The sequence below is a fragment of the Mycobacterium sp. ML4 genome (assembly GCF_054515735.1).
Window position 1 is genome coordinate 57,672 of record NZ_JBTNSY010000009.1, and the last position, 56,453, is coordinate 114,124.

The 56,453-nt window shown below is 66.7% G+C and carries 57 protein-coding genes and 2 pseudogenes (2 of these 59 cut by a window edge); 47 read left to right on the plus strand and 12 right to left on the minus strand.

Going from position 1 to position 56,453, the window contains the following annotated elements:
* Positions 1-83: the end of a replication-associated recombination protein A gene (locus ACX9NE_RS12015; protein WP_459363859.1), read on the plus strand. Its footprint begins 1,273 nt before the window's first position; only the last 83 of its 1,356 coding nucleotides appear in the window; its start codon lies beyond the left edge, outside the window; it ends in the stop codon at positions 81-83.
* Positions 80-370 (plus strand): hypothetical protein, encoded by a 291-nt coding sequence (locus tag ACX9NE_RS12020; RefSeq protein WP_459363858.1) that lies wholly within the window; start codon positions 80-82, stop codon positions 368-370. Before ACX9NE_RS12015 ends, ACX9NE_RS12020 begins: the two co-directional genes overlap by 4 nt.
* Before the next feature lie 180 nt (positions 371-550).
* Here the strand turns inward: ACX9NE_RS12020 and ACX9NE_RS12025 are convergent, their stop codons facing one another.
* Positions 551-1,171, minus strand: a complete 621-nt coding sequence (locus ACX9NE_RS12025; RefSeq protein ID WP_459363857.1) for a hypothetical protein — start codon at positions 1,169-1,171, stop codon at positions 551-553.
* A 118-nt stretch (positions 1,172-1,289) separates the two neighbouring features.
* On the opposite strand from ACX9NE_RS12025, the gene ACX9NE_RS12030 reads away from it, so the two are divergent.
* The 10 genes from ACX9NE_RS12030 to aroQ all read left to right on the plus strand — a co-directional run bounded on the left by ACX9NE_RS12030 (position 1,290) and on the right by aroQ (position 10,888).
* On the plus strand, positions 1,290-1,679 hold the full coding sequence (locus tag ACX9NE_RS12030; RefSeq protein ID WP_459363899.1) for a secondary thiamine-phosphate synthase enzyme YjbQ: 390 nt from the start codon (positions 1,290-1,292) through the stop codon (positions 1,677-1,679).
* A 116-nt stretch (positions 1,680-1,795) separates the two neighbouring features.
* Positions 1,796-4,501, plus strand: a complete 2,706-nt coding sequence (alaS, locus tag ACX9NE_RS12035; RefSeq protein ID WP_459363856.1) for an alanine--tRNA ligase — start codon at positions 1,796-1,798, stop codon at positions 4,499-4,501.
* A 57-nt stretch (positions 4,502-4,558) separates the two neighbouring features.
* Positions 4,559-5,080 carry a Holliday junction resolvase RuvX gene (gene ruvX / locus ACX9NE_RS12040; RefSeq protein WP_459363855.1) on the plus strand — a complete coding sequence of 174 codons (522 nt, stop codon included), beginning with the start codon at positions 4,559-4,561 and terminating at the stop codon, positions 5,078-5,080.
* Positions 5,073-6,308 (plus strand): endolytic transglycosylase MltG, encoded by a 1,236-nt coding sequence (gene mltG, locus ACX9NE_RS12045; protein ID WP_459363854.1) that lies wholly within the window; start codon positions 5,073-5,075, stop codon positions 6,306-6,308. Before ruvX ends, mltG begins: the two co-directional genes overlap by 8 nt.
* Complete coding sequence (locus ACX9NE_RS12050; protein ID WP_459363853.1) at positions 6,305-7,108, plus strand: shikimate dehydrogenase; 804 nt, start codon at positions 6,305-6,307, stop codon at positions 7,106-7,108. The genes mltG and ACX9NE_RS12050 overlap by 4 nt, the downstream gene beginning before the upstream one ends.
* 9 nt (positions 7,109-7,117) lie before the next feature.
* Complete coding sequence (locus ACX9NE_RS12055) at positions 7,118-7,525, plus strand: prepilin peptidase (RefSeq protein ID WP_459363852.1); 408 nt, start codon at positions 7,118-7,120, stop codon at positions 7,523-7,525.
* Between the two features lie 118 nt (positions 7,526-7,643).
* Positions 7,644-8,852 carry a chorismate synthase gene (gene aroC / locus ACX9NE_RS12060; RefSeq protein WP_459363851.1) on the plus strand — a complete coding sequence of 403 codons (1,209 nt, stop codon included), beginning with the start codon at positions 7,644-7,646 and terminating at the stop codon, positions 8,850-8,852.
* Positions 8,853-8,856: 4 nt separating this feature from the next.
* Complete coding sequence (locus ACX9NE_RS12065) at positions 8,857-9,387, plus strand: shikimate kinase (protein ID WP_459363850.1); 531 nt, start codon at positions 8,857-8,859, stop codon at positions 9,385-9,387.
* Positions 9,384-10,469 (plus strand): 3-dehydroquinate synthase, encoded by a 1,086-nt coding sequence (gene aroB, locus ACX9NE_RS12070; protein WP_459363849.1) that lies wholly within the window; start codon positions 9,384-9,386, stop codon positions 10,467-10,469. The genes ACX9NE_RS12065 and aroB overlap by 4 nt, the downstream gene beginning before the upstream one ends.
* Positions 10,466-10,888, plus strand: a complete 423-nt coding sequence (aroQ, locus tag ACX9NE_RS12075) for a type II 3-dehydroquinate dehydratase (protein ID WP_459363848.1) — start codon at positions 10,466-10,468, stop codon at positions 10,886-10,888. The genes aroB and aroQ overlap by 4 nt, the downstream gene beginning before the upstream one ends.
* Positions 10,889-10,993: 105 nt before the next feature.
* Here aroQ and ACX9NE_RS12080 read toward each other — a convergent pair whose 3' ends face one another.
* The gene (locus ACX9NE_RS12080; RefSeq protein WP_459377727.1) at positions 10,994-11,644 is read right to left on the minus strand and encodes a TetR/AcrR family transcriptional regulator; all 651 of its coding nucleotides are present in this window, start codon (positions 11,642-11,644) and stop codon (positions 10,994-10,996) included.
* Positions 11,645-11,724: 80 nt separating this feature from the next.
* On the opposite strand from ACX9NE_RS12080, the gene ACX9NE_RS12085 reads away from it, so the two are divergent.
* The gene (locus tag ACX9NE_RS12085; protein ID WP_459363847.1) at positions 11,725-12,816 is read left to right on the plus strand and encodes a methyltransferase; all 1,092 of its coding nucleotides are present in this window, start codon (positions 11,725-11,727) and stop codon (positions 12,814-12,816) included.
* A gap of 12 nt (positions 12,817-12,828) precedes the next feature.
* Here ACX9NE_RS12085 and ACX9NE_RS12090 read toward each other — a convergent pair whose 3' ends face one another.
* Positions 12,829-13,599: a B-4DMT family transporter gene (locus ACX9NE_RS12090; protein ID WP_459363846.1), complete on the minus strand. Its 771-nt coding sequence runs from the start codon at positions 13,597-13,599 to the stop codon at positions 12,829-12,831.
* Positions 13,600-13,632: 33 nt separating this feature from the next.
* Between ACX9NE_RS12090 and ACX9NE_RS12095 the strand changes: the two genes are divergently transcribed.
* From ACX9NE_RS12095 to ACX9NE_RS12125, 7 genes and pseudogenes are all read left to right on the plus strand, one after another.
* Positions 13,633-14,748, plus strand: coding sequence for a M24 family metallopeptidase (locus ACX9NE_RS12095; protein WP_459363845.1), 1,116 nt, complete (start codon positions 13,633-13,635; stop codon positions 14,746-14,748).
* 36 nt (positions 14,749-14,784) lie between these two features.
* A pseudogene (locus ACX9NE_RS12100) lies at positions 14,785-14,997 on the plus strand (M24 family metallopeptidase); the annotation flags it as partial.
* 14 nt (positions 14,998-15,011) lie between these two features.
* Complete coding sequence (efp, locus tag ACX9NE_RS12105; RefSeq protein WP_459363844.1) at positions 15,012-15,575, plus strand: elongation factor P; 564 nt, start codon at positions 15,012-15,014, stop codon at positions 15,573-15,575.
* 2 nt (positions 15,576-15,577) lie between these two features.
* Entirely contained in the window at positions 15,578-16,075 is a 498-nt protein-coding gene (nusB, locus tag ACX9NE_RS12110) for a transcription antitermination factor NusB (RefSeq protein ID WP_459363843.1), read from the plus strand.
* Positions 16,072-16,476 carry an antitermination protein NusB gene (locus tag ACX9NE_RS12115; protein WP_459363842.1) on the plus strand — a complete coding sequence of 135 codons (405 nt, stop codon included), beginning with the start codon at positions 16,072-16,074 and terminating at the stop codon, positions 16,474-16,476. The genes nusB and ACX9NE_RS12115 overlap by 4 nt, the downstream gene beginning before the upstream one ends.
* 122 nt (positions 16,477-16,598) lie before the next feature.
* Entirely contained in the window at positions 16,599-17,018 is a 420-nt protein-coding gene (locus tag ACX9NE_RS12120; protein ID WP_459363841.1) for a DUF6636 domain-containing protein, read from the plus strand.
* A gap of 21 nt (positions 17,019-17,039) precedes the next feature.
* On the plus strand, positions 17,040-19,880 hold the full coding sequence (locus ACX9NE_RS12125) for an aminotransferase class I/II-fold pyridoxal phosphate-dependent enzyme (protein ID WP_459363840.1): 2,841 nt from the start codon (positions 17,040-17,042) through the stop codon (positions 19,878-19,880).
* 86 nt (positions 19,881-19,966) lie between these two features.
* Here the strand turns inward: ACX9NE_RS12125 and ACX9NE_RS12130 are convergent, their stop codons facing one another.
* The gene (locus tag ACX9NE_RS12130) at positions 19,967-20,518 is read right to left on the minus strand and encodes a GNAT family N-acetyltransferase (protein ID WP_459363839.1); all 552 of its coding nucleotides are present in this window, start codon (positions 20,516-20,518) and stop codon (positions 19,967-19,969) included.
* Positions 20,515-21,723, minus strand: coding sequence for a serine hydrolase domain-containing protein (locus ACX9NE_RS12135; protein WP_459363838.1), 1,209 nt, complete (start codon positions 21,721-21,723; stop codon positions 20,515-20,517). Before ACX9NE_RS12135 ends, ACX9NE_RS12130 begins: the two co-directional genes overlap by 4 nt.
* 394 nt (positions 21,724-22,117) lie before the next feature.
* On the opposite strand from ACX9NE_RS12135, the gene ACX9NE_RS12140 reads away from it, so the two are divergent.
* The 4 genes from ACX9NE_RS12140 (at position 22,118) to ACX9NE_RS12155 (ending at position 26,948) form a co-directional block, all read left to right on the plus strand.
* Entirely contained in the window at positions 22,118-22,972 is an 855-nt protein-coding gene (locus tag ACX9NE_RS12140; RefSeq protein WP_459363897.1) for an LppX_LprAFG lipoprotein, read from the plus strand.
* 315 nt (positions 22,973-23,287) lie between these two features.
* Positions 23,288-24,760, plus strand: a complete 1,473-nt coding sequence (locus ACX9NE_RS12145) for a fatty acid desaturase (protein ID WP_459363837.1) — start codon at positions 23,288-23,290, stop codon at positions 24,758-24,760.
* Positions 24,757-25,944: a type III polyketide synthase gene (locus ACX9NE_RS12150; protein WP_459363836.1), complete on the plus strand. Its 1,188-nt coding sequence runs from the start codon at positions 24,757-24,759 to the stop codon at positions 25,942-25,944. Before ACX9NE_RS12145 ends, ACX9NE_RS12150 begins: the two co-directional genes overlap by 4 nt.
* Complete coding sequence (locus ACX9NE_RS12155) at positions 25,944-26,948, plus strand: sulfotransferase domain-containing protein (protein WP_459363835.1); 1,005 nt, start codon at positions 25,944-25,946, stop codon at positions 26,946-26,948. Before ACX9NE_RS12150 ends, ACX9NE_RS12155 begins: the two co-directional genes overlap by 1 nt.
* Here ACX9NE_RS12155 and ACX9NE_RS12160 read toward each other — a convergent pair.
* Complete coding sequence (locus ACX9NE_RS12160; RefSeq protein WP_459363834.1) at positions 26,945-27,598, minus strand: class I SAM-dependent methyltransferase; 654 nt, start codon at positions 27,596-27,598, stop codon at positions 26,945-26,947. The genes ACX9NE_RS12155 and ACX9NE_RS12160 overlap by 4 nt on opposite strands.
* Positions 27,599-27,898: 300 nt before the next feature.
* Here ACX9NE_RS12160 and ACX9NE_RS12165 point away from each other — a divergent pair, with 300 nt between their 5' ends.
* The 19 genes and pseudogenes from ACX9NE_RS12165 (at position 27,899) to metK (ending at position 45,809) form a co-directional block, all read left to right on the plus strand.
* Complete coding sequence (locus ACX9NE_RS12165; RefSeq protein WP_459363833.1) at positions 27,899-29,296, plus strand: PPE family protein, SVP subgroup; 1,398 nt, start codon at positions 27,899-27,901, stop codon at positions 29,294-29,296.
* Between the two features lie 50 nt (positions 29,297-29,346).
* Positions 29,347-30,675 carry a PPE family protein gene (locus ACX9NE_RS12170; RefSeq protein WP_459363832.1) on the plus strand — a complete coding sequence of 443 codons (1,329 nt, stop codon included), beginning with the start codon at positions 29,347-29,349 and terminating at the stop codon, positions 30,673-30,675.
* Between the two features lie 23 nt (positions 30,676-30,698).
* A pseudogene (locus ACX9NE_RS12175) lies at positions 30,699-31,159 on the plus strand (AMP-binding enzyme); the annotation flags it as partial.
* A 67-nt stretch (positions 31,160-31,226) separates the two neighbouring features.
* Complete coding sequence (gene pyrR, locus ACX9NE_RS12180) at positions 31,227-31,778, plus strand: bifunctional pyr operon transcriptional regulator/uracil phosphoribosyltransferase PyrR (RefSeq protein ID WP_459363831.1); 552 nt, start codon at positions 31,227-31,229, stop codon at positions 31,776-31,778.
* On the plus strand, positions 31,775-32,734 hold the full coding sequence (locus ACX9NE_RS12185) for an aspartate carbamoyltransferase catalytic subunit (RefSeq protein WP_459363830.1): 960 nt from the start codon (positions 31,775-31,777) through the stop codon (positions 32,732-32,734). The genes pyrR and ACX9NE_RS12185 overlap by 4 nt, the downstream gene beginning before the upstream one ends.
* Entirely contained in the window at positions 32,731-34,035 is a 1,305-nt protein-coding gene (locus ACX9NE_RS12190; RefSeq protein WP_459363829.1) for a dihydroorotase, read from the plus strand. Before ACX9NE_RS12185 ends, ACX9NE_RS12190 begins: the two co-directional genes overlap by 4 nt.
* Positions 34,032-34,535: a PH-like domain-containing protein gene (locus ACX9NE_RS12195; protein WP_459363828.1), complete on the plus strand. Its 504-nt coding sequence runs from the start codon at positions 34,032-34,034 to the stop codon at positions 34,533-34,535. The genes ACX9NE_RS12190 and ACX9NE_RS12195 overlap by 4 nt, the downstream gene beginning before the upstream one ends.
* 102 nt (positions 34,536-34,637) lie before the next feature.
* Positions 34,638-35,756, plus strand: a complete 1,119-nt coding sequence (gene carA, locus ACX9NE_RS12200) for a glutamine-hydrolyzing carbamoyl-phosphate synthase small subunit (RefSeq protein WP_459370721.1) — start codon at positions 34,638-34,640, stop codon at positions 35,754-35,756.
* Complete coding sequence (carB, locus tag ACX9NE_RS12205; RefSeq protein ID WP_459363440.1) at positions 35,756-39,097, plus strand: carbamoyl-phosphate synthase large subunit; 3,342 nt, start codon at positions 35,756-35,758, stop codon at positions 39,095-39,097. The genes carA and carB overlap by 1 nt, the downstream gene beginning before the upstream one ends.
* Positions 39,094-39,909 carry an orotidine-5'-phosphate decarboxylase gene (pyrF, locus tag ACX9NE_RS12210; RefSeq protein ID WP_459363441.1) on the plus strand — a complete coding sequence of 272 codons (816 nt, stop codon included), beginning with the start codon at positions 39,094-39,096 and terminating at the stop codon, positions 39,907-39,909. The genes carB and pyrF overlap by 4 nt, the downstream gene beginning before the upstream one ends.
* 82 nt (positions 39,910-39,991) lie before the next feature.
* Positions 39,992-40,288 (plus strand): hypothetical protein, encoded by a 297-nt coding sequence (locus ACX9NE_RS12215; RefSeq protein ID WP_459363442.1) that lies wholly within the window; start codon positions 39,992-39,994, stop codon positions 40,286-40,288.
* Positions 40,289-40,453: a hypothetical protein gene (locus tag ACX9NE_RS12220; RefSeq protein ID WP_459363443.1), complete on the plus strand. Its 165-nt coding sequence runs from the start codon at positions 40,289-40,291 to the stop codon at positions 40,451-40,453.
* Positions 40,454-40,511: 58 nt separating this feature from the next.
* Positions 40,512-40,667: a hypothetical protein gene (locus tag ACX9NE_RS12225; RefSeq protein WP_459363444.1), complete on the plus strand. Its 156-nt coding sequence runs from the start codon at positions 40,512-40,514 to the stop codon at positions 40,665-40,667.
* 1 nt (position 40,668) lies between these two features.
* Positions 40,669-41,193 (plus strand): hypothetical protein, encoded by a 525-nt coding sequence (locus tag ACX9NE_RS12230; RefSeq protein ID WP_459363445.1) that lies wholly within the window; start codon positions 40,669-40,671, stop codon positions 41,191-41,193.
* Between the two features lie 648 nt (positions 41,194-41,841).
* On the plus strand, positions 41,842-42,156 hold the full coding sequence (gene mihF, locus ACX9NE_RS12235; protein WP_036355303.1) for an integration host factor, actinobacterial type: 315 nt from the start codon (positions 41,842-41,844) through the stop codon (positions 42,154-42,156).
* Between the two features lie 26 nt (positions 42,157-42,182).
* Positions 42,183-42,776 carry a guanylate kinase gene (gene gmk, locus ACX9NE_RS12240; RefSeq protein WP_459363446.1) on the plus strand — a complete coding sequence of 198 codons (594 nt, stop codon included), beginning with the start codon at positions 42,183-42,185 and terminating at the stop codon, positions 42,774-42,776.
* A gap of 89 nt (positions 42,777-42,865) precedes the next feature.
* A complete protein-coding gene (gene rpoZ, locus ACX9NE_RS12245) occupies positions 42,866-43,198 on the plus strand; it encodes a DNA-directed RNA polymerase subunit omega (protein WP_459363447.1) in 333 nt (110 codons plus the stop codon).
* A 14-nt stretch (positions 43,199-43,212) separates the two neighbouring features.
* Positions 43,213-44,463 (plus strand): bifunctional phosphopantothenoylcysteine decarboxylase/phosphopantothenate--cysteine ligase CoaBC, encoded by a 1,251-nt coding sequence (coaBC, locus tag ACX9NE_RS12250; protein WP_459363448.1) that lies wholly within the window; start codon positions 43,213-43,215, stop codon positions 44,461-44,463.
* A gap of 134 nt (positions 44,464-44,597) precedes the next feature.
* Positions 44,598-45,809: a methionine adenosyltransferase gene (gene metK / locus ACX9NE_RS12255; RefSeq protein ID WP_459363449.1), complete on the plus strand. Its 1,212-nt coding sequence runs from the start codon at positions 44,598-44,600 to the stop codon at positions 45,807-45,809.
* 76 nt (positions 45,810-45,885) lie between these two features.
* Here metK and ACX9NE_RS12260 read toward each other — a convergent pair whose 3' ends face one another.
* The 4 genes from ACX9NE_RS12260 to ACX9NE_RS12275 form a co-directional block, all read right to left on the minus strand.
* Positions 45,886-46,455 (minus strand): pyridoxamine 5'-phosphate oxidase family protein, encoded by a 570-nt coding sequence (locus ACX9NE_RS12260; RefSeq protein ID WP_459363450.1) that lies wholly within the window; start codon positions 46,453-46,455, stop codon positions 45,886-45,888.
* Positions 46,456-46,588: 133 nt separating this feature from the next.
* On the minus strand, positions 46,589-48,073 hold the full coding sequence (locus tag ACX9NE_RS12265) for a flavin-containing monooxygenase (protein ID WP_459363451.1): 1,485 nt from the start codon (positions 48,071-48,073) through the stop codon (positions 46,589-46,591).
* Between the two features lie 378 nt (positions 48,074-48,451).
* Positions 48,452-49,414 (minus strand): alpha/beta hydrolase, encoded by a 963-nt coding sequence (locus tag ACX9NE_RS12270; protein ID WP_459363452.1) that lies wholly within the window; start codon positions 49,412-49,414, stop codon positions 48,452-48,454.
* Positions 49,415-49,439: 25 nt separating this feature from the next.
* Positions 49,440-50,405 (minus strand): alpha/beta hydrolase, encoded by a 966-nt coding sequence (locus ACX9NE_RS12275; RefSeq protein WP_459363453.1) that lies wholly within the window; start codon positions 50,403-50,405, stop codon positions 49,440-49,442.
* On the opposite strand from ACX9NE_RS12275, the gene ACX9NE_RS12280 reads away from it, so the two are divergent.
* On the plus strand, positions 50,404-51,129 hold the full coding sequence (locus ACX9NE_RS12280) for a lysoplasmalogenase (protein WP_459363454.1): 726 nt from the start codon (positions 50,404-50,406) through the stop codon (positions 51,127-51,129). The genes ACX9NE_RS12275 and ACX9NE_RS12280 overlap by 2 nt on opposite strands.
* A gap of 132 nt (positions 51,130-51,261) precedes the next feature.
* On the plus strand, positions 51,262-53,205 hold the full coding sequence (locus ACX9NE_RS12285; protein WP_459363514.1) for a primosomal protein N': 1,944 nt from the start codon (positions 51,262-51,264) through the stop codon (positions 53,203-53,205).
* Between the two features lie 5 nt (positions 53,206-53,210).
* Here ACX9NE_RS12285 and ACX9NE_RS12290 read toward each other — a convergent pair whose 3' ends face one another.
* Positions 53,211-54,023 (minus strand): class I SAM-dependent methyltransferase, encoded by an 813-nt coding sequence (locus ACX9NE_RS12290; protein ID WP_459363455.1) that lies wholly within the window; start codon positions 54,021-54,023, stop codon positions 53,211-53,213.
* Between the two features lie 145 nt (positions 54,024-54,168).
* On the opposite strand from ACX9NE_RS12290, the gene ACX9NE_RS12295 reads away from it, so the two are divergent.
* Positions 54,169-54,648, plus strand: coding sequence for a MarR family transcriptional regulator (locus tag ACX9NE_RS12295; protein ID WP_459363456.1), 480 nt, complete (start codon positions 54,169-54,171; stop codon positions 54,646-54,648).
* Positions 54,649-54,671: 23 nt separating this feature from the next.
* On the opposite strand, the gene ACX9NE_RS12300 is transcribed toward ACX9NE_RS12295, so the two are convergent.
* Positions 54,672-55,496 carry a class I SAM-dependent methyltransferase gene (locus ACX9NE_RS12300; protein ID WP_459363457.1) on the minus strand — a complete coding sequence of 275 codons (825 nt, stop codon included), beginning with the start codon at positions 55,494-55,496 and terminating at the stop codon, positions 54,672-54,674.
* 140 nt (positions 55,497-55,636) lie between these two features.
* Between ACX9NE_RS12300 and fmt the strand changes: the two genes are divergently transcribed.
* On the plus strand, positions 55,637-56,453 hold the 5' portion of the coding sequence (fmt, locus tag ACX9NE_RS12305; protein ID WP_459363458.1) for a methionyl-tRNA formyltransferase. 116 nt of this gene lie beyond the right edge of the window; 817 of the gene's 933 nt are visible here — the first part of the coding sequence; it begins with the start codon at positions 55,637-55,639; its stop codon lies off the right edge, out of view.

Sequence of the window (56,453 nt, forward strand, 5' to 3'; positions counted from 1 at the left end):
CCGGGCGGGGTGCCGAGAGAGAGATCGCCGGCCGCCTGGACCGGTTGCGCGCGATCATCCGAGGAAGGCGTGGGCGGTCATGAAAACGTTCACCGATGACGAGATGAACCAACTGCTGCCGACCGCCAGGGCCTACAGCGTCGTCATCCTGGAGCGCGGCCCGAACTACCGGGACGATGCCGCGCCGGCGGTGATCTGGGAGCACGGCCGCCGCAACTTCGGCCTGCGGCATCACGGCGTGCTGGCGGTGGTGTTGCCGGTCACCGACGACTCCGACATGTGTGGCGTGGGCGTGTTCGCGGCGACGGTCAACGAGGCCACGGCCCTCCTGGAAGACGATCCCGGGGTGGCCGCCGGGGTGTTCAACTAGCAGGTACATCCATGTCTGGGCTTTCCGGGAGACGCGCTGCCCTGAGCGATTCGCCGAGCCTGCGGGGCTAGGGCGCCGAGCCTGCGTTTTTGCAGGGGTCTACTCGCACTTTGACTGCGGTTTTACAGTCTCGATGAACAAGCGCCGAGAAGCGTCCAGACGGCCGCCCCCAGCAGGCCCTTACACCAGCTCCGGCACCCGCAGATGAGCCAGCGCCAGCTCGAATTCGCCGACGTCGTCCTGGTCGAGACCGAGATCACGCATCATCGCCGTCCGCAGTGAACGGGCCGAGTCGGTGCAGCGTTCCATCGCGTCGTGGCTGTCGTATGTCACCGAGACCACCGCGCGCGCCGAGGTGGGGTCGACCATCAGGCTCGCGCTGCAGAAGCCGTCGAACTCCTCGACGGCCGGCAGCACAGCCCAGCGGTAGAAGTCGACGCCGCGCTCGAACAGCTCGGGCCGGGTCCGCAGCCAGGTGGTCCGCACCCAGGCGCCCGGCATGGATCGGTGGTCGCGGTGCAGCACCGCGATCCGCCATTGGTCGACCACGGCGCTGCCCCCGAAGACCTCGACCGCCCGGTAGCGCACCGGCCACACCCGCTCAGCGCTGCGCTGCATCGCTGATTCGGTTTCCCAGGCGCTGGTGGCGACGCATCTGCCCGACTCGCGGTCGACCAACAACGAAAGGCCCAGGTAGCCCTCCAGCTCTGCGAGGGCCGGCATGACCACGTCGCGAACGTGTTCGATACCCATGCCGATCGACGAGCGTTGCGCCTGGATGGTGGTTGAGCGTGCAAACACGATCGACCCCTCCTGTGTATCGGGGCAGCGCCCCGGCGGCGCCACCGGTCCTGAGACCACCTTCCTCCGGGATCGGCGACCGGGCAAGACCCGTAGGCTGGTCCAAATGGATACCGATGTGCTGGATGTGGATACCGCGCGTCGCCGCATCGTTGACCTCACCGACGCGGTGCGCTCGTTCTGCGGCAACCACGCCGACGGACTGTGCAACGTGTTCGTTCCGCACGCCACCGCCGGCCTGGCCATCATCGAGACCGGCGCCGGCTCCGACGACGACCTGGTGGACACGATGGAACGGTTGCTGCCGCGCGACGACCGCTACCGGCACTCGCACGGCTCACCGGGCCACGGCGCCGATCACGTCCTGCCGGCGATCATCTCGCCGTCGGTGACGGTGCCGGTCAGCGGTGGCGAGCCGCTGTTGGGCACCTGGCAGAGCGTGGTCCTGGTCGACCTCAATCGCGACAATCCGAGGCGATCAGTCCGGCTGAGCTTCCTCGAAGGCTAGATGCGAGGCTCAGCGGGCCGAATTGCGTGTTCGGCGCGCAGTTCCGGCGAATAGGCTGGTACCCGACTCCCACCCGCGCGGGCGCGCGAGCAACAGGAAACTAAGGAAGAAGCACAGTGCAGACACACGAGATCAGGAAGCGGTTCCTTGATCATTTCGTGAAGGCGGGCCACACCGAGGTGCCCAGCGCCTCGGTGATCCTCGACGACCCCAACCTGCTGTTCGTCAACGCCGGCATGGTCCAGTTCGTGCCGTACTTCCTGGGCCAGCGCACGCCGCCGTATGCCACCGCCACCAGCATCCAGAAATGCATCCGCACCCCGGACATCGACGAGGTGGGCATCACCACCCGGCACAACACCTTCTTCCAGATGGCCGGCAACTTCTCTTTCGGCGACTACTTCAAACGTGGCGCCATCGAGCTGGCCTGGGGGCTGTTGACCAACCCGGTGGCCGACGGAGGATACGGACTCGATCCCGAAAAGCTTTGGGCGACAGTCCATCTCGACGATGACGAGGCCGCGCAGCTGTGGCAGGAGATCGCCGGCCTGCCGGCCGAGCGCATCCAGCGCCGCGGCATGGCCGACAACTACTGGTCGATGGGGATTCCCGGCCCGTGCGGGCCGTCCTCGGAGATCTACTACGACCGCGGTCCCGAGTTCGGCGTCGAAGGCGGTCCAATCGCCAACGAGGACCGTTATCTCGAGGTGTGGAACCTCGTCTTCATGCAGAACGAGCGCGGCGAGGGCACGACCAAAGAGGACTACGAGATCCTCGGGCCGCTACCGCGCAAGAACATCGACACCGGCATGGGCGTCGAGCGCATCGCGCTGGTGCTGCAGAGCGTGCACAACGTCTACGAGACCGACCTGCTGCGTCCGGTGATCGACCTGGTCGCCGCGCGCGCGCCCCGCGGGTACGACGTGGGAAACCACGCTGATGACGTCCGCTACCGCATCATCGCCGATCACAGCCGCACCGCCGCCATCCTGATCGGCGACGGCGTCAGCCCCGGCAACGACGGCCGTGGCTACGTGCTGCGCCGGCTGCTGCGACGGGTCATCCGCTCCGTCAAGCTACTTGGCGTGGATGACTCGGATTCGCCGATCGTCGGCGACCTGATGGCCACCGTGCGTGACGCGATAGGTCCGTCATACCCGGAGCTCGTCGACGACTTCGACCGGATCAACCGCATCGCCGTCGCCGAGGAGACGGCGTTCAACCGGACCCTGGCGTCGGGCTCGAAGCTTTTCGACGACGTAGCCGGCGCGACCAGGGCGATCGGTGCCACCGTCGTATCCGGCTCCGATGCCTTTACCCTGCATGACACCTACGGCTTCCCGATCGAACTAACCCTGGAGATGGCCGCGGAGTCCGGCCTGACCGTCGACGAGGCGGGCTTTCGCGAACTCATGGCCGAGCAGCGGCGGCGGGCAAAGGCGGACGCCGCCGCCCGCAAGCATGCCCACGCCGACCTGACCGCGTACCGCGAACTGGTCGACGCCGGCCCCACAGAGTTCACCGGCTTCGACGAATTGACCTCTGAGGCAAGAATTCTGGGCATCTTCGTGGACGGCAAACGGGTCCCGGTGGTGTCGCACGCGGACGCGGTCGGTGCGGACCGGGTGGAATTCATTCTCGATCGCACGCCGCTCTACGCCGAGTCCGGTGGGCAAATCGCCGACGCCGGCAGCATCAGCGGCACCGGCTCGGGCGGAAGCGCCCGCGCCGCGGTCACCGATGTGCAGAAGATCGCCAAGACCCTGCATGCCCACCGGGTCAATGTCGAGTCCGGAGAGTTCGTCGAGGGCGACACGGTGATCGCGGCGGTGGACCCGGGCTGGCGCAAGGGCGCCACTCAAGGTCACTCCGGCACCCACATGGTGCACGCCGCACTGCGCCAGGTGCTGGGTCCCAACGCCGTGCAGGCCGGATCGTTGAACCGCCCGGGTTATCTGCGTTTCGACTTCAACTGGCAGGGACCGCTCACCGACGCCCAGAGCTCACAAATCCAAGAGGTGACCAACGAGGCCGTGCAGGCCGACTTCGAGGTGCACACCTTCCTCGAGGACCTGGAGAAGGCCAAGGCGATGGGCGCGATGGCGCTCTTCGGCGAGGCCTATCCGGATCGGGTTCGCGTGGTCGAGATGGGTGGTCCGTTCTCGCTCGAGCTGTGCGGCGGCACCCACGTGCACAACACCGCGCAGATCGGCCCGGTGACCATCCTGGGCGAATCCTCGATCGGCTCCGGGGTGCGCCGGGTGGAGGCGTACGTCGGACTGGAGTCTTTCCGGCACCTGGCCAAGGAACGCGCCCTGATGGCGGGGCTGGCATCGTCGCTGAAGGTACCGTCCGAAGAGGTGCCGGCCCGGGTGGCGGGCCTGGTGGAGCGGCTCAAAGCGGCCGAGAAGGAGCTCGATCGGGTCCGGCTGGCCAGCGCTCGCGCGGCCGCCACGAATGCCGCCGCGGGCGCCGAGCGCATCGGTAACGTGCGGGTGGTGGCGCAACGGATGTCGACCGGCATGACGGCGGCCGATCTGCGCTCCCTGGTCGGCGACATCCGCGGCAAGCTGGGTAGCGACCCGGCGGTGGTGGCCCTGATCGCCGAAGGCGACGGCTCGAGCGTTCCCTATGCCGTGGCGGCCAATCAGGCCGCCCAGGATCTCGGTTTGAACGCCAACGACCTGGTCAAACAGCTCGCAGGTGCGGTCGAGGGCCGTGGCGGCGGCAAGGCCGACCTGGCCCAGGGCTCCGGCAAGAATCCGAACGGCATCGACGCGGCTCTGGACGCGCTACGGGCAGAGATAGCGCGGGTCGGCTGAGTGGTCCAAACACCGCAGGCACAAAGCGGCGACCCGCAGCGCCCGGCTCCTCCGCCCTTGCGATCGCCGCAGCGCCAGCCGGACCGGCCGGGCGTATCTGACCCCGGCAGAGGCCGGCGGCTCGGCGTTGACGTGGGCACCGTACGGATCGGTGTAGCGGTCAGCGATCCGGACGGCATCCTGGCCACCCCGGTGGAAACCGTCCGACGCGACCGGTCCGTAAAACACTTGCGCCGGCTGGCCGCCCTGGCGGCCGAGTTCGACGCGGTCGAGGTAGTGGTCGGATTGCCGCGCACGTTGGCCGACCGCGTCGGCCAGTCTGCGCAGGACGCCATCGAGGTGGCGCACGCGTTGGCGCAACGGATCGCACCCACCCCGGTCCGGCTAGCCGATGAGCGGCTGACCACGGTCACCGCGCAACGGTCACTGCGGGACGCCGGGATCCGGGCCAAGCAGCAGCGTTCGGTGATCGACCAGGCTGCTGCGGTGGCCATCTTGCAGGGATGGCTGGATCAACGTCGCTCCCTGATCGCCTCGCCCGGCCAGGCCAACTACGCCGCGGAAGTCTCCGATGTCTGAGCGCGAGAAGGCCAAGCCGGTGGCGGTCGGGCCGAGCCGGCATCGCCGGACGCGCGCCGAGCGCAAGAAGGCCCAACGCACCCGTCGCCGGCGCCGCGTCGCCGGCGGTTTCGCGGCCGGCCTGCTCGTTGTCGTCGTAGTAGCCGCGGTTCTGCTTGGTTCGAAGATGTGGCACCTGATTTCGGGTAACGAGGACGACTACACCGGCAACGGCAAGCAGGATGTCGTGATCCAGGTCCAGGCCGGCGACTCGACCACGGCGGTGGGCGAGACGCTGCTCAAGCGCGGTGTGGTGCGCACCGTGCGGGCGTTCGTCGATGCCGCGCACGGCAACGCCGCGATCTCGGCGATTCAGCCCGGTTACTACCGGATGCGCACCGAGATCCCGGCGGCCAATGCGGTGGCGCGGCTGGCGGACCCGAACAGCAGGGTGGGCAGGCTGGTTATCCCGGAAGGGCGTCAGCTCGACGACACCACCGACATGAAGACCAACAAGACCACCCCCGGGATTCTCACCCTGATCTCGCGAGCCACCTGCGTGGACCTGAACGGCAACCAGCGCTGCGTATCGGTGGCCGATCTGCGCGCGTCCGCGAGCAAGAGCCCGCCGACGGCGCTGCAGGTACCGAAATGGGCGATCGAGCCGGTTACCGAGCTGCGCGACGACCACCGCCGCCTCGAAGGCCTGATAGCGCCCGGAACCTTCAACATCGACCCGGCGGCGTCGGCCGAGACGATTTTGGCGAACCTGATCAGCGCCGGCACCGTCGCGTACCTGACGTCCGGGCTGGAAGACACCGCCAAAGCGATCGGCCTGTCGCCCTACGACATCCTGGTGGTGGCCTCGCTGGTGCAACAGGAAGCCAATGCGCCGGACTTCGCCAAAGTGGCCCAGGTGATCTACAACCGCCTGCACGAACACCGCAAGCTGGAATTCGACTCGACGGTGAATTACCCGCTGGATCGGCGCGAAGTCGCCACCGGCGATGCCGATCGTGCCCAGCGGACCCCGTGGAACACCTACATGGCCGAGGGGCTGCCGGCCACCGCGATCTGCTCGCCCGGAGTGGACGCGCTGCGCGCGGCCGAGCATCCGGCTCCGGGGGATTGGCTGTACTTCGTCACCATCGACGCTCAGGGGACGACGTTGTTCACCCGCGACTATCAGCAGCATCTGGCGAACATCGAGCTGGCCAAGCGCAACGGTGTGCTCGATTCCGCGCGATGAGTGTTAGGAAAGCGGCGGTACTCGGTTCGCCGATCGCGCATTCCAAATCCCCGCAGCTGCACCTGGCGGCGTATCGCGCACTGGGCCTGACCGATTGGACCTACGACCGCATCGAGTGCACTGCCGAGCAATTACCAGCCCTGGTGGGCGGCTTCGGTCCCGAATGGGTCGGCGTGTCGGTGACGATGCCGGGAAAGTTCGCCGCTTTGCGGTTCGCCGACGAACGCACCGCGCGTGCCGAACAGGTCGGGTCGGCCAACACGCTGGTCCGGACACCGAGTGGTTGGCGCGCCGACAACACCGATATCGACGGCGTGGCGGGCGCGCTCGGCCAGGCCTCGGGACATGCCCTGGTGGCCGGTTCGGGCGGCACCGCTCCGGCGGCTGTGGTGGGGCTGGCCACGCTGGGTGTCACCGGCATCACGGTAGTGGCCCGCAACGCCGACAAGGTGGCTCGGCTGGTGGACTTGGGCACCCGCCTGGGCTTAGCGATGCGGCACTGCGGCCTGGACGACGACGCGCTGGCCGACGCGGTGGCCGCCGCGCGGGTGCTCGTCAGCACTCTGCCCGCCGACGTCGCCGCCCGCTACGCCGACACCTTCGCCACGGTCCCGGTGCTGTTGGACGCCATCTACGACCCGTGGCCCACGCCGCTGGCCGCCGCGGTGCAGGCCGCCGGTGGCCGCGTGTTAAGTGGCCTGCAGATGCTGCTGCACCAGGCGTTCGCGCAGGTCGAGCAGTTCACTGGGCTGCCCGCGCCGCGCGAGGCCATGACTTGCGCGCTGTCAGAACTGGATTAGCCTGCGCGCATGCGGATCGGGCTGGTCATGGCCTGGCTGGTCGCCTTGAGCTGTTATGACATTCGGCAGCGACGGCTGCCCAACTTCCTGACGCTGCCCGGCGGCGTGGTGATCCTGATCGGGGCGGCGCTAGCCGGTCGTGCGGGGCCGGCCCTGGCGGGCGCAGCGGCGCTGGCCGCGATCTACCTCGCGGTGCATCTGGCGGCGCCGACGGCGATGGGGGCCGGCGACGTCAAGCTCGCAATCGGCCTCGGCGGGATCAGCGGCTGTTTCGGTGTCGAGGTGTGGTTCCTGGCCGCGCTGGGGGCGCCGCTGCTGACTGCGGCGATCGGTCTGGTGTGGCGGCTGCACGCCGTGCCGCATGGGCCGTCGATGTGTGTGGCGACGGGCCTGGCAACGGCGCTGGCCATCGCGTAGCGCCGCGCGGCCCCGCACTGGCTCTGCCCGTGTGGCGCTCGCTAGTCGAACTTCTCCGCCCTGGCGGCAGACTCAAGGGCGTGCAAGCTCATGCCCGCGGACGTGGGAAGATGTTCCGGTGTTGCGCTGGATCACTGCTGGGGAATCTCATGGCCGCGCGCTGGTGGCCATGGTCGAGGGCATGGTCGCCGGCGTAGAGGTCACGTCCACCGAGATCGCCGACGAGTTGGCCCGCCGCCGCCTGGGTTACGGCCGCGGGGCCCGAATGAAATTCGAGCGCGACGTGGTGACCATGCTGTCGGGGGTGCGGCACGGTGTGACCCTGGGAGGGCCCATCGCGATCGAGATCGGCAACACCGAGTGGCCCAAGTGGGAAACGGTGATGGCCCCCGATCCCGTCGACCCGGCGCTGCTGGCGGACAGCGCCCGCAATGAGCCCCTGACCCGGCCCCGACCCGGGCACGCAGATTACGCGGGCATGCTCAAATACGGCTTCGACGACGCTCGCCCGGTTCTGGAGCGCGCCAGCGCCCGCGAGACCGCCGCCCGGGTCGCCGCCGGCACTGTCGCGCGGGCCTTCCTGCGCCAGGCGCTGGGCGTCGAGGTGCTCTCGCACGTCATCTCGATCGGCGCGTCAGAACCTTACGACGGACCGCCGCCCCGCGCCGAGGATCTGCCGGCCATCGATGCCAGCCCGGTCCGCGCGTATGACGAAGCGGCCGAAAAGTCGATGATCAGCGAGATCGAAGCCGCCAAGAAGGACGGCGATACACTCGGCGGTGTCGTCGAAGCGGTGGCGCTGGGCCTGCCGGTCGGCTTGGGCTCTTTCACCAGTGGCGACAACCGGCTCGACAGCCAGCTGGCGGCCGCGGTGATGGGCATCCAGGCGATCAAGGGCGTGGAGATCGGCGACGGCTTCCAGACGGCCCGCCGTCGCGGCAGCCGCGCCCACGACGAGATGTACCCGGGTCCCGACGGCGTCGTCCGCTCCACCAACCGCGCCGGTGGGCTCGAAGGGGGGATGACCAACGGGCAGCCGCTGCGGGTGCGCGCGGCGATGAAGCCGATCTCCACCGTGCCGCGCGCACTGGCCACCGTCGACATGGCCACCGGCGACGAGGCCGTTGCGATCCACCAGCGCTCGGACGTGTGTGCGGTGCCGGCCGCCGGAGTCGTCGTCGAGACGATGGTGGCGCTGGTGCTGGCCCGCGCCGCGCTGGAGAAGTTCGGCGGAGATTCGCTGGCCGAAACCCGCCGCAACATCGACTCCTACCTGCGCACGGTCGCCGACCGCGAGGCGCCTGCGGCCCGGGCTGCCGGGAGCTGACCGGATGGCTCCCAGGGCGGTACTCGTGGGCTTGCCCGGCTCGGGGAAGTCGACCATCGGGCGTCGGTTAGCCAAGGCGCTCGGGGTCGGCCTGCTCGATACCGACGCGGCCATCGAGGCGCAGACCGGTCGCAGCATCGCCGACATTTTCGCCACCGACGGCGAGCAGGAGTTCCGGCGCATCGAGGAGGACGTGATCCGCACGGCACTCGAGGAGCATGACGGTGTGCTGTCGCTCGGTGGTGGCGCGGTCACCAGCCCCGGCGTGTGCGCGGCTCTGGCCGGCCACACCGTGGTCTACCTGGAGATCAGTGCGGCCGAAGGCGTGCGGCGTACCGGCGGCAACACGGTGCGGCCCCTGTTGGCCGGACCCGACCGCGCCGCGAAGTTCCGCGAGCTGATGTCCAAACGCATTCCGCTGTACCGCCGGGTGGCAACCATCCGGGTGGACACCAACCGCCGCAACCCCGGCGCCGTGGTCCGCTACATCGTGTCGCGCCTGCAGACCCCGACTTCGGTAGAGGCCGCCAAATGACAGAGCACGCACCGGTCACCGTCGAGGTGGCCGTGGACCCGCCCTATCCGGTGCTGATCGGCACCGGATTGCTCGACGAGCTGGACAAGCTGCTGTCCGGGCGGCACAAGGTCGCCATCCTGCATCAGCCCGTACTCGCGGACACTGCGGAGGAGATCCGAACCCGATTGGCCGACAGCGGGATCGATGCGCACCGCGTCGAAATCCCGGACGCCGAAGCGGGTAAAGAGCTGCCTGTCGTCGGGTTCATCTGGGAAGTGTTGGGCCGTATCGGACTCGGGCGCAAGGATGCACTGGTGAGCTTGGGCGGTGGGGCCGCCACGGACGTCGCGGGTTTCGCGGCGGCCACCTGGCTGCGCGGTGTGTCGATCGTGCACGTGCCCACCACGCTGCTCGGCATGGTCGACGCGGCCGTCGGCGGCAAGACCGGCATCAACACCGACGCAGGCAAGAACCTGGTCGGCGCGTTTCATCAGCCGCTGGCCGTGCTGGCCGACATGGCGATGCTGAAAACGTTGCCGCACAATGAAATCGTCGCGGGCATGGCTGAAGTGGTCAAAGCCGGATTCATCGCCGACCCCGTCATCCTCGACCTCATCGAAGCCGACCCCCAGGCGGCGTTGGATCCCGAAGGCGACGTGCTGCCCGAACTGATCCGCCGGGCGATCGTCGTCAAAGCCGAAGTGGTCGCGGCCGACGAGAAGGAATCCGAGCTGCGCGAAATACTTAACTACGGCCACACTTTGGCCCATGCCATCGAACGCCGGGAACGCTATCAGTGGCGGCACGGCGCCGCCGTCTCGGTGGGGCTGGTGTTCGCAGCCGAGCTCGCCCGGCTTACCGGCCGCCTCGACGACGAGACCGCTCGACGTCACCGCGACATCCTCACGTCGCTGGGTTTGCCCGTCAGCTATGACCACGACGCACTGCCTCAGCTGCTGGAACTGATGGTAGGAGACAAGAAGACGCGTGCCGGGGTGCTGCGCTTTGTGGTTCTGGACGGACTGGCCAAGCCGGGCCGTCTGGTGGGACCCGACCCGGGTCTGTTGGTGACGGCCTACGCCGGGGTGTGCGCCCCATGACCATCAATGTCATCAACGGCCCAAACCTGGGCCGGCTCGGTAAGCGGGAACCCGCCGTCTACGGCAGCACCACCCACGACGACCTGGTCGTCCTGATCGAGGCCGAAGCCGCCGAACTCGGGCTGAATGTCCTTGTGCGGCAGAGCGACAGCGAAGCCGAACTGCTGGACTGGATACACCGGGCCGCCGACGCTTCCGAACCGGTGATACTCAACGCCGGCGGCCTGACCCATACCTCGGTAGCGTTGCGCGACGCCTGCGCGGAACTGAGCGCACCGTTGATCGAGGTGCACATCTCCAATGTTCATGCGCGCGAAGAGTTCCGGCACCACTCGTATCTCAGCCCGGTCGCGACCGGTGTGATCGTCGGACTGGGGGTACAGGGATACCTGCTGGCCCTGCGCTACCTGGCCGCCTAGCAAGTCAACAGGTTGCCCCTGCTCCACCGAGTGTCTCGTTAGCGAACTTGCGACGCCCGAGAAGCAGCTAGCCGTAACGTGTTACGAACACATCATGCGGAAAATCTACTCTGGCAGCAGCTCCGGCCTCAGCAGCAGGCGGGGCAGCGCGTCGGCCAGCCATTTCTCGTATTGGTCTGGTGACCATCCCACATCGTTGGTGAACGTCCAAAACACGTACGGCGACTGGATGGTGGCCAAAATGTCGGCAGCTTGATCTGCGGTCAGGCTCGGGCGCAGTGCCGGCCCCAGCTGTGCCACCCACAGCGTACAGTCAGCGCGTATCTCGCGAGTCAACCTCAGGCGCAGTTCGTCCAGGCCCGCCTGCAACAGCACCTGCATCAACGGCGCCACCCGCTCGTGCACCTCTCGGACGAAGTGCGCGGCGGTCGCGAAGAACATGCGTTGCGGCTCGCTCGATATATCGGCGAGCAGCGGCAGTCGATCGGCCAACGGTTCTGGGCCGTAGTCGCCCACGAGTGCGACCTCGATCGCCCGGGAAAGCACGCCAGCCTTCGACCCGTATGCCGCATAGACCGTTTGTGGTGAGACGTCTGCCGCTGCCGCGATCTGGTCGATCGATGTCGCGGCGAAGCCCTGCTCGACGAAGAGAGTCGTCGCCGCCGTGACGATCCGGTGTTGACGAGCTTCGGCGTCGGCCTTCCGACGGCTGTTGTCATACGTTCGACGCGGCCGCTTGCGTGAAGCCGTTGACACCAGCATTCCACCTTCCATATAGTCAACTATATTCAATTTAGTTAACTCTCGCTAAATATTACTACGGGAGGATGAGCGCCATGCAACCCACGCGCGTACCGCCGGTACGGTTGGTGAAACTGGTTGACCGCCTGCGGGATAGCCTCTATCGCATACATCAGCGACTCGCTCCGCCGCCGGTTGCGATGATCGAACTCATCCTGGCGGGATGGACGTCACAAGCGATCGAAGCGGCTGCCGAACTAGGTATCGCCGACGCGCTGGCCGCAGGGCCGCTGCAGCCCGATGAACTTGCCGCAAAGGTTGGTGCCGACCCCGATGCGGTGAGCCGACTTTTGCGGGCGCTGGGCAGTCGTGGCATTTTTCGCCGGCACGCGAATGGCGCCTATGGCCTTACGCCTCTCGCCGACACGCTGCGGACCGACGCTCCGGGGTCGATGGCCGCCGCAGCGCTGTTATACGGATCGCCGCAGCATCGCGAGCACTGGAGCATGCTTGCCGAGTCGGTCAGAACCGGTAGGGCGAGCATTCCGCGTCTCCGCGGCAAGGAGTTCTTCGACTACCTCAGCGACAATCCTTATCTGTCAGAGCTTTTCAACGGCGCCATGACCAGCATCTCGGAGATGGCGGAACGCCCCGTGGTCGCCGCCTACGACTTCACCCGGTACCCCACGATCATGGACGTCGGTGGCGGACATGGCCGCTTGCTAGCCGCGATCCTGACGGCGGCGCCGACCGCTCGCGGTGTGCTCCTGGAAATCCCGGACGTTGCCGCCGGGGCGTTGCCACTGCTGCGGAAACTGGGTGTGGCAGAACGGGTTCGTGTCGAGGGAGGGTCATTCTTCGAGGGCGTCCCTGGAGCGGCCGACCTGTACGTCCTGAAACACATCATTCACGACTGGCCCGATGATAAGGCCGTGACGATCTTGCGCAATCTGCGCAACGGCGGCGGTGCGGACTGCACCGTGGTCCTAATCGAGCTTGTGATTCCCGAGCACAACCGCGACTTCGTCGGCAAGTGGACTGATCTCGAGATGCTATTGGGTATGGATGGCAGCCGCGAACGCACCGCGGCGGAGTACAGCGTGTTGCTCGCGCGCTCCGGGTTCAAAATGACACGGGTGATTCCGACCGCGTCGCCGTTCAGCCTCGTCGAGGCGAAGGCGTGCTGACAGCTCGGGGGACTACTCGCTAGTTTTCCTGTGCGGCTTGGTCTGGTCGTCGAGATTGAGCACCTCGGTCTTGTCCTCACTGCCGTGGTCGCCGGTGCGGATGACTTCGGTCTTGTCCTCATCTTTGTGGTCGCCGGTGCGGATGACTTCGGTCTTGTCCTCATTGGCGTGATCGCCGGTGCGTATCACCTCGGTGGGTGCCTCGCGCTCGACGGTGGCCACCGACGAGGTCCGCTCCTCAGTCTGGGCGCCCGATGTCCTGATCTCGCCGGTGGGGCTGTCGTCGGCGCGAACGGCGGTGAACACATCGGTATCGCCGGAGCGGTCGCGGTGCGGGTCGTGATCGGGCCTCTCGATCGGGGGAGCGTTGCGGTCAATGCGCCACCGGCCGATCGACACGCCGACGATCGCGAACAGGAAGACAATCAGCGCGGTGAAAGCCGCGAACGTGGTTAGCTCGTTGAGCAAACCACCGGTGTAGATGCCCTTGTAGAAGATGGCGATGATCCAGGCGACCAGGCCGCTGACCACGCCGGCCACCAGCCCTCCCAGCAACCACACCATGGCCAGGTCTTCGCGGCGGTCCGGGTCGGGGTTCGCTTTGGCGTCGGCGCGGCCGTCCATCGTCCCCCACACCGCCGCGCAAATCACAAAGATCGTCAGCAGCACAATGCTGATCAGCGCCGACTGGGTCTGCCACGCGTTGATCAGCGCCCCTTGAAACAGGCGAAGAACGACCATCCCGGCGGCAAACACCAATCCACGCAGCATCCACTTGTTCATGGGCAAACAGCGTAGCGAGTACGGTCAAGGGTCGTGACACATTCCCAGCGCCGACACAACCTGAAGACCAAGATCCGTGCCGCCGGACTAGATGCGATGCTGGTCACGGACTTGATAAACGTGCGGTATCTATCTGGATTCAGCGGCTCCAACGGCGCGTTGCTGGTGTTTGCTGACGACCGTGAGGCCGTACTGGCCACCGACGGTCGCTACCGCACCCAGGCGGCGCAGCAAGCCCCTGATCTGGAGGTGGCCATCGAGCGGGCCGTCGGACGGTACCTCGCCGGGCGGGCCGGACAGGACCGGGTCGAACGACTCGGTTTCGAAAGTCACGTGGTCACGGTCGACGGACTGGACACCCTGACTGCGGAACTGGAGGGCCACCACACCGAATTGGTGCGGGCATCGGGCACCGTGGAGGTGCTCCGCGAGGTGAAGGACGCCGGCGAGCTGGCGCTGCTGCGGCTGGCCTGCGAAGCGGCCGACGCCGCGCTCACCGATCTGGTGGAGAGCGGCGGGCTGCGGCCGGGGCGCACCGAGCGTGAGGTGAGCCGCGAGCTGGAGGGCCTGATGCTCGATCACGGCGCCGATGCGATCTCGTTCGAGACGATCGTGGCCGCCGGGCCGAATTCGGCCATCCCGCACCACCGGCCGACCGACGCGGTGCTCGCGTCGGGAGATTTCGTGAAGATCGACTTCGGTGCGCTAGTGGCGGGTTACCACTCGGACATGACCCGCACCTTCGTGTTGGGCCACGCTGCCGATTGGCAGCTCGAGATCTACGACCTGGTCGCGCAGGCGCAACGGGCCGGCCGCGAGGCACTGCACCCGGGTGCCGAACTGCGCGACGTCGACGGCGCCGCGCGGCAGATCATCGCCGACGCGGGCTACGGCGATCACTTCGGCCATGGCCTGGGGCACGGGGTGGGCCTGCAGATCCACGAAGCGCCGGGCATCGGCGCGACGTCCGCCGGCACCCTGCTGGCGGGTTCCGTGGTGACCGTGGAGCCGGGCGTCTACCTGCCCGGCCGCGGCGGTGTCCGCATCGAGGACACCCTGGCGGTACCGGTGGACGCCGGCTCGCACCACGCCGCGCACACCCCCGAACTGTTGACGCGGTTCCCGAAGGAACTCGCGGTTCTGACCTGACCCGCGTGGGGAATGTCACCGCCGGGGACCCGACGTGGCCTGCACGTCCCCGAAGGGCCGGCATCCGCCGGTACACTACGTTCGGGCTCCGTCATGACCGTGGAGCCCGGCGTCTATTCACCCGGCCGTGGCGGTGTCCGCATCCAGGACACATAGGTGGTGCCCTGGGAGACACCGGCCACCTCGCGCCACCCCGGGCAGACCCCGGAATTGTCGACCCGGTTTCTACAGGAACCGGCCGTCCTGTAGGAGATTTACCGATCGTGGCGACCACTGCTGACTTCAAGAACGGACTCGTCCTGGTGATCGACGGCCAGCTGTGGACCATCACCGAGTTTCAGCACGTCAAGCCCGGCAAGGGTCCGGCCTTCGTGCGGACCAAGCTGAAGAACGTGCTGTCCGGCAAGGTTGTGGACAAGACTTACAACGCCGGTGTGAAGGTCGACACCGCCACGGTGGACCGGCGCGACACCACGTACCTCTATCGCGACGGGTCGGACTTCGTGTTCATGGACAGCCAGGACTACGAGCAGCACCCGCTGCCGGAGTCGCTGGTCGGTGAGGCCGCGCGGTTCCTGCTGGAAGGCATGCCCGTGCAGGTCGCGTTCCACAACGGCGCGCCGCTCTACATCGAGCTGCCGGTGTCGGTTGAACTCGTGGTCTCCCACACCGAGCCCGGTCTGCAGGGAGACCGGTCCAGTGCGGGCACCAAGCCGGCGACGGTGGAGACCGGCGCGGAGATCCAGGTGCCGTTGTTCATCAACACCGGCGACAAGCTCAAGGTCGACACCCGCGACGGCAGCTACCTGGGGCGGGTCAACACCTGACCATGCCTGACGGGAAACGCAGCAAACAACGAGCTCACCGCCCTGTCAAAGGGCGGCACCAGGCGCGCAAAGGCGCCGTGGATCTGCTGTTCGAGGCCGAGGCCCGCGGTCTGAGCCCGGCGGAGATGGTCGACATGCGGACCACGCTGGCCGAGTCGAATCCGGATGTGGCCCGGCTGCTTCCCTATACGGCCGTCGTCGCCCGTGGGGTCGCCGGACATGCCGCTCATGTCGACGAGCTGATCACCTCGCACCTGCAGTCCTGGACGCTGGACCGCCTGCCCGCGGTGGATCGCGCCATCCTCCGGGTCGCGGTGTGGGAGCTGCTCTATGCCGACGACGTGCCGGAACCGGTCGCCGTCGACGAGGCCGTCGAGTTGGCCAAGGAACTGTCCACCGACGACTCGCCAGGTTTCATCAACGGCGTGCTGGGCCAGGTCATGCTGGTGACGCCGCAGATCCGGGCGGCCGCGCAAGCCGTCCAGGAGGGTGCCTCGTGACACGACTGGAAATGCGTGTGGTCATGGCAGTGCTGGCGGCGGTGGCGGTGGTCGTCGGTGCGGTGATCAGTGCCGCCTTCGGCTGGACCATCCTTGCGTCGGTGCTTGCGATCTTCGGACTGGGTGTCGGTGCGGCGGTGTATCACACCGTCGAACGCCTGATCTTGGCCCGCCGGATCAGCACGGTGCGCACTGCCGCCAAGCCGCTGCAGCCGCTGCTGCCGGTGATGGCCGCCATCATGGGACTGACCCAGGGTGTGGTGCGGTCGCTCGGCGACGTCACCGACCTGCCCGGGCGGCGCTTCGAGCTTCCCCAGCTGCCGCTGTTCAAGTGGATGGAAAACCCGCTCGGCAAAGGCAATCGGCAGATCATCGACGCTGGCGACGAGTCAGTAGACTGACCCTCGTCTCGGACCTGCAGCGCGAAATTCCCGGGCGAAACGTTCGCGCTTTGCGCGCGGGCGCGACACAATGACCGTTGGTTACCAATGGAAAGCGGTCGACATTGAGGTCAATCAGAGCCATGGTCACGTTGACCACTGCCGGGATGGCGCTGGCAATGGCGTCCGCGGGCACCGCACACGCCGATGGCTTCGACTTCTTCCAGACGCCGTCGGGGAACATCGACTGCGCGATGGGCTCGTTGGACGGCTCAGTCCTGGTTGACTGCGAGGTCGGTAACCACACCTATCCGGTCCCGCCGCGACCGAATCCCTGCATGGGAGCGTTCGGGGACCGGATCAGCATGCGCCAGGGCAGTGCGGCCAAGATGACCTGTCACAGCGACACCGTGAAAGGCACCGGGTATCCGGTGTTGGAGTACGGCCAGACACACTCGCTCAGCTCGGTCACCTGCGAAAGCCAACCATCCGGCATCACCTGCACCGACAGCGGTGCGGGCCATTATTTCCAACTCTCCCGCGATACCTACGAGCTGCACTGACGCTCGAGAACAGGTGACGACATGAATCGAGACAGTGCCCGCACCCGACGACTGCGCGTCTCCGCGCTGGCGGCGGTGGCCAACCCGTCGTACACCCGCGTCGACACCTGGAACCTGCTCGACGACGCGTGCCGCCACCTGTCCGAGGTTGACCTGGCCGGGCTGGACAAGACTCACGACCTGGCCAAGGTCAAGCGGCTGATGGACCGCATCGCCGCCTACGAGCGGTACTGGTTGTACCCGGGCGCGGACAACCTGGCCACCTTCCGTGCGCACCTGGAAAGTCTGTCCACGGTGCGGCTTGCCGAAGAGGTGTCGCAAGCAGTGCGGTTGTTATCCGAATATGGCGACCGCACAGCGCTATTCGACCTCTCAGCACCGCTCGCCGACCAGGAGCTGGTGGCGCAGGCCAAACAGCAGCAGTTCTACACGGTGCTGCTGGCCGACGATTCCCCGTGCACAGCACCCGATTGCCTGGCCGAAGCGCTGCGTGCGCTGCGCAACGCGGCTGACGACATTCAATTCGAAATCCTGCTGGCGCCCAGCGTCGAGGATGCCATCACCGCGGTGGCGCTCAACGGGGAGATCCAGGCTGCGATCATCCGCCACGATCTGCCGCTCCGGTCACGCGACCGGGTGCCCCTGATGAACACGCTGCTGGGCGCCAACGACGACACATCGATATCCAGGGTATCCGACCGCTCGCACGACTGGGTCGAGTGCGGCGAGTGGATCCGCGAATTGCGGCCCCACATCGACCTTTATCTGCTCACCGACGAGTCGATCGCCGCCGGCAGCGACGACGAGCCCGACGTCTACGACCGCACCTTCTACCGGCTCAACGATGTCACCGACCTGCACAGCACGGTGATCGCCGGATTGCGAAACCGATTCGCCACGCCCTTCTTCGACGCATTGCGGGCTTATGCCGCCGCGCCGGTGGGCCAGTTCCACGCTCTTCCCGTCGCACGCGGCGCCAGCATCTTCAACTCGAAGTCGTTGCAGGACATGGGCGAGTTCTACGGCCGCAACATTTTCATGGCCGAAACATCCACCACCTCAGGAGGGTTGGACTCGCTGCTGGACCCCCACGGCAACATCAAGAAGGCCATGGACAAGGCCGCGGTCACCTGGAACGCCAACCACACCTACTTCGTCACCAATGGCACCTCGACCGCCAACAAGATCGTCGTGCAGTCATTGACGCGGCCGGGCGACATCGTGCTGATCGACCGCAACTGCCACAAATCGCACCACTACGGTCTGGTGCTGGCCGGCGCTTACCCGCGCTATCTGGAGTCCTACGCCCTGCCGCAGTTCGCCATCTACGGCGCGGTGCCGCTGACCACCATCAAGAAGGCGCTACTGGACCTCGAAGCCGCCGGCCATCTGGACAAGGTGCGCATGCTGTTGCTCACCAACTGCATCTTCGACGGCGTCGTGTACAACCCGCGGCGGGTGATGGAGGAGGTGCTGGCGATCAAGCCGGACATCGTCTTCCTATGGGATGAGGCGTGGTACGCGTTCGCCACCGCCGTCCCGTGGGCCCGCCAACGCACCGCGATGGTCGCCGCCGAGCGGCTCGAACAGATGCTGGGATCGCCGGAATACGCTGAGGAATACCGCAATTGGCAGGCATCGATGGAAGGTGTGCCGCGCTCGGAGTGGGACAACCACCGACTGCTGCCCGACCCCGCGAAGGCCCGGGTGCGGGTCTATGCCACCCACTCCACGCACAAGTCGCTGTCGGCCTTCCGGCAGGCGTCGATGATCCACGTCCGCGACCAGGACTTCAACGCACTCGCCCGCGACGCATTCGGTGAGGCCTTCCTGACGCACACCTCCACGTCGCCGAACCAGCAACTGCTGGCATCACTGGACCTGGCTCGCCGTCAGGTCGACATCGAAGGTTTCCAGTTGGTCCGCCAGACCTACGACATGGCGCTGGTGTTCCGCCACCGGGTCCGCAAAGACCGGTTGATCAGCAAGTGGTTCCGCATCCTCGACGAGGCGGATCTGGTGCCCGAGGAGTACCGGGCATCGCACGTCAGTTCCTACCGCGAGGTCAGGCAGGGTGCACTCGACGAGTGGAACGAGGCCTGGCGTTCGGACCAGTTCGTGCTGGACCCGACGCGGGTCACGCTGTTCCTCGGCAAGACCGGGATGAACGGATACGATTTCCGCGAAAAGATTCTGATGGACCGCTTCGGCATCCAGATCAACAAGACCTCGATCAACAGTGTGCTGCTGATCTTCACCATCGGCGTCACCTGGTCGAGCGTCCACCACTTGCTCGACGTACTGCGCCGGGTCGCCACCGACTTCGACCGCACCAAGGCCGCGGCCAGTGTTGCCGACTGGGCGCTGCACGAACGCCGCGTCGAGGAGATCACCGAGGATCTGCCGCACCTGCCCGACTTCAGCGAGTTCGACGTGGCGTTCCGGCCCGATGAGGGCAGTGTGTATGGCGACACCCGCTCGGCCTTCTACGCCGGGTACGAGGAGAAGGACCGCGAATACGTGTTAATCGGCACGGCGGGTCGGCGGATCGCCGAGGGAAAGACGTTGGTTTCCACCACTTTTGTCGTGCCCTACCCGCCGGGTTTCCCGGTGCTGGTGCCGGGGCAGGTGGTGTCCAAGGAGATCGTCTACTTCCTGGCCCAGCTCGACGTCAAAGAGATTCACGGCTACAACCACGAGCTTGGTTTGTCGGTGTTCACTCAGGAGGCGCTGGCCCGCATGGAGGCGGCGCGCGCGGCGGTCACTCGCGCCGCCAAAGTGTCGGCTAACGGCTCGTCCGAGCCCGCGAGGGCACCGGAGGCACCGATGTTGGCGAACGAGCACACCGTGCAGGTGAATTGACGGCTGACTGCCTGGCCGGCTGACCGGCTGCCTGACCGCCGAACGTGCGGCCAGCTTCACGCTCGGCGCCCAGATGGCGCAGCGACTCAGCGCAGGATCTTGGCGTAGAGCAGGCTGTCGTGCGGATCCGGCCCCATGGTCGGGTACACGGCGTGGCGGCGCAGCCTGCCCTCCAACGTGAACCCTGCGCGCTCGAGCAGCCGCGACGAACGCGAGTTGTCGACATGGCACGTGGCCCAGACGCGGTACACCCCGGGGTCGGCCGCCAGCTGGTTCAGCAGCAGCTCGATCGCTTCAAACATATAACCCATGTCCCACCAACGCCGTCCGAGGCAATAGCCGATCTCCACGGAGTAGCTCACCGGGCGCCGGCAGCTGATCAATCCCACAATCTCATCGCTGCGGCGCAGTGTGATCACCCAATTCCGCTCTGCCTTGGTGGAGATGAGCTGTTCGATGAGCACCCGCCGGGTTTCGACGACGTCGGGATGCGCTGTCCACAACAGAAAGCGGGTGACCTCGCGGTCGCGCGCGATACCGTCGAATATCTCGCCGGCATCCTCGACAACAGCTGGGCGCAACAGCAACCGCGCGCCTTCAAGGTGCGTCGGCGGCCGCTGGTAGGAAAAGCCGCTCACAGCAACCCCAGAGCCCGATAAGTGTGGCGGACGAATCTGGGCTGCGCGGTTCGCAGTCTGGCCAAAACCGGTTTACCGGCCACGGCCTGGGCCGCGTTCACCGTCAGGTCAGGGCAGTACTGGATGAAGTACAGCAGAATCAGGTCCGCGCTCGGGTCGGCCTGCCACCATGTCCCATATGCGCCGGGCCAGCTGAATGTCCCGACGCCCCCGGGCCCGAACAGGGGCGCAGCCCTGGCCGGGTCGGTCACCACCGAAAGGTTCAGCCCGAATCCGCGGCCGACCCAGTACGGCGAGCCGAGAAAATTGTGCCGCTTCTGTTGTTCGGTCAGCCGGTCGGTGCGCATCAGTCGCGCCGACTCGAGCGACAACACCCGGACACCGTCGAGCCAACCGTCATTCAGCAGCATCCGCACGAATCGCAGGTAGTCATCGGCCGTCGACCACAAGCCGCCGCCTGCGTTGCAGAACGACGGTGGCTTGACGTGCGGCGGCCCCATCACGTCATGCCGCAATTGATCGTTTTCGTCGTGCCGGTACATCGTCGCCGCCCGCGGCCGCGAAGCGGGCGCCACGAAGAACCCCGTGTCGGGCATGCCCACCGGGCCCAGCACCCGCTCGTCGAACACCTCGTGCAGAGGCTTGCCGTCGATGCGGGACGCGATCACTCCCAGCACGTCGATCGAGTGGCTGTAGGTCACCTTTTCGCCGGGTTCATGCACCAGGGGCAGGGCGGCCAGCTCGGACAGCCACACGTCCGAGCCCTGATTGAAAGGCAGCCGCAGGTAGGCCCGCGAGATCGGTCCGGTCACCGAGAAGCCGTAGGCCAGGCCGCTGGTATGAGTGAGCAGATCCTCGATCAGGATGGCGCGCCGCGCGGGACGGGTCCGGTCCAGCGGGCCGTGCGGGTCGTCGAGCACCTGCATGTCAGCCAGCTCCGGAACCCACCGCGCGATCGGATCTGTGAGTGCCAGTCTGCCCTCGTCGACCATGCTCATGATGACTGCCACGGTGACCGGTTTGGTCATGGATGCGATGCGAAACAGGGTGTCGTGCTGCATCGGCAATTTGGCCTCGAGGTCGCGGTAGCCGACCTCGTTGACCTGCAACAGTTCTCCGCGGTGCCATACGACGGTGACCGCTCCCGAGAGCAGTCCGGCGTCGCAGACCTCGCGGATCGTTGCCTGGTTGCCGTCGAGATTCACTGGGCTCAGGTTAACCGGTCGAATCAACTGCCCGGACCCAGGGAGCAGCGCGTGCGCTCATCTGAATTCCGTATGAACTCCGCAAAGATCAGCGGGGCCCGATGCGCCGGCGCCGATCCGGCGACAGTTAATTCCGCGAATCTGTTTGCAGCGCATCGGCCTCGTGTTACTGTCGCGCTCTCCGGCAAAAGCAATCTGGGGAACGTGCTGTGAGGGCTGCGGCAGGCCGTCAAAGACGGAGTCGTTGCTGGTGAACCAGGGTGCGGGTGGGCAGTCACCGAGATCCGCGACCAGTGAGCGCTGGTCGGTACACCGGGCTGCGCTCATGCCGTACGACGAGGGCAGCGACTGGCTGCTCATCACCACCGGTTGGATTACTCAGCAAAGGCTGGCCATGAATGGCTTGATGTCACAAGCGCAAATCTCCCACCGACGTGTCTCCCGTCGACGCTCGACTCCCGTTGTCGCGATCGTGTTCGCGGCAGCACTCGTCGCAGCGGTCGCCGGATGTGGACACAAATCCTCAACCGCGACCTCCCAGACTTCGGGTTCATCGGGAACCTCTGCTGCGACGTCGTCCGGGGCGGCATCCGGAACATCCGCCGCCCCGTCGCCGGAAGCGCAGCAACTTCTGCAGGACGCCTCCAAGGCGACCACCGCGCTGCGCTCCCTGCACGTCAACCTGCAGACCACCAACATCACCACCTTGCCGATGGAAGCCGTCAACGCTGACGTGACCAACCAACCGCAGGGCAACGGCCAGGCCGTCGGTGACGCCATGATCAGGCTGCAGCCCAAGACGCCGGCGGTACCCAAGCAGTTCGTCGTCACCAACAAGACGATGTACACCAAGAACGAGGCGGGGGCCTACACGTCCGTAGGTCCGGCGGACAAGATCTACGATCCCGGCGTCGTTGTGGACAAGGACAAGGGAATCGGCGCGGTCGTCGGCAAGGTCGCCAACCCGCAGTCCGGTGGGAACGAAACGATCGACGGCGTCGCCACCATGAAGGTGACCGGGACCATCGACCCAGCGATCATCGACCCGCTGGTGCCGCAGATCGGTAAGGACGCGAAGGGCCCGCTGCCGGTCACCCTGTACATCGCCGATGTGAAGGCGCCGGGAGCGCCCGGCACGCCGCCGAGAGCCTACCTGGTGCGGATGGTGATCGACAAGGACCAGGGCCACGTCACGATCACATTGTCGAACTGGGGAGCCCCGGTAACCATCCCGAATCCGGCCGGATAGCAGCTCGGGAGGGTAGTGAACTCCGGATCGGGAACCGGCCTAAGGCATGGCGGCTGCGCCTGCTCCGTGGGTCGGTTCCCGACCGCGGTTCGGCTCGATCGGGGGCGACGGGGGGCTGGCTTGTGACGGCACAGGAGATTCTCACCATGCCTAGGATCGGGTGGGCGTGCTTGCGGCCGCGGCGGTTTCGCGGCTCGCCAGTCCGTTGAGAATCCGCACAGAATCCTTCAAGGCCGCGCTCCCACGCTTGGGGCCAGCTCGCCGGAACCACCGGTGCGCAGCCGTTCTCACCCCAACAGACCTGCAGGAGCACGAATGACCAACGACCTCCCCGAATTACAGGAGCGTGGTCCGGGTCCACACCCCGGGCCCCCACCGGGTGGGCCCCCTGTGCTGCCAGATGTCTGGGTATACAACGGACAGGCCTACGACCTGAGCGATTGGATATCGAAACATCCCGGCGGTGCGTTCTTCATCGGTCGTACCAAAAACCGTGACATCACGGCGATTATCGCGTCCTATCATCGGGACCCGGCCGTCGTCGAGCGGATCCTGCAACGCAAATACTCATTGGGCCGAGAGGCGACACCGCGCGACATTCATCCCAAGCACAATGCCCCGCCGTTTCTTTTCAAGGACGGCTTCAACAGCTGGCGCGACACCCCGCACTACCGTTTCGACAACAAAGAAGACCTGATGCACCGGGTGAAGGCAAGACTGACCGAGCCGCGGCTGGCTGCCCGAATCAAACGAATGGACCGGCTTTTCAACATCGTGGTCGCCATGCTGGCGGTCGCCTATTTCGCGGTTCAGGCGCTGCGACTGGTCGAACCGAATTGGATGCCGTTGTGGGCGTTCGTGACTGCGATGGTGCTACTGCGCAGCTCACTGGTGGGATACGGCCACTACGCGTTACACCGTGCCCAGCGAGGGCTGAACCGGGTGCTTTCCAACACTTTCGATTTGAACTACATAGCGCTGGCGTTGGTGGTCGCCGACGGGCATACGCTGCTGCATCACCCCTACACTCAGAGCGACGTCGACATCAAGAAGAACGTGTTCACGATGATGATGCGGCTGCCACGGCTGTATCGCGTGCCGGTGCATACCCTGCACAAATTCGGCCACCTGGTCACCGGCATGGCCGTCCGGCTCGCCGACGTGTGGAATATGACCCGCAGGGTGGGTGTCAAGGAAGGCTACGGCAGCTGGCGCAACGCGCTGCCGCACTTTCTGGGATCCGCCGGCGTCCGCTTGCTGCTGGTGAGCGAGATGATCGTCTTCCTGGCAGCCGGCGACTTCTGGTCCTGGGCTTTGCAATTCGTCGCGACGCTGTGGGTCAGCACCTTCCTGGTGGTGGCCAGCCACGAGTTCGAGGATGACGATCACCCGCCGGCGGTCAACGTACTGGACTGGGGTGTCGACCAGGTCGAGCATGCGAACGACCTGACCGTGATCGGCAACCGGTATGTCGACTGCTTCTTGTCGGCGGGGCTGAGCTCACACCGCGTGCATCACGTATTGCCGTTCCAGCGCAGTGGATTCGCCAACATCGTCACCGAGGACGTTTTGCGCGAAGAGGCGGCCAAGTCCGGTGTCGAGTGGTTGCCCGCGAAGAGTTTCCTCACCGACCGGTTGCCCAAGCTGTGCCGGACCTACCTACTGTCACCGTCGCGTGTTGCCAGAGAACGCAATTGGGGTCTATTCCGCGAGCACTTCTCGCCTGCGGCCTGGAAGGAAAGCGTGAACTACGTGGCCGGCGGCTTCGTCGGAATCGGGTCGGTATGAGCACCACAGCCGAGGGCGGCACGGTGCTGCCATGCGCCGACCAGTCCGAGATTGAGCTGGCTCAATTGCCGCCCGCGCCCCCGACCACCGTCGCGGTGATCGAGGGCATCGCGACCGGCGGGCCCCAGCGCGAGGTCGGTCAAACCACGGCCGCCGCGCGTGTGGCGCAGTATTTCATCGAACCCGCACAGCGGGAACGCATTCCGCGGCTTTATCAGAAGACGCGGATCGACACCCGCCGCATGGCCATCGATCCGCTGGATCCGGAGTTCGATGCGTTCCGGCGCAATCCCGCGACGATCCGGGACCGGATGAATCTATTCTTCGCCCACGCGGTTCCACTGGCGGTGGACACGGCCAGGCGTGCCCTGGCCGGCCTGCCGTACGGGGTGGACGAGATCGGTCTGCTGGTGTTCGCCACCAGCACCGGCTTCATCGCGCCCGGAGTGGATGTCGCGGTGGTCAAGGAACTTGGACTGTCCCGTTCGGTGTCACGGGTGGTGATCAACTTCATGGGATGCGCGGCCGCGATGAACGCGATCCGAACGGCCGCAACTTACGTGCGCGCGCATCCCAGCATGAAGGCGCTGGTCGTGTGTATCGAATTGTGTTCGGTGAATGCTGTTTTCGCCGATGACATCAACGACGTCGTGATACACAGTCTGTTCGGCGACGGCTGCGGGGCGTTGCTGATCGGGGCCGGCCAGGTTCAGCAGCCGCTGCCGGCGGGCAGCGTGGTGATTCGCAGCAGCTTCACCCGCCTGCTCGACGACGCCGAGGATGGGATCGTGCTGGGCGTCAACCACAACGGCATCACCTGTGAGCTGTCGGAGAACCTGCCCGACTACATCTATCGCGGAGTGGAACCCGTGGTATCAGAGATGTTGCGAGACAATGGTTTAGCGAAATCCGACATCGACTTGTGGGCAGTTCATCCCGGCGGGCCGAAGATCATCGAGCAGTCCGTGCGTTCGCTGGGCATCTCCGCCGAGGAGGCGGCACACAGCTGGGACGTGCTGGCCCGTTTCGGCAACATGCTCAGCGTGTCGCTGATCTTCGTACTGGAAATGATGGTGCGGCAGGCGGAGTCGGCCAAACCCATCTCGACGGGGGTAGCGTTCGCGTTCGCGCCCGGGGTCACCGTCGAGGGCATTCTCTTCGACATCATCAGGCGGTCGCAGTGATGAGGCGCATCGGTGAAGGCCCGTCGGGTGAGCAGACCATGGTGAGCGACCGGGTGCTGTACCGCGAGTTGATGACTGACAACCTGCGCTGGGATGCGCTGCGATTGCGCGACGGCGACATCATCATCTCCACCCCACCGAAATGCGGCATGACCTGGACGCAGCGACTGGTGTCGCTGATCATCTTCGACGGGCCCGAGCTGCCCGGGCCGCTCTCGACCGTGTCACCGTGGCTCGACCAGACCATCCGCCCACTCGACGAGGTCATCGCGACCCTGAACGCTCAGCGCCATCGGCGGTTCATCAAGACGCATACGCCGCTGGACGGCCTGGTGCTCGACGACCGTGTGACGTACCTGTGCGTGGGACGCGATCCGCGCGACGCGGCGGTGTCGATGCTGCACCAGACGGTCAACATGGACCGCGACCGGGTGAGGATGCTGCACGAGGCGGCGGTTCCGCAGGCAGAGCGGCTGGGACCGCCGGATCCTGAGCCGGGACCCGGGCGCGCGGTGATGGACGAATTCCGGCACTGGATGGAGGGTCCGGCTTTGCCACCCCCGGGGGTGGGATTCACTCCGCCCAAGGGGATCGGCACCCTGGCCAATGTGATGGACCAGTTCGCCAAGGTCTGGGAGCGGCGGCACCTGCCCAACGTGGCACTGTTTCACTACGCCGACTATCAGGCAGACCTGGTGGGCGAGATGGTGCGACTGGCCCGGGTGCTCGGTTACGATCTGGCCCGCGAGCGTGCCCAGGAGCTGTCTCACTACGCCACGCTAGGTGAAATGCGTTCCCGTGCAGCCGAAGTCGCACCCAACACGACTGACGGGATCTGGCGCAGCGATGAACAGTTCTTCCGTCGCGGTGGCAACGGGGAGTGGCAGGAGTACTTCACCTACCACGAGTACCGGCGCTACAACCACAGAATCAACCAGCTGGGTGCACCGGACATGCTGGCCTGGGCGCACGAGGGTCGCCGCGGCTGCGACCCTGATCGTTAATCGCGGCGCAGCGCGCGGACGTACCAGAACGTCATCTCGACTTCGGTGCCGTCCATGTCGCGGTTGAGCGTGACCTGATCTGCCGTGTCGATCTCCCAACCGGCCCCTCCGAGGACGTCGTGCAGGGTGTGCTCGGACACCGACGGTCGCGGCCAGTCCGGACTGGGCGCGGTGGCGTCGGAAAAGCAGCTAATCAGCAGGCTCGCGCCCGGCCTGGTCGCGCGGTGCGCTGCGGCCGCATAGCTGCGCTTCCCGTCGTCGTCCAGGCAGTGGAACATGCCGCTATCGATGATGGTGTCGAACGCTGCGGCGTACCCGTCGAGTTTGGTGGAGTCGGCGGCGGCGAATGTGACGTCGACTCCGGCGTCGCGGGCTCGCCGTTGCGCCGTGTACAGCGCCGTCGGTGAGATGTCCAGACCGGTCACGTGATATCCCTGTTTGGCCAGATAGACCGCGTTGTCGCCGAGACCGCAGCCGATGTCCAGCACGTCGCCGTGCACCCACCCGGCGTTGTGCCACGCGATGACGCTCTCTTTGGGGGCCTTGGTGTCCCACGGGGGCGTGTGCACCGGGGGAAGGCCTTCGCCCGGGCTCTCGCCGCGGTAGAGGGCGTCGAAGTCGATATGTGGGGAGGAACTGGGGGAGTTCATTTTCACCAGGGTAGACCTGTCCGGGCGGGCGGGGCCCTTCCGCGCTCTGAAAGTGGTTGGCGCGGCCGTTTTTCGCCCCGAGGCGCACCGCCCGACGCACCGTTATTCCAACCGAGACCGGTGTGGCGAAGTCTCTGAAGCGACGAAACTTGTTGCGGCGCAACCGTCGCCGAATGCACGGCGCCACCCGTCCAGCCAATACAGCGTGGACTCGCGCGGGTTTCGCTGTCCGGTCGCGCACCATGAGCGGTGCCGATAAGCTCGCCTTGACCGGGGTGAATTACAGGGGAGCAACGAGCCATGGATTTCGGGAGCTATCCGCCGGAGGTCAACTCGGCCCGCATGTTTGCCGGTGCTGGGTCAGGACCGTTGTTGGCCGCGGCCGAGGCGTGGGCTGCGCTCGCCGCCGGACTGCATTCGGCGGCGAATTCGTATAGGTCGGTGGTTTCGGCATTGACCGCTGGTCCCTGGTTGGGGCCGTCGTCGGCGTCGATGAGCGCTGCAGCGGCGTCGTATGCGGCGTGGTTGCGAGTCACCGCCGCACAGGCCGAAGAAACCTCCGCCCAGGCCAAGGCCGCGGCCGCTGCCTACCAAACCGCGTTTTCGGCGACGGTTCCGCCGCCGATCGTGGCGGCCAACCGCAGTCAGCTGATGACCCTGGTCGCGACCAATGTGTTCGGAATAAACACCCAGGCGATCGCGGCCACCGAAGCACAGTACGGGGAGATGTGGGCCCAGGACGCGGCGGCGATGTACGGCTACGCAGCCTCGTCAGCCGCGGCGACGGCGCTGACGCCGTTCAACCCACCCCCGTCGACCACTAACCCGGGCGGATTGGCCGGCCAAGCCGCCGCCGAGGCCACCGGCATCGTGCCGAACACGCTCCAGCAAGCCTTCACCGCGGTGCCCAGCGCGCTGCAGAGCGCGGCGGCCCCGGCAGCGGCCGCGGACGACCCATTGTTCCTGCTGTCCCTGCTGGCCGATCTGTCCGCCATCACCTTCGGCGTATCGGCGGGAATCGCTACCATTGGTATCGGCGTGCCTGCCGCCGTGCTCGGGATAGTGAATCTTCCGGTGGCCGTCTACAGCACCCTGGTGGGTCTGCACAGCGACGAGGTCCTCAGCGAGTTGGATAGCGTGGAACCTTACGCGGGCGCGGAGCTGGCGCCAGTGAAGCCGTTGTCGGCGCCGCTGCTCAACTTGCCGGGTGGCACGGTGCCGTCGCCGAGGCTGTCGGTCGGTCTGGGCGAGGCGAACGCCGTCGGGGCGTTATCGGTGCCGCCAGCGTGGACCGCTGCGACACCGGCGGTGCGCCCCGTGGCGTACTCGCTGCCGGCGCTGGGCGGTACCCCGTCCGGGGCCGCCGCCGCACCGGCGGCGGGAGCCGGCACAGGCACCCTGCTCGCCCAGATGGCGATGGCGGGCATGGCCGGACGAGCGATGGCCGGAACGGTTGGTTCCGGCCGGAGCGCCGGCAAGGAGGCCATGAAGGCGACCGGGGCCGCTCGCGCCCGAATTGCGGCGGCCGCCGGTGAGAAGGCGGGATCTCGCGAAATCGACGAGGCACCCAGCGACAAGCCTCGGGCAGTGGTCACCGGAGTCGCGGCCGAGCTACGTGAGTTCACCAAGCTCCGCGACGAGGGGATTTTGACCGACGAGGAATACACCGAGCAGAAGAACCGGCTGCTCGGTCGCTGAACCGCCCGTCGGGCAACTGCCGCGGTCATCGAGAAGAGGTATGCGCAGCAATGGATTTCGGGATCTATCCGCCGGAGGTCAACTCCGGGCGGATGTATGCCGGTCCAGGCGCGGGCCCGATGCTGGCGGCTGCACAGGCCTGGCAGAGCGTGGCGGACGAGCTGTACACGACGATCAGCGGATACCAGTCGGCGGTGTCCGAACTCACGGAAGGGGCTTGGTCGGGTCCGTCGTCCGTGGCGATGAGCGTAGCGGCCGGGTCCTACGTGGAATGGCTGAGCGCCACCGCTGCGCGGGCGGAACAGACCGCCGCCCAAGCATGGACCGCGGTCGCCGCCTACGAGGCGGCGTTCGCAGCCACGGTGCCACCGCCGGAGATCGCCGCCAACCGCGGCCTGCTCGCGGTGCTGGTGGCGACCAACTTTCTGGGACAGAACACACCGGCGATCGCGGCCACCGAGGCGCTTTACGCCGAGATGTGGGCGCAGGACAGCATGGCGATGTACAACTACGCAGCCTCGTCGGCAGCCGCGTCGGTGCTGACTCCCTTCACCCCTCCGCAGCAGAACACCGACCCGGGCGGGACGGCCGGCCAAGCCGCCGCGATAAGCCGAATCGGCACCCTCGCCGGCACTGCGCAAGATGCCATATCGGTTGTGCCGCAGGCCTTGTCGGCGATGTCGGTACCGGCCGAGTTGGAACTCGTGACGCTCTTGCTCGATCTCTTATTCATTGCGCCAATCGACGCCTCGGCCCTTTTCGCGGTCATACCGGCAGACGTGATTGGTAACTTCGGGGAATTCCCTCTCGCCGCGTTCACCGCTGCTTCAGGTTCCGATGACGATGAGACTATCAGCGAGTGGGAGGGGGTAGAGCCGTTTGCGGCGCCCATTGCGAACCTGCCCCCCGGCGGTATTTCCACGCCGACGCTGTCAGCGGCTCTCGGCCAGGCGAACATGGTCGGGAAAATGACGGTGCCCGCGAGCTGGACCCAAATCGCCACTGCTGCAGCCGAAGTGCGCCCAACCGCGCTGGTTACACCGTTGGCGGGTGCGGACCCGGCGGCGGGGCCGGCGGCATCAGGCAACGTGTCGAACACGTTGAACCAGATGAGCATTGGCGCAATGGCCGGGCAACCGACGGTGGGTTCGCAGGCCGCCGCGGGCGGGCAGAAGAACGCCGCGGCGGCTCAGCTCATCGGCTCTAACGAGGATGTGCCGGCCGAGGAGGTTGAGGTGATAGCAGCGCCGCGGACCGTCATGACCGGCGTTGCCGCCGCGATCCGCGACATCGCCGCACAGCGCGCCGCTGGACTGCTGAGCGAACAGGAATACACCGAGCAGAAGAAGAGCCTGCTCGAAATCTCGTTCGGCCAGTAGATCAGTCTCGCTGCACGCGCCGATGCGGTTACCGCTATCTGGGTGGGGCGCCGCCGTTGTCGGCGACCTGGGACGGGTTCCGTCCCGCAGGCGACATCGGCCACCTGGATTAGGGCGGCTATCTCTACATCGTCGAACGCCGCGCCGACATGATAATCAGCAGCGGCGCCAATGTCCTTCCAGCAGAAGTGGAATCGGCTCGGGCGGGGCACCCAGGCATCGCCGGTGTCGTGGTGATCGGAATCTCCGATGAGCCATAGGGCCGCCGGGTGCACGCGGGGGTGCAACGCTTCGACGGTGCGGCGCTGACCGAACAACAGGTGATTGAGTACGCCGAAAGCCGGCTGGCCCCGTACCAGCCCCCAAGACCGTCGAATTCGTCGACGCGATTCCTCGCACGTTGGCCACCACGGTGAACCGCTCGGCGATGATCGCGGCCCGCGGCAGCGGAGCGCCTCGCATACCCCTCATCGGACCGTGTTAGGCTGCCCGGCAGTCGACATCCTTTAACGATCCGTCCGGAGAGGCGGAGAAGGAGGTCAAGATCTCGCATGGGTGCCAACGATCCGCGGGAATTGATGTCAGCGGCCGATGTCGGTCGCACCATTTCCCGTATGGCGCATCAGATCATCGAAAAGACCGCGCTGGACAATCCGGATTCCAACCGGGTGGTGCTGCTCGGAATTCCGACACGCGGGGTTACCCTGGCCGGTCGCCTGGCGGCCAACATCGCGGAATACAGCGGCGTGCACGTTGGCCACGGCTCACTGGACATCACGCTCTATCGCGACGACCTGATGATCAAACCGCCGCGGCCGTTGGAAGCAACCTCGATCCCGGCCGGCGGCATCGACGATGCCCTGGTAATCCTCGTCGACGACGTGTTGTACTCCGGACGATCCACGCGTTCCGCCCTGGACGCGCTGCGCGACGTGGGCCGGCCGCGGGCGGTCCAGCTGGCGGTGCTGGTCGACCGCGGGCACCGCGAGTTGCCGATCCGCGCCGACTACGTCGGCAAGAACGTGCCCACCTCGCGCAATGAAAGCGTGCACGTGCAACTCACCGAAGACGACGGACGAGACGGCGTGGTGATCACCCGATGAGCCCAAGACATCTGCTGGCGGCCGGTGACCTGACCCGCGACGAGGCGATCGCGATCCTCGACGACGCCGACCGCTTCGCGCAGGCGCTGGTGGGTCGCGACGTGAAGAAGTTGCCGACCTTGCGTGGCCGCACCGTGGTCACCATGTTCTACGAGAACTCCACCCGCACCCGGGTGTCTTTCGAGGTGGCCGGCAAGTGGATGAGCGCGGACGTGGTCAACGTCAGCGCGTCGGGATCATCGGTGGGCAAGGGCGAGTCGCTGCGCGACACCGCGCTGACGCTGCGTGCGGCGGGAGCCGACGCGCTGATCATCCGGCATCCCGCTTCCGGGGCGGCGCACCTGCTGGCGGAGTGGACCAGAGTCGCCGATGGGTCTCCATCGGTGATCAACGCCGGGGACGGCACGCACGAGCATCCGACCCAGGCCCTGCTGGACGCGTTGACGATCCGCCAGCGGCTCGGCGGCATCGAAGCACGTCGCATCGTCATCGTGGGTGACATCCTGCACAGCCGGGTCGCCCGCTCCAATGTCATGCTGCTGCACACGCTGGGCGCCGAGGTGGTGCTGGTCGCCCCGCCGACGCTGTTGCCGCGGGGTGTCGACGGGTGGCCGGTCACCGTCTCCAACGACTTCGACGCGGAACTTCCCGCCGCCGACGGAGTCCTGATGCTGCGGGTCCAGGCGGAACGCATGAACGGTGGCTTCTTCCCGTCGGTGCGCGAGTACTCGACGCTCTACGGCCTGTCCGCCCGGCGCCAGGCGCTGTTGCCCGATCACGCCGTGGTGTTGCACCCGGGGCCGATGCTGCGCGGCATGGAGATTTCATCCTCGGTGGCGGACTCGTCGCAATCGGCAGTGCTGCAACAGGTTTCCAACGGAGTGCATGTGCGGATGGCGGTGCTGTTCCATGTGCTCGTCGGGACCGAGGCCGCGGACAAAGAGGGTGTGGCATGAGTGTGCTGATCCGGGGCGTCCGGTTGTACGGCGAGGGGGATCCCGTCGATGTTCTCGTCGACGAAATCGGCTACGCCGGTCAGATCGCGGAGATCGGTGCCGGGCTTGCCATTTCGGATACTGCCGACGTCATCGACGCGACCGGCCACGTGTTGCTGCCCGGGTTCGTCGACCTGCACACCCACCTGCGTGAGCCCGGGCGCGAATACGCCGAGGACATCGAGACGGGTTCGGCGGCAGCGGCCCTGGGCGGCTATACCGCGGTGTTCGCGATGGCCAACACCAACCCGGTGGCCGACAGCCCGGTGGTGACCGACCACGTCTGGCACCGCGGTCGCCAGATCGGCCTGGTCGATGTTCATCCTGTAGGCGCGGTCACCGTCGGTTTGGCCGGCGTGGAGTTGACCGAGATGGGCATGATGCACGCCGGCGCCGCGCAGGTGCGGATGTTCTCTGACGACGGTATCTGCGTGCACGATCCGCTGGTGATGCGCCGGGCGCTGGAATACGCCACCGGCCTCGGCGTGCTGATCGCTCAGCACGCCGAAGAGCCCCGGCTCACCGTCGGTGCCGTCGCGCACGAAGGGCCCACCGCCGCCCGCCTCGGACTCGCCGGATGGCCCCGGGCCGCCGAGGAATCCATCGTCGCCCGCGACGCCCTGCTGGCCCGCGACGCGGGCGCGCGCGTGCACATCTGTCATGCCTCGACCGCGGGCACCGTCGAGATCGTGAAATGGGCCAAGGAACAAGGCATTTCGATTACCGCGGAGGTCACGCCGCATCACCTGCTGCTCGACGACGCCCGGTTGGTCAGCTATGACGGGCGCAACCGGGTGAACCCGCCGCTGCGCGAGGCCTCCGACGCGCTGGCGCTGCGGCAGGCCCTTGCCGACGGGATTATCGACTGTGTGGCAACCGATCACGCCCCGCACGCCGAGCACGAGAAATGCGTGGAGTTCGCCGCCGCGCGACCCGGCATGCTGGGCCTGCAGACCGCCCTGTCGGTGGTGGTGCAGACGATGGTGCAGCCGGGCTTGCTGAGCTGGCGCGATGTCGCCCGGGTGATGAGCGAGAACCCGGCCCGCATTGTCGGACTGCCCGACCACGGCCGCCCCCTCGAGGTGGGCGAGCCGGCGAATCTGACCGTCGTCAATCCGGAGGGCAGCTGGACGGTCACCGGGGCCGAACTGGCCAGCCGGTCGGACAACACTCCCTACGAGTCGATGACGTTGCCGGCCACGGTGACGGCGACGCTGCTGCGTGGGAAGGTCACCGCCCGGGATGGGAAGTGCCCGGTATGAATTCAGGCACCATGGTGGGATCGCTGATCTTCGCGGCGGTGCTGGTGGTGGTGCTGGCCGTCGTGATCCAGCTGATGATGCGGGGTTGGCGTCACCGGGCCGAAGCGCAGGTGGACCTGATCGGTGAACTGCCGGCCCTGCCCGACGCACTGGGTGCCCCGGAGGTCACCACCCATGGCCTCTACGTGGGCTGCACGTTGTCGCCGGCGTGGAACGACCGGGTCGCGGTCGGCGATCTCGGCTACCGGAGCAAGGCGATGTTGATTCGCTATCCCGAGGGGATTCTGGTTGAACGCATTCGCGCGCAACCGATTTGGATCCCGCAAGAATCCATCACCGCCATCCGCACCGAACGCGGCGTCGCCGGTAAGGTCGCCGCCCGCAACGGAATTTTGGCGATCCGGTGGCGGCTGCCGTCGGGCACCGAGATCGACACCGGCTTCCGGGCGAACAACCGGGACGAATACATGAACTGGCTGGAGGAGGAGCGGCGCAGATGACTCGCGCCGACGACGATGCAGAGCGAAGCGATGAGGAGGAGCGGCGCAGATGACTCGCGCCGACGACGATGCAGAGCGAAGCGATGAGGAGGAGCGGCGCAGATGACTAAAGCTCTACTGGTGCTCGAGGACGGCCGCGTCTTCACCGGCACTACATTCGGGGCGATCGGTCAGACGCTCGGGGAAGCCGTATTCAGCACGGGTATGTCCGGCTACCAGGAAACGCTGACCGACCCCAGCTACCACCGCCAGATCGTGGTGGCCACCGCCCCGCAGATCGGCAACACCGGCTGGAACGACGAGGACGCCGAGAGCCGGGGCGACAAGATCTGGGTGGCCGGCTACGCTGTGCGCGACCCGTCGCCACGCGCGTCCAACTGGCGTGCCACCGGCACGCTGGAGGCTGAACTGGTCCGCCAGCGCATCGTCGGGATCGCCGGTATCGACACCAGGGCGGTGGTGCGTCACCTGCGCAGCCGCGGCTCGATGAAGGCGGGCGTGTTCTCCGGGGCGGCGCTGGCCGAGTCCGAGGAGCTGGTGGAGCGGGTCCGCGGGCAGCGCCCGATGCTGGGCGCGGATCTGGCGGGAGAGGTCAGCACGCTCGAGGCCTACGTCGTCGAACCCGACGTCCCGCAGCGGTTCACGGTGGCCGCGCTGGACCTGGGCATCAAGACCAACACGCCGCGCAACTTCGCCCAGCGCGGCATCCGCAGTCACGTGCTGCCCTCCTCGGCAACCTTCGAGCAGATCGCCGCGATCAAGCCGGACGGAGTGTTCCTGTCCAACGGGCCCGGGGACCCGGCCACCGCCGACCACACCGTCGCGCTCACCCGCGAGGTGCTCGGTGCCGGAATACCGCTGTTCGGAATCTGTTTCGGCAACCAGATCCTGGGCCGCGCGCTCGGGTTGTCGACCTACAAGATGGTGTTCGGCCACCGCGGGATCAACATCCCGGTCATCGACCACGCCACCGGGCGGGTCGCGGTCACCGCGCAGAACCACGGGTTCGCGTTGGAGGGGGAGGCCGGCCAAACCTTCGACACGCCGTTCGGCACCGCTGAAGTCAGTCATACGTGCGCCAACGACGGCGTGGTGGAGGGCGTCAGGCTCGCTGACGGGCGGGCTTTTTCGGTGCAGTACCACCCGGAGGCCGCCGCCGGGCCGCACGATGCGGAATACCTGTTCGACCAGTTTGTCGACCTGATGGAAGGGAACCGCTAGTGCCGCGGCGGACGGACCTCAACCACGTACTGGTGATCGGCTCCGGGCCGATCGTCATCGGCCAGGCCTGCGAGTTCGACTACTCCGGCACCCAGGCCTGCCGGGTGCTGCGCGCGGAGGGGCTGCAGGTCAGCCTGGTCAACTCCAATCCGGCCACCATCATGACCGACCCGGAATTCGCCGATCACACCTACGTCGAACCCATCACCCCGGCGTTCGTGGAGCGGGTGATGGCCCAGCAGGCCGAGCGCGGCAACAAGATCGACGCATTGCTGGCCACCCTGGGTGGGCAGACGGCCCTCAACACCGCGGTCGCCCTTTACGAGAACGGGGCGCTGGAACGCTACGACATCGAACTCATCGGCGCGGACTTCGACGCCATCCAGCGCGGCGAGGACCGGCAGAAGTTCAAGGACATCGTCGCCAAGGTCGGCGGCGAATCTGCCCGCAGCCGAGTGTGTTTCACCATGGACGAAGTTCGGGAAACGGTCTCCGAACTGGGTCTGCCGGTGGTGGTGCGGCCCAGCTTCACCATGGGCGGGCTGGGTTCGGGCATGGCCCGATCGGTCGAGGAGGTCGACCGGATGGCCGGCGCCGGTCTGGCCGCCAGCCCCAGCGCCAACGTGCTGATCGAGGAATCGATCTACGGCTGGAAGGAATTCGAACTCGAACTGATGCGCGACGGCCACGACAACGTGGTGGTGGTGTGCTCGATCGAGAACGTGGACCCGATGGGCGTGCACACCGGTGACTCGGTCACAGTGGCGCCCGCGATGACACTGACCGATCGCGAATACCAGCGGATGCGCGATCTGGGCATCGCCATCCTGCGCGAGGTCGGCGTGGATACCGGCGGCTGCAACATCCAATTCGCGGTTAACCCCGAAGATGGCCGCCTCATCGTCATCGAGATGAACCCGCGGGTATCCCGCTCGAGTGCCCTGGCGTCCAAAGCCACCGGTTTCCCGATCGCCAAGATCGCCGCCAAACTGGCCATCGGCTACACCCTCGACGAGATCGTCAACGACATCACTAAGGAGACGCCGGCCTGCTTCGAGCCGACGCTCGACTACGTCGTGGTCAAGGCACCGCGCTTCGCCTTCGAAAAGTTCCCCGGCGCCGACCCCACCCTGACCACCACCATGAAGTCGGTCGGTGAGGCGATGTCGCTGGGCCGCAACTTCGTCGAGGCGCTGGGCAAGGTGATGCGGTCGCTGGAAACGACCCGCGCCGGGTTCTGGACGAAGCCGGACGCCGACGGTTCGGTGGACGACGTGCTGACCCGGTTGCAGACTCCCACCGAGGGTCGGCTCTACGACATCGAACTGGCGCTGCGGCTGGGGGCGTCGGTGGAACAGGTGGCACAGGCCAGCGGTGTCGACCCGTGGTTCGTGGCGCAAATCGACGAACTGGTGGCGCTGCGCGCCGAGCTGGTCGACGCCCCCGTGCTGGACGCCGAACTGCTGCGCCATGCCAAGCACTGCGGGCTGTCGGACCGTCAGATCGCGGCACTGCGACCGGAACTGGCGGGAGAGAACGGGGTGCGGTCGCTGCGCGAGCGGCTGGGCATCCACCCGGTGTACAAGACCGTGGACACCTGCGCCGCCGAGTTCGAGGCCAAGACCCCGTATCACTACAGCAGTTACGAACTCGACCCGGCCGCAGAGACCGAGGTCGCCCCTCAGACCGAGCGGCCCAAGGTGCTGATCCTGGGGTCGGGCCCGAACCGGATCGGTCAGGGCATCGAGTTCGACTACAGCTGCGTGCACGCGGCAACCACGTTGAGTCAGGCCGGTTTTGAGACGGTCATGGTCAACTGCAACCCGGAGACTGTGTCCACCGACTACGACACCGCCGACCGGCTGTACTTCGAGCCGTTGACTTTCGAGGACGTCCTCGAGGTATACCACGCCGAAGAGCAGTCCGGCACCGGCGGACCGGGCGTAGTGGGGGTGATCGTGCAGCTGGGCGGCCAGACGCCGCTGGGCCTGGCGCAGCGGCTCGCCGACGCGGGGGTGCCCATCGTCGGTACCCCGCCGGAGGCCATCGACCTCGCCGAGGACCGGGGTGCGTTCGGCGACCTGCTCAACGCCGCGGGGCTGCCCGCCCCCAGATACGGCATGGCAACCACATTCGAGCAGGCCCGCCGCATTGCCGGCGAGATCGGCTACCCGGTGCTGGTGCGGCCGTCCTACGTGCTCGGCGGTCGCGGCATGGAGATCGTCTACGACGAGGAAACCCTCGAGGGCTACATCACCCGGGCCACCGAGTTGTCCCCCGAACATCCGGTGCTCGTCGACCGCTTCCTCGAGGACGCGGTCGAGATCGACGTCGACGCGCTGTGCGACGGCACCGAGGTTTACATCGGCGGCATCATGGAGCACATCGAGGAGGCCGGTATTCACTCCGGCGACTCGGCGTGCGCGCTGCCGCCGGTGACGTTGGGCCGCAGCGACATCGAGAAGGTGCGCACGGCGACCGAGGCCATCGCGCATGGCATCGGCGTGGTCGGTCTGCTGAACGTGCAATACGCCCTGAAGGACGACGTGCTGTATGTGCTGGAAGCCAACCCCAGAGCCAGCCGTACCGTTCCATTCGTATCCAAGGCCACGGCGATCCCGCTGGCCAAAGCGTGTGCGCGAGTAATGTTGGGGGCCAACATTTCCCAGCTTCGTGACGAGGGAATGCTGGCCGAATCCGGGGACGGCGGCAGCGTGGCGTCCGATGCCCCGATCGCGGTCAAGGAGGCGGTGCTGCCGTTCAACCGTTTCCGGCGCTCCGATGGTGCGGCGATCGACTCGCTGCTCGGTCCGGAGATGAAGTCGACCGGCGAGGTGATGGGCATCGACCGCGACTTCGGTCGGGCCTTCGCCAAGAGCCAGACCGCCGCCTACGGCTCGTTGCCGGCCCACGGCACGGTGTTCGTCTCAGTTGCCAACCGCGACAAGCGATCACTGGTTTTTCCGGTGAAACGTCTGGCCGACTTGGGCTTTCGGGTTCTGGCCACTGAAGGCACCGCGGAAATGTTGCGCCGCAACGGCATTCCGTGCGATGAGGTGCGCAAGCATTTCGAGGAGCCGCAGGAAGGCCGGCCGGCGATGTCGGCGGTCGACGCGATCCGGGCCGGTGACGTCGACATGGTGATCAACACGCCCTACGGCTCCGGGCCGCGGGTGGATGGTTACGAGATCCGGTCTGTCGCGGTGGCTCTCAACATTCCGTGCATCACCACGGTTCAGGGTGCCTCGGCCGCGGTGCAGGGCATCGAAGCCGGGATCCGCGGCGACATTGGGGTGCAGTCGCTGCAGGAGCTGCACCGCGCCATCGGTATCAGGAAGTGACCGGCTTCGCGGCGCGCCTGGCCCAGGCACGGTCGAGCCGCGGGCCGCTCTGTCTGGGCATCGATCCGCACCCCGAGCTGTTGCGCGCCTGGGATCTGCCGCCCGGTGCTGACGGCCTGGCCGCGTTTTGTGAAATCTGCGTCGAGGCCTACGCCGGGTTCGCCATGGTCAAGCCTCAGGTGGCGTTTTTCGAGGCCTATGGTTCGGTCGGGTTCGCGGTGCTCGAACGCACCACCGCCGCATTGCGCGGGAATGGTGTGCTGGTGCTGGCCGACGCCAAGCGGGGCGACATCGGGTCGACGATGGCCGCCTACGCCACGGCGTGGGCCGGCGACTCGCCACTGGCCGCCGACGCCGTGACGGCCTCGCCCTATCTCGGGTTCGGGTCCCTGCGGCCGCTGCTGCAAGTCGCCGCGGCACACGACCGGGGAGTTTTCGTGCTGGCCGCCACGTCCAACCCGGAGGGGGCGACGGTGCAGCGCGCCGATGCCGGCGGACGCACGGTCGCTCAGCTGATCGTCGATCACGTCGCTCTCGCCAACCAGGGGGACAGCGCCGGATCGCTCGGCGTGGTCGTCGGCGCCACCGTGCTGGATGCCCCCGATCTGAGCGAATTGGGCGGCCCGGTGCTGGTACCGGGAGTGGGAGCCCAGGGCGGGCGACCCGAGGCGCTGGCCGGCCTCGGTGGAGCACGGTCGCACCAGCTGTGGCCCGCGGTGTCGCGGGAGGTGCTGCGTGCCGGGCCGAACGTCACGGAGCTGCGTACCGCCGGCGAACGCATGCTGGAGACTGTTGCCTATCTGTCGGCGTAGTGAAGCCCGCTACGTGGGTCGTTGTCGCGCGCCGGCTCGACGTTGACTTGCGGCATCTAGCTTGGCTAATACACTTCTCGGGATGCAATCGGTTGAGCTGCGGGTCGATGCCGACTGCTTGAGCGCCACCGTGAGCCAATGGCATGGGCTCAGCACTCAACTCGGCATCCTGGCGCCACCGTCGCCGGGTCGACCGTGCCAGCCCAGCGCGGCGGCGGTGAGCGGGGTTCACGCCGGGGTTGATCGTGGCGCGGCGGCGTTGACGGCTCGGATACAGGCGACAGCCGGTGCGGTGGCGGCGGGGGCTGCGGGGTACGTCGATAACGAGGCGATGGCGGCAGCCGAGTTCGCGGCTGTGCCGCAACACCGGGTGGTGTAGGTGCTGCCGACCCTGTCGCAGATCCAGGCTTGGGACACCGAGCATCTGATCGAAGCGGGCCGCTATTGGACCGCGACTGCCGATCGGTGGGAAGACGTGTTCCTGCAGATGCGCAATCGATCGCACACCCTCGTTTGGGAAGGCGCCCGCGGCCGACTGGATTGACCCGGTAACCGGCGCCACCTACGACGCGGTAGGCAATTTCGACGGGAGGTACTTGAATATGGAAAAATTTTTCAAGGACATTGAGGCCCACATAGATAAAGCAGGATTTGTTCCGGTTGATGTTTCGCAGTTCAGCGCTGAACAGCGCACGATCATCAGAAGATTCATCGCCGGTCTTGGCAAACCGAACGTGTCCATAGTGGGAGACTACTGACATGGCGGGTTCCATTTGGTTTCTCCAGCGCCATTGGTTGAGTTCCGGTGCTGCGGTGGAGTATGTCATGCAGTTCTTGGCGAGTCGGGTGCACGACCCTTCGACAACTGCCTGGCTTACCGAATTGGTCGAGGCGAACGTAGTCTCCGGTCTGGACCTCAGTGATCCGAGCCGGGCTGAGCTGGTCGACATCATCGCCGATCAGCTGCCGTCGCACGTCGCAGGTCTGGACGACGAAAAGTTGCGGGACTACCTCACAAAGATTCTCGAGGATCTGTATCGGTTTGCTCGTGAACAGCAAGACTACAACAGGGACCCGACGCAAGACACCTATTTCACGATCGGCCCCAACCCGGCCAAATATTTCGACATTGATAATCTCATGCGTGGAATACCGGACTATCTGAATGAGGTCGACTACGTCCGTATCGATGTCTCCGACTACACACCCGAGCAACGCGCGGTCGTCAGAAAATACGTCGCCGAACTCAAGAACCCGCGGATCATCATTGTGGGCGACGACTGACAGGCGGCGTCGAATGCAGATTGGGTCGATTTTGGCCCGCCACCTGTCCAATCACCGCCGGCACGCGTTACGGACTGGCGTGCGATTGCGTCCCCCGCCGCGGGTGCCCGTGTTTCGAAATCAACGGCGAGCAAGTTACCGCGCCTGCCCACGCCTCGATCCCGGCCGGCGCCGGTTGAACGGGCCTCCCGCCGTTGCTTCGTTCATCGTGCCGGCTCAGTATCGCGCCGTGCGATGAAGCGCTGCGGTGAACAGCGGCGCGACACGCGCAACACGTCACGGAAATGCGTGATCCGCGGCACCATGCCTCGCAGGCGCGTGCCGTCGCCGTGCATCGCGGTCGCAGTCGACGACTCGCTTGGCGCAGTTTGTAGCGAAACCGCTGCTAGGCGGGTTATCGGAGTCGACTGCTGGACATCGCTCATACCCCGAGCGCGACGCAAGTTGCTGCCGGTGCCGCGCGGTAAACCGCTCGGTCGTGGCGCGTCCTGGGCCCCCCCACGCTGGGATTTTGTGGCCGAAACCGGGGGGCCGGGTTAGATTTCGTCAGGAAGCCTGAGTACGGTCGTCTGCGCTGGCTGGAGTATCCGGCCGAGACGAAGTAGATCGACAGATATCCGAACGATATCGATGAGAGACGGAGGAATCGTGGCCCTTCCCCAGTTGACCGACGAGCAGCGCGCGGCCGCGTTGGAGAAGGCTGCTGCCGCACGTCGAGCACGAGCTGAGCTCAAGGATCGGCTCAAGCGTGGCGGCACCAACCTCACCCAGGTGCTCAAGGATGCCGAGAGCGACGAAGTTCTGGGCAAGATGAAGGTGTCTGCGCTGCTGGAGGCGTTGCCCAAGGTGGGCAAGGTCAAGGCGCAGGAAATCATGACCGAACTCGAAATCGCGCCGACTCGCCGTCTGCGTGGTCTGGGCGACCGTCAGCGCAAGGCACTGCTGGAAAAGTTCGGCTCCTAGCCGGACTCCAGACCCCAGGAGCGCCGGTGAGCGCCGGCGGGGGACCGGAGGCAGGACGTGTGGTCGTGCTGTCCGGTCCCTCCGCGGTCGGCAAGTCGACGGTGGTCCGGTGTCTGCGGGAGCGGATACCGAACCTGCATTTCAGCGTCTCGGCCACGACGCGAGCACCACGGCCGGGGGAGGTTGACGGCGTCGACTACCACTTCGTCAGTCCCGAGCGTTTCCAGCAACTGATCGACCAGGGCGAACTGCTCGAGTGGGCGGATATTCACGGGGGATTACACCGGTCGGGCACCTTGGCGGCGCCGGTGCGGGCAGCCACCGAAGCCGGCCTGCCGGTGCTCATCGAGGTCGATCTGGCCGGCGCCCGTGCCGTCAAAAAGGCCATGCCCGAGGCGCTCACGGTGTTTCTCGCCCCGCCCAGCTGGGAGGATCTTCAAGCCAGGCTGATCGGCCGGGGTACCGAGACGCCCGACGTCATCCGCCGCCGGCTGGACACCGCGCGCGTCGAATTGGCGGCTCAAGGCGACTTCGACGTGGTGGTGGTGAACAGTCGATTAGAGTCTGCGTGCACGGAATTGGTATCCTTGCTGGTGGGAACCGTCCCGGACTCTGTTTAAACGGATCCCAGAATTCACAATCAGTTTTTTCGCCGTCCAAAACCGCTGCAACGCAACACGAACTTCCCGAACGCCAGGAGATTTTCTACGTGACCATTCCGCAGTCCGACACGTCGTTGGCCGCCGTCGCCCCAGTGGATCAGTTCGATCCGTCGGCGGGGGTGGCGGGCGCTTACGACACCCCGCTGGGCATCACCAACCCGCCCATCGACGAGTTGCTGGACCGCGTCTCGAGCAAGTACGCGCTGGTGATCTACGCGGCCAAGCGGGCCCGCCAGATCAACGATTACTACAACCAGCTGGGCGAGGGCATCCTCGAGTACGTCGGGCCGTTGGTCGAGCCCGGGTTGCAGGAGAAGCCGCTTTCGATCGCGATGCGGGAGATCCACGCCGACCTGCTCGAACACACCGAGGGCGAGTAACGGCTGGCGCGGGCGTGGACAGCAAGCGGATCATCGTCGGCGTTTCCGGCGGTATCGCGGCGTACAAGGCCTGCACCGTTGTCCGCCAGCTTGCTGAAGCCGGTCACCGGGTCCGCGTCATCCCCACCGAGTCCGCGCTGCGCTTCGTCGGCGCCGCCACCTTCGAGGCACTGTCGGGCGAGCCAGTGGGCACCGGAGTCTTTCAGGACGTTCACGAAGTGCCGCACGTACGTCTCGGCCAGCAGGCCGACCTTGTCGTAGTCGCCCCGGCGACCGCCGACCTGCTGTCCCGCGCGGTGGCCGGGCGCGCCGACGACCTGCTGACCGGAACTTTGCTCACCGCGCGATGTCCGGTGATGTTCGCGCCCGCGATGCACACCGAGATGTGGTTGCATCCGGCCACCGTCGACAACGTCGCCACCTTGCGCCGTCGCGGGGCGGTAGTGCTCGAACCCGCCTCCGGGCGCCTCACCGGGTCGGACAGCGGCGCGGGGCGCCTGCCCGAGGCCGAGGAGATCACCACCCTTGCCCACCTGCTGCTGGAGCGCCACGACGCATTGCCCTACGACTTGGCGGGCTGCAAGGTGCTGGTGACCGCCGGCGGCACGCGGGAGGCGATCGATCCGGTGCGTTTCATCGGCAATCGCAGCTCGGGCAAGCAGGGCTATGCCGTCGCCCGGGTGGCGGCGCAGCGCGGCGCAGACGTGACGCTCATCGCGGGGCACACCGCGGGACTCGTCGACCCCGCCGGGGTCAACGTGGTGCACGTCAGTTCCGCCGAGCAGCTCGGCGACGCGGTGTCCAAGCACGCCGCGGAAGCCAACGTGCTGGTGATGGCGGCCGCCGTCGCCGACTTCCGTCCCGCCCAGGTTGCCACCGCCAAGATCAAAAAGAGCGAAGAGGGCCCACCGACCATCGAGCTGCTGCGCAATGACGACGTGCTGGCCGGCGCGGTGCAGGCCCGTTCCCACGGCCAGCTGCCCAACATGCGCGCCATCGTCGGTTTCGCGGCCGAGACCGGTGACGCCAACGGCGACGTGCTGTTCCACGCGCGTGCCAAGCTGCAGCGCAAGGGCTGCGATCTGCTCGTCGTCAACGCCGTCGGCGACGGCAGGGCCTTCGAGGTGGACAGCAACGACGGCTGGCTGCTGGCGGCGGACGGAACCGAGTCGGCGCTGCAGCACGGGTCCAAGACTTTGATGGCGAGCCGTATTGTTGATGCGATCGCCACGTTCCTGCACGGGGACGTCGTCGAACACCGATAACGTGTGCCGGGCAGCGCAGCCCGTTGGTATCCCCGAGAATTTGCAGACCGGCAGTGCGGTCAGGTTTGCTAACGGACGAAGAATCATTCGTCTATCTAATAATTGGGCGGGCATGACTGGAAGGACGGACAAGAGTGAGCGAGAAAGGTCGGCTATTTACCAGTGAGTCGGTGACCGAGGGGCATCCAGACAAGATCTGTGACGCGATCAGCGATTCGGTCCTCGATGCGTTGCTGGCGGGCGACCCACGCTCTCGGGTGGCGGTCGAGACGCTGGTGACCACGGGTCAGGTGCACGTGGTGGGTGAGGTGACGACCACGGCGAAGGAGGCGTTCGCCGACATCACCAACACGGTCCGTGCGCGGATTCTCGACATCGGCTACGACTCCTCGGACAAAGGCTTCGACGGCGCGTCCTGCGGGGTCAACATCGGCATCGGCGCTCAGTCGCCGGACATCGCCCAGGGCGTCGACACCGCCCACGAGGCCCGGGTGGAGGGTGCGGCGGATCCATTGGACTCGCAAGGGGCCGGCGATCAGGGACTGATGTTCGGGTATGCGATCAACGACACCCCCGAGTTGATGCCGTTGCCCATCGCGCTGGCCCACCGCCTGTCGCGGCGGCTGACCGAGGTCCGCAAGAACGGCACGCTGCCCTACCTGCGCCCGGACGGCAAGACGCAGGTCACCATCGCCTACGAGGACAACGTGCCGGTGCGGTTGGACACCGTGGTGGTCTCCACCCAGCACGCCGACGGCATCGACCTGGGGAAGACGCTGGACCCCGACATCCGTCAGCATGTGCTCAAGAGCGTGCTGGAGGAGCTGGCCCACGAGACCTTGGACTCGTCCGCTACCCGGGTGTTGGTGAACCCGACGGGCAAGTTCGTGCTGGGCGGTCCGATGGGCGACGCCGGCTTGACCGGGCGCAAGATCATCGTCGACACCTATGGCGGCTGGGCGCGACACGGTGGCGGGGCGTTCTCCGGCAAGGACCCGTCGAAGGTGGACCGTTCAGCCGCGTACGCGATGCGCTGGGTGGCCAAGAACGTCGTTGCCGCCGGGCTCGCGGAGCGGGTGGAAGTCCAAGTGGCTTATGCCATCGGCAAGGCGGCCCCGGTCGGTCTGTTCATCGAGACGTTCGGTACCGAAGCGGTCGACCCGGTGAAGATCGAGAAGATCATCCCGGAGGTGTTCGACCTGCGGCCGGGTGCGATCATTCGCGACCTGAACCTGCTGCGCCCGATCTACGCGCAGACGGCCGCGTACGGCCACTTCGGTCGCACCGACATCGAGTTGCCGTGGGAGCAGCTGGACAAGGTCGACGACCTCAAGCGCGCGATCTAGAGATCCCCTGCGCGAGCAGTCGCAAAGTCGCACACGGCGGGTCCCGCTAACGCGAGTTTGTGTCTGCTCGCGCGGGTTAGGGGAGCGGCGGCAGCGGGTGGTCCGGGTCCAGCCCGGCCAGCCCGTCGATGCTGTGCTGATTGCGGCCGATGGTGCCGGAGTAGGCCTCGAGCGGCTGCTTGCTGTGGTAGTTCTCGAGCACCGGCCGGTCGTCGACGAGCTCGTAGTAGGGCACCGCGAATCCGCACGCGTCGGCGATCCGTTCCACGTCGACGACGATGGCGGCCCGGATTCCGGGACGCAGCTCGCCGAAATGGGCGCGCACCCGCGCGAACTCGTCGTCATCGGGCCGCAGCACCCGCCCGCTGCCGAATAGCCGCAGAATGCGTGAGTTGCGGGTGAACGAGCAGAACATCAGGGTAATGCGGCCGTTATCGCGAAGGTGCGCAATGGTTTCCACACCGCTGCCGAAAAGGTCCAGGTAGGCGACCGTGTGGTCGTCGAGCACCGCGAAGGTGTCGGCGTATCCCTTGGGCGACAGGTTGATTCGACCGCCCCGCGATGGTGCGGTGGCGACGAAGAACATCGCTTGCTCGGCGATGAACTCGCGGAGCGACTCGTCGATATGGGAAAACAGTTTCGCCATGGTCTGAGCCTAGCGGGGGGTGCACCGCGGCCAACCGGTGCACCGCGGCCAACCGGTGCGCCGAAATTGAAACTACGCACACCCCCGCCGGCGTGTCGGGTGCCTGGTGTCAAAGTCGCAGACGGCCACGCGCCTACCCCGTGAACCGGTAGTCTTCCAGATCGAAATGCCTGCTGCGCCAATAGGCTTCGGCTGTGGTGGTGGGCCGCAGCGGGACGTCGCCGTTCTTGTCGAAGTAGTAGCTGTTGGCCAGCCGGCAACTGTCCTGCCAGAAGACCTGACGGTAGCGCCGGCGCATCATCTCGGCGAAGTAGCGGTCATTGGCTTCCTCGGTGACCTCGACCCGCGTCGCACCCTGCGCGCGGGCCCGCTTCAGGCAACGCAGGATGTGGTGTGTCTGAGTTTCGATGAGCGCGAAGTACGACGACCCGACGTAACCGTAGGGCCCGAAGATGGCGAATAAGTTCGGGAAGCCGGGAATGCTGACGCCCTCGTACGCCTGCGCACGGTGCTCGTCCCAGAAGCGACTCAACGACTGCCCGCCGACGCCGGACACCGCGTAGGTCAGCACGTCGTCGGTGTCGAGCACCTTGAAGCCGGTGGCCAATATCAGCACGTCGATGTCGAAATGCGCGCCGTCGCGCGTTGCGACCGACGACGGAGTGATCTTGTCGATCGGCGCTGTGACCAGTTGCACGTTGTCGCGGTTGAAGGTGGACAGGTAGGTGTTGTGGAAGCCCGGCCGTTTGCAACCCACCGCGTAATGCGGAGTGAGTTGCTCACGCACGTCGGGGTCGTCCACCTCTTGGCGCAGGTAGCGCCGGCCCGCCGCGGCCATCCACTTGGCCAGCGGAAATACCTTGAAGTAGTGCGCGGCGATCGGGAAGGTTGCCTCGACGAAGGCCTGGCTGAGTGCCCGTTGCACCGCCTTGCCGCCGGGAATCCGCATCGCCCAACGTGCCGCCGCCGGCAACGGGACGTCGAACTTGGGAAAACACCAGATCGGCGTGCGCTGAAAAACGGTGAGGCGCGAGACAACGGGTGCGATCTCCGGGATGATCTGTACGGCCGAGGCGCCGGTGCCGATGATCGCGACACGCTTGCCGCTCAGGTCCTGGGTGTGGTCCCACCGCGCGGTGTGCATGGTGATGCCGTCGAACGAATCGACGCCGTCGATATCGGGCAAGTTCGGCACCGTCAAGACGCCGCTGGCGCTGATGATGTATCGGGCGGTGATTTCGCCGCCCGGGTCGGTCTGTATTCGCCATAGGGTGTGCTGTTCGTCGAACTCGGCGGCGATCACCTTGGTGCTGAACCGGATTCGCGAGCGGATGCCGTACTTGTCGACGCAGTGCTCGGCGTAGGCCCGCAGCTCATGCCCGGGCGCGTAGGTGCGCGACCAATCGGGGCTCTGCTCGAACGAGAACTGGTAGGAGAAGGACGGGATGTCGACCGCGATACCGGGATAGGTGTTCCAGTACCAGGTGCCGCCGACACCTTCGCCGGCCTCGACGATCAGATAATCGGTGAATCCCGCCTCGTCGAGCTTGATGGCGGCGCCGATGCCGGAGAATCCGGCGCCGACGATCAGGATGTGGTGATCGGGTGCGTCATCCATGGCGTGTTCCTCCGATGACGGTTGCCGCTCTTCGGCTTACTGCTGTCCGTCTCAGCCTACGTTGAGCCAAAGCTGGTCAGCCGAGTGCGCCCGTATTGCCCGATAGAATTCCGCGCCCACAACCCCGTCGGGCTCAACCGCCGCTCCGATGCTGCCGGCCCGGCCCGCCCTTTCCCCCGGGCGGTCGTCGCCGATTTACTGAGCGGCGCCCCCCGTTTTCGCCGGCCCCGCCGGGCCCGCCGGCGCAGAAGATCCGCTCATCCCGCCGGCCCTACGATGGCCGCCTCTGTTGCCCACGACGACGGCACTGCCGCCCACGCCACATTGCCCGAGTCGGCGTATCGCTGAACCAGAGAATAAACTGTCAGGCAACAACTTTCACGAGTACAAGGCTTTCTTCAACGCCGTCAGACCGCGGTTGGTCGCCTGGGCGGCCGCGGGCACCACCAAGCCGAAGCTGACATAGCCGTGCACCATGTTCGGCTCGTTGACCAACTCCACGGGAACGCCTGCAGCGCTAAGCAACTCGGCATACACTGCGCCGTCGTCGCGCAGCGGGTCGTGGTGGGCCGTGCCGATGAAGGCCGGTGGCAGGTCGGTGAGAATACCGTTACCGGGAGCGAGATCAGGCGGCAGCGCGGTGTGGTCGCTGACGTCGATATGCGGGACGTACCAGCTCAGGAAGGCGTCGATGACGTCGTCATCCAGAATGTGCGCGTTGGCGTTCTCGATGAACGACGGCAGCGTCCGGTCGCCGATGCAGGATGGGTACCAAAGCAACTGGAAGATCACCGAAGGTCCGCCGTTGTCGCGGGCCCTTTGGGCCATGATGGCCGAGATGTTGCCGCCGGCCGAATCGCCGGCGACGGCGATGCGGTTCGGGTCACCGCCGAGTTCGGCGGCGTTGTCGCCCACCCATTGCAGTGCCGCCCAGCTGTCGTGGACCCCGGCGGGATGGGGGTGTTCGGGCGCTAGCCGATAATCCACCGACACCACGATGGCGTCGGCGCCGACGGCGTGGGCACGCGCGACGTGGTCATGGGTGTCCAGGTCGCCGAGAGCCCAGCCGCCACCGTGGTAGAAGACGACCACCGGCAGATTCTCCTGCGCTGCGGTGGGTGGCCAGTAAATCCGCACCGGAATATCGGTGCGGTCGCCGTAGCCGACCGTGCGGTCCTCGATACGCAGATCAGGCAGCAACTCCGGAGGCGCCTTCAGTGCGGCGAGTTGGGCGCGGGCAACCTCGACACCGTCGGACGCTTTGAAGGTCAGCGGAACGGCGTCGAGCAGCATCTTGAGCAGCGGATCGATTTCCGGTCGGGCGTTGGTCGGGTCCGTCATGAAACCACCGTACGATTTTGGGCGACTATCCGTGAAGCGCAACGCGCAAAGCGGCCAGACCGCGATCCATCGCCTCGGTGGCGGCGGGAACCACGCCGGCATAACCGACGTAGCCGTGCACCATGGTCACGGCGTTATGCACTTCGGTGGGCACACCGGCACCCGCCAACAGCTCTCCGTACCGGATGCCGTCGTCGCGCAGCGGGTCGTGGCCGGCGACGGCGACGTAGGCCGGCGGCAGCTGCGAGAAATCATCCGCCCGGCCCGGGGCCATGGCGGCCGGCGGGTTCGACGTGTCGACATCGCCTGCGTACCAACGGGAGAACTGGGCGACGGCCTTCGCGTCCAGGATCAGCGCATCGGCATTCTCGGTGAACGAGGGCAGCGAGGAATCCCACATGGTGGAGGGGTACCACAGCAGTTGAAAAGCGATGGCCGGCGCGCCTTCGTCGCGGGCCCGCTGCGCGACCGCCGCAGCGATGGTGCCGCCCGCCGAGTCGCCCGCGACTGCGATCCGGCTGGTGTCGGCGCCCAGCTCGCCGCCGAACTCGGCGACCCATCGCGTTGCGGCCCAGGCGTCCTCGACGGCGGCGGGGTAGGGGTGCTCGGGTGCGAGCCGGTAGTCGACCGACACCACGACGGCCCCCGCGCCGACCGCATGCTGGCGTGCGGTGCCGTCGTGGGTGTCGAGATCGCCCATCACGAAGCCGCCGCCGTGAAAGAACAGCACCACGGGTGCGACGGATTCCGTTGGCGGCCAGTAGATTCTGATGTCGATGGGACCGCCCGGCCCGTCGATCGCCCGGTCTTCGACCCGCAGCTCGGGATTCAGCGCGCGCCGCGGCAGGTCGCGTAGTCGCTGGCGCACAGCATCGATGCCGTCCTCGCTCGATAGCCGAAACGGAACGGCATCCAGTACCTTCAGCAGGATGGGATCGACTCCGGGTTTCTCTTTGCCCCGAAGCAAGGCGGTGTTGTCGAAAGTCGGCATGGAGGTACCGTACGCATCCCGCCTGGTGGTCGGCGGCTGGGTGGCAGCAGGCTGGGCCGGGATCGCCTACGGCATTTATCTGACGGTTATCGCGCTGCGCCTTCCGCCCGGCAGCGAACTCACCGGACACTGGATTCTGCAACCGCCGTTCAAGGCGTCCATGGCGGTACTGCTGGCGGTGGCCGCACTCGGCCACCCCGTCGCCCGCGAGCGGCGCTGGCTGATACCGGCCCTGTTGTTCTCCGCCGGTGGCGACTGGTTGCTGGCGATCCCCTGGTGGACCATGTCCTTCGTGCTCGGCCTGGGTTCGTTCCTGTTGGCGCACATGTGCTTTCTGGGTGCACTGGTGCCCCATGTGGCCCCGTCGCGGCCCCGCATCGCCGCCGCCGGGGTGGTGGTCTTGGCGGCGGTGTCGATGTTGATCTGGCTCTGGCCACACCTGAACACGGGCAGGGAGAATCTGACCGTCCCGGTGATGGTGTACATCACCGTGCTGTCGGCGATGGTGTGCACGGCGCTGCTGGCGCGAATGCCCACCATCTGGACGGCGGTGGGCGCGGTGTGTTTCGCGGCGTCGGATTCGATGATCGCGCTCAGCCGCTTCATCCTGGGCAACGAGGCGCTGGCGGTGCCGATCTGGTGGTCATACGCCGCCGCCGAGATCCTGATCACTGCGGGTTTCTTCTTCGGTCGCACCGACGTCGTCGCCTCCGCCGAGAGTTAGTTGTCGCCAACGGTCAATACGGTGAAACGCACCGTGACAACGACGAGTCCGGCCGGCGACGCATCTGCGGGTTGGGCCGGAGCCACCACGACTCGGACGGCCGAGGTGGAGCCGATCGCCCGGGTGCTGCCGATGCTGTCCGTGCCGCACCTGGACCGCGACTTTGACTATCTGGTGCCACCTGAACAGTCCGACGATGCTCAGCCCGGCGTGCGCGTCCGGGTGCGCTTTCACGGTCGGCTGGTCGACGCATTCGTGCTGGAGCGACGCAACGACACCGACCACCAGGGGAAGCTGGGCTGGCTGGACCGCGTCGTGTCCGCGGAGCCCGTGCTGACCGTTGAGATCCGGCGGCTGGTGGAAGCGGTCGCGGCGCGCTATGCCGGTACCCGGGCGGACGTGCTGCGCCTGGCGGTGCCGGCCCGGCACGCCCGGGTGGAGAAAGAGGCCTTCGCAGTCCCGGCCCTGCCGCTCATCGCGCCGGTGGATCCGTCGGGATGGGAAATCTACGGCCGCGGCGGTCAGTTTCTGGACGCGCTGGCGCAATCGCGCGCCGCCCGCGCGGTATGGCAGGCGCTGCCGGGGGAGCAGTGGGCGGATCGGTTCGCCGAGGCGGCCGCCCAGACCGTTGCGGCTGGTCATTCGGCGCTGGCGATCGTGCCCGACCAGCGTGACCTGGACACCCTGTGGCGGGCGGCCGTCAAGCATGTCGACGAAGCCAGTGTGGTGGCGCTGTCGGCCGGACTTGGGCCGGCCGCACGATATCGCCGATGGCTGGCCGCGTTGCGGGGCAGCGCGCGCGTCGTCATCGGGACACGAAGCACGGTGTTCGCGCCGGTGACCGACCTCGGCCTGGTCATGGTGTGGTCCGACGCCGACGACAGTCTCGCCGAACCGCGGGCGCCCTACCCGCACGCCCGCGAGGTCGCGATGCTGCGGGCGCACCAGGCGCGCTGCGCCGCGCTCATCGGCGGGTACGCCCGCACCGCCGAAGCCCAGGCACTGGTGCGCAGCGGGTGGGCCCATGACGTCGTCGCTTCCCGACCGGTGGTGCGTGTCCGCACGCCTCGGGTTGTTGCCCTCGAGGACAGCGGATATGCGCAGGAACGCGACCCGGCGGCGCGCACCGCGCGCCTGCCCTCGATGGCGCTGCGGGCCGCGCGGACCGCGCTGGAGGCCGCGACGCCGGTGCTGGTCCAGGTGCCGCGGCGGGGGTATGTGCCGTCCCTGGCGTGCGGACGCTGCCGGACGGTCGCCCGGTGCCGGCAGTGCACCGGTCCGTTGTCGCTGCACGACCGGGGCGGCGGTGCGATATGTCGGTGGTGCGGTCGGGTAGACCCGGCGCTGCGCTGCGGTCGCTGCGGGTCCGAGGCCGTACGAGCAGTCGTCGTCGGTGCCCGGCGCACCGCCGAAGAACTCGGCCGGGCATTTCCGGGCACGCCGGTGGTCACCTCCGCGGGTGACGCCGTCGTCGCGGAGGTGCCGGCGCGACCGGCGCTGGTTGTCGCCACCCCCGGTGCCGAACCGTATGCCGTCGGCGGCTACGGCGCCGCGTTGTTGCTGGATACGTGGGCGCTGCTGGGCCGGCAGGACCTGCGGGCGGCCGAGGATGCGTTGTGGCGCTGGATGAGCGCCGCAGCGCTGGTGCGGCCGCGCGGCGAGGGCGGGGTGGTCACCGTGGTCGCCGAATCGTCGCTTCCGACGGTGCAGTCGCTGATCCGGTGGGATCCGGTCGGTCATGCCGATGCCGAGCTGGCGGCGCGCGCCGAAGTTGGTTTGCCACCGGCCGTGCATATCGCCGCCCTGGACGGCACCGCCGAGTCGGTCGCCGCCCTGCTGGATGAGACGCGATTACCCGACCAGGCGGAACTGCTCGGCCCGGTGGATCTGCCCTCGGGCGCTCGTCGCCCGGCAGGCACACCCGCCGACGCCGTGGTGACCAGGATGCTGGTGCGGGTCCCTCGCGAAGACGGCTTGAGGTTGGCGGGCGCGTTGCGCGGCGCGGTCGGGGTGCTCAGCGCCCGGCAGCACCACCAGCCGGTTCGAGTCCAGATCGATCCGCTGCATATCGGCTGACGCCCTCAGCGCTTGCGCGCGGTGAAAATGAGGTATTCCCAGAGCATTACGCCGTCGTCGAGGTACTCGGCGCACAGTTCGGCCAATTCCGCGTCCAGCGCCATGACGCGTGCCCGGTCGCCGGCGACAGCCCGGTAGGCATTGATCACCGGGCCGTAGTGCGCCTTGAAGTAGTCGCGGCATTCGTCGGGGGTGCCGAACCGCTCGACTCGCAGGGCACCGGCCTGGGTGCGGATGTCGGTGACGTGGTCACCGAACAGGAGACAGAGGTATTCCGCGCATCCCCACCAGACCTCGTGGGGCGCTCGGGGCGGCAGGGTGGGCCGCAACGGGCGGACGGCCGACAACAGCCGGCCGTAGAACCCGTCGGGCGTCCAATTGAGCACGCTGACCTTGCCGCCGCGACGGCAGACCCGGGCCAATTCGTCGGCGGTGCGTTGCTGGCGGGGTGCGAACATGGCCCCGATCGTGGAGACCACCGCGTCGAATTCCTCGGCCCGGAAGGGTAGTGCTTCGGCGTTGGCCTCCCGCCACTCGAGCTGGAGCCCCTGCTCGGCGGCGCGCGCCTGGGCGTGCCGGAGCAGTTCGGGGCTCAGGTCGGTGGCCGTCACATGAGCGCCACGCGCGGCCGCCGGAATGGCCAGGTTGCCGGTGCCGGCGGCCACGTCCAGCACCCGGTCTCCGGGACGAAGCCCGGTGGCGGACACCAAGATCTCGCCCAGCGGTGCCAGCACTTCGTCGGCGTAGGTGGCGTAGTCACCGAGTTGCCACATGTCCCGGTGTGTCAGTGCCGGGGCATCGCAGACATGCCTGGTCATCGGATCTCCTGCGGATTCGGCTGGCGGGTCATTTTGCAAAATGGTCCGCCAGCAACTATTTGTAGACGCAACTATGCATGACTTCGAATGTGGAGCGCTGTTACACTTTCCTTGCTCTTACTAGGCACCGGGGAAGGGGGCTTCGATGGCAACAGAGAACGCGACGGAAGAGTCGCTGGACATGATTACCGATTCGTTGCTGACCGCGTCGCGGCTGTTGGTCGGAATTTCAGCCAATTCCATTGCGGCAGTGGATGACACGATTACCATCCCACAATTTCGCACGTTGGTCATCTTGTCCAATCGAGGTCCGGTGAACTTGGCGACGCTGGCGACCCTGTTGGGCGTCCAGCCCTCGGCTACCGGTCGTATGGTCGACCGGCTCGTCAGTGCTGGTTTGATCGACCGTCTGCCGCACCCGACTTCGCGGCGCGAGTTGCTGGCTTCGCTCACCAAGCGCGGCCGAGAGGTGGTCTCGAAGGTCACCGCGAACCGGCGTCGCGAAATCGCCCGCATCGTCGAACGGATGCCGACGGCAGAACGCCACGGGCTGGTTCGTGCGCTCACCGCGTTCACGGCCGCGGGCGGCGAACCCGACGCTCACGTCGATTTCAGCGAGCTGTAAGCGCCGGGCCGCCGCCGTGCGAGTCAGCGCTTTTTCGCGGTGAGCAGCAGGTACTCCCAGTTCATTACGCCGTCTGCCAGGTACTCCTCGGCAAGTTCGATGAGCTGAGTGTCGAGTTCTGCGGCCAGAACCTGATTGTCGCCGATGTTCTCGTAGGCCTCGATCGTCGGACCGTAGTGATTCTTGAAGTACTCGTGAACGGCTTTGGGGGTATCGAACCGGGTCACCTCCAGCAATCCGCGCCCCGTGTCGACGTCAGTGACGCGATCCCCGAGCAGCCCGGTGATGTAGGCCTCGCGCCCCCACAGCGCTGACGGCGGCAGGGCCGACGAAAGGCTGGGCCGGTAGGGTCGGATGGTTGCCAGCATCCGGCCGAAGAAACCTTCGTGCGTCCAGCTGATCAGGCCGATCGTCCCGCCCGGCCGGCACACCCGGACGAGTTCGTTGGCGGCGCACTGGTGATCCGGAGCGAACATCACCCCGATAGCTGAGATCACCACGTCGAAAACGTCGTCGTGGAACGGCAGTGCTTGCGCGTTGGCTTCCTGGTAGCGAATGTTCAGGCGCTCGGTCGACGCGCGTTCCTTGGAGCGCTGCAACAGCTCCGGGGTCAGGTCGGTCGATACGATGTCAGCTCCGGTCCGGGCCGCTGGCAGGGTGATGTTGCCGGAACCAGCGGCGACGTCGAGCACCCGAACGCCGGGTCCGATACCTGCGGCCTCGACAAGCAGGGGACCGAGGGGTGCCATCACCTCTTCGGCCATCAGGGCGTAATCGCCCAGTGCCCACATGGCCGCATGGGTGGCTGCGAGGGTCTGATCTGCGCGAACGGGGGCAGAGGTGGTCATTGATGAACTCCTTCGAGGAGGGGAAGTCGGAGCTGATTACGCTTACGGACACAGTATGCATAGGCAACATTGAAAGTGGCTGTGAATCTGTAGTCCGGCCGTTGGGCGCCTCGCCGCCGGCGGGTTCATAGACTGTGCCGGTGCGCCTCGTCTTCGCCGGCACCCCCGAGCCCGCATTGCCCGCTCTGCGCCGGCTCATCGAATCGCCACGGCATGACGTCGTCGCCGTGCTGACCCGACCCGATGCGGCCTCGGGCCGGCGTGGCAAGCCCGTACCCTCGGCCGTGGCCCGCGAGGCGCTCGACCGCGGCATTCCGGTGCTGCGGCCGGCGCGGCCCAACTCGCCGGAGTTTGTGACCGAGTTGGCCGAACTGGCGCCCGAGTGTTGTGCCGTGGTGGCTTATGGCGCGCTGCTCGGCGACGGCCTGCTGGCGGTGCCCGAGCACGGTTGGGTCAACCTGCACTTCTCCCTCCTGCCGGCCTGGCGGGGCGCCGCACCCGTACAGGCCGCCATCGCCGCCGGGGACGCCATCACCGGTGCTACCACGTTCCAGATCGAGCGGAGCCTGGACTCGGGGCCGGTGTACGGCACAGTCACCGAAACCATCCGGCCCACCGACACCGCCGGTGACCTGCTGCAGCGCCTTGCCGAGTCGGGCGCGGAACTGCTGTCGAGCACGTTGGACGGCATCGCCGATCAGGTGCTGACCCCGCGCCCGCAACCGACCGACGGGGTCAGCCTGGCCCCCAAGGTCACCGTCGAGCAGGCCCGCGTGCGCTGGGACCTGCCGGCGCAAGTGGTCGAGCGCCGGATCCGCGCCGTCACACCCAACCCGGGTGCCTGGACCCTCATCGGTGACACGCGTGTCAAAGTCGGCCCCGTGCAACCTGATTCGGGTGCGTCGCAGTCCTTGGCGCCTGGTGTGATCTATGCCGACCGCAAGAGCGTGTGGGTCG

What these genes read in the sequence shown, in the direction of transcription:
- ACX9NE_RS12190 (WP_459363829.1), top strand. Translation starts at nt 32,731, where the DNA reads ATGAGTGTGCTGATCCGGGGCGTCCGGTTGTACGGCGAGGGGGATCCC.
- ACX9NE_RS12085 (WP_459363847.1), top strand. Translation starts at nt 11,725, where the DNA reads ATGCAACCCACGCGCGTACCGCCGGTACGGTTGGTGAAACTGGTTGAC.
- ACX9NE_RS12125 (WP_459363840.1), top strand. Translation starts at nt 17,040, where the DNA reads ATGAATCGAGACAGTGCCCGCACCCGACGACTGCGCGTCTCCGCGCTG.
- ACX9NE_RS12050 (WP_459363853.1), top strand. Translation starts at nt 6,305, where the DNA reads ATGAGTGTTAGGAAAGCGGCGGTACTCGGTTCGCCGATCGCGCATTCC.
- ACX9NE_RS12225 (WP_459363444.1), top strand. Translation starts at nt 40,512, where the DNA reads ATGGAAAAATTTTTCAAGGACATTGAGGCCCACATAGATAAAGCAGGA.
- pyrR (WP_459363831.1), top strand. Translation starts at nt 31,227, where the DNA reads ATGGGTGCCAACGATCCGCGGGAATTGATGTCAGCGGCCGATGTCGGT.
- ACX9NE_RS12140 (WP_459363897.1), top strand. Translation starts at nt 22,118, where the DNA reads ATGAATGGCTTGATGTCACAAGCGCAAATCTCCCACCGACGTGTCTCC.
- carA (WP_459370721.1), top strand. Translation starts at nt 34,638, where the DNA reads ATGACTAAAGCTCTACTGGTGCTCGAGGACGGCCGCGTCTTCACCGGC.
- ACX9NE_RS12020 (WP_459363858.1), top strand. Translation starts at nt 80, where the DNA reads ATGAAAACGTTCACCGATGACGAGATGAACCAACTGCTGCCGACCGCC.
- ACX9NE_RS12215 (WP_459363442.1), top strand. Translation starts at nt 39,992, where the DNA reads ATGCAATCGGTTGAGCTGCGGGTCGATGCCGACTGCTTGAGCGCCACC.
- ACX9NE_RS12260 (WP_459363450.1), bottom strand. Translation starts at nt 46,455, where the DNA reads ATGGCGAAACTGTTTTCCCATATCGACGAGTCGCTCCGCGAGTTCATC.
- ACX9NE_RS12090 (WP_459363846.1), bottom strand. Translation starts at nt 13,599, where the DNA reads ATGAACAAGTGGATGCTGCGTGGATTGGTGTTTGCCGCCGGGATGGTC.
- ACX9NE_RS12065 (WP_459363850.1), top strand. Translation starts at nt 8,857, where the DNA reads ATGGCTCCCAGGGCGGTACTCGTGGGCTTGCCCGGCTCGGGGAAGTCG.
- ACX9NE_RS12160 (WP_459363834.1), bottom strand. Translation starts at nt 27,598, where the DNA reads ATGAACTCCCCCAGTTCCTCCCCACATATCGACTTCGACGCCCTCTAC.
- ACX9NE_RS12290 (WP_459363455.1), bottom strand. Translation starts at nt 54,023, where the DNA reads ATGACCAGGCATGTCTGCGATGCCCCGGCACTGACACACCGGGACATG.
- ACX9NE_RS12270 (WP_459363452.1), bottom strand. Translation starts at nt 49,414, where the DNA reads ATGACGGACCCGACCAACGCCCGACCGGAAATCGATCCGCTGCTCAAG.
- ACX9NE_RS12195 (WP_459363828.1), top strand. Translation starts at nt 34,032, where the DNA reads ATGAATTCAGGCACCATGGTGGGATCGCTGATCTTCGCGGCGGTGCTG.
- nusB (WP_459363843.1), top strand. Translation starts at nt 15,578, where the DNA reads ATGCCTGACGGGAAACGCAGCAAACAACGAGCTCACCGCCCTGTCAAA.
- ACX9NE_RS12185 (WP_459363830.1), top strand. Translation starts at nt 31,775, where the DNA reads ATGAGCCCAAGACATCTGCTGGCGGCCGGTGACCTGACCCGCGACGAG.
- ACX9NE_RS12230 (WP_459363445.1), top strand. Translation starts at nt 40,669, where the DNA reads ATGGCGGGTTCCATTTGGTTTCTCCAGCGCCATTGGTTGAGTTCCGGT.
- ACX9NE_RS12165 (WP_459363833.1), top strand. Translation starts at nt 27,899, where the DNA reads ATGGATTTCGGGAGCTATCCGCCGGAGGTCAACTCGGCCCGCATGTTT.
- ACX9NE_RS12145 (WP_459363837.1), top strand. Translation starts at nt 23,288, where the DNA reads ATGACCAACGACCTCCCCGAATTACAGGAGCGTGGTCCGGGTCCACAC.
- ACX9NE_RS12265 (WP_459363451.1), bottom strand. Translation starts at nt 48,073, where the DNA reads ATGGATGACGCACCCGATCACCACATCCTGATCGTCGGCGCCGGATTC.
- ACX9NE_RS12120 (WP_459363841.1), top strand. Translation starts at nt 16,599, where the DNA reads ATGGTCACGTTGACCACTGCCGGGATGGCGCTGGCAATGGCGTCCGCG.
- ACX9NE_RS12055 (WP_459363852.1), top strand. Translation starts at nt 7,118, where the DNA reads ATGCGGATCGGGCTGGTCATGGCCTGGCTGGTCGCCTTGAGCTGTTAT.
- aroQ (WP_459363848.1), top strand. Translation starts at nt 10,466, where the DNA reads ATGACCATCAATGTCATCAACGGCCCAAACCTGGGCCGGCTCGGTAAG.
- ACX9NE_RS12285 (WP_459363514.1), top strand. Translation starts at nt 51,262, where the DNA reads ATGCTGTCCGTGCCGCACCTGGACCGCGACTTTGACTATCTGGTGCCA.
- ACX9NE_RS12150 (WP_459363836.1), top strand. Translation starts at nt 24,757, where the DNA reads ATGAGCACCACAGCCGAGGGCGGCACGGTGCTGCCATGCGCCGACCAG.
- ACX9NE_RS12155 (WP_459363835.1), top strand. Translation starts at nt 25,944, where the DNA reads ATGAGGCGCATCGGTGAAGGCCCGTCGGGTGAGCAGACCATGGTGAGC.
- ACX9NE_RS12275 (WP_459363453.1), bottom strand. Translation starts at nt 50,405, where the DNA reads ATGCCGACTTTCGACAACACCGCCTTGCTTCGGGGCAAAGAGAAACCC.
- ACX9NE_RS12170 (WP_459363832.1), top strand. Translation starts at nt 29,347, where the DNA reads ATGGATTTCGGGATCTATCCGCCGGAGGTCAACTCCGGGCGGATGTAT.
- ACX9NE_RS12300 (WP_459363457.1), bottom strand. Translation starts at nt 55,496, where the DNA reads ATGACCACCTCTGCCCCCGTTCGCGCAGATCAGACCCTCGCAGCCACC.
- ACX9NE_RS12295 (WP_459363456.1), top strand. Translation starts at nt 54,169, where the DNA reads ATGGCAACAGAGAACGCGACGGAAGAGTCGCTGGACATGATTACCGAT.
- aroB (WP_459363849.1), top strand. Translation starts at nt 9,384, where the DNA reads ATGACAGAGCACGCACCGGTCACCGTCGAGGTGGCCGTGGACCCGCCC.
- mltG (WP_459363854.1), top strand. Translation starts at nt 5,073, where the DNA reads ATGTCTGAGCGCGAGAAGGCCAAGCCGGTGGCGGTCGGGCCGAGCCGG.
- ACX9NE_RS12280 (WP_459363454.1), top strand. Translation starts at nt 50,404, where the DNA reads ATGGAGGTACCGTACGCATCCCGCCTGGTGGTCGGCGGCTGGGTGGCA.